Annotated in this window: 54 protein-coding genes (2 of these 54 cut by a window edge); 9 read left to right on the forward strand and 45 right to left on the reverse strand. The window is 54.0% G+C overall.

What is annotated here, in order from left to right:
- Positions 1-732, forward strand: partial view of a YfhO family protein gene (locus LKH74_RS05445; RefSeq protein WP_287788548.1) — the final stretch only. Its footprint begins 1,968 nt before the window's first position; the window shows 732 of its 2,700 coding nt (coding positions 1,969-2,700); its start codon lies beyond the left edge, outside the window; the stop codon is at positions 730-732.
- A gap of 559 nt (positions 733-1,291) precedes the next feature.
- Here the strand turns inward: LKH74_RS05445 and LKH74_RS05450 are convergent.
- The gene (locus tag LKH74_RS05450) at positions 1,292-1,903 is read right to left on the reverse strand and encodes a CadD family cadmium resistance transporter (protein ID WP_287788550.1); all 612 of its coding nucleotides are present in this window, start codon (positions 1,901-1,903) and stop codon (positions 1,292-1,294) included.
- Between the two features lie 285 nt (positions 1,904-2,188).
- Entirely contained in the window at positions 2,189-3,385 is a 1,197-nt protein-coding gene (locus LKH74_RS05455) for a cation:proton antiporter (protein WP_135367306.1), read from the reverse strand.
- Between the two features lie 244 nt (positions 3,386-3,629).
- Here LKH74_RS05455 and LKH74_RS05460 point away from each other — a divergent pair, with 244 nt between their 5' ends.
- Entirely contained in the window at positions 3,630-3,830 is a 201-nt protein-coding gene (locus LKH74_RS05460) for a YjzD family protein (RefSeq protein ID WP_135367305.1), read from the forward strand.
- Between the two features lie 893 nt (positions 3,831-4,723).
- On the opposite strand, the gene LKH74_RS05465 is transcribed toward LKH74_RS05460, so the two are convergent.
- The 16 genes from LKH74_RS05465 to LKH74_RS05540 form a co-directional block, all read right to left on the reverse strand.
- The gene (locus LKH74_RS05465; protein ID WP_287788551.1) at positions 4,724-5,119 is read right to left on the reverse strand and encodes a hypothetical protein; all 396 of its coding nucleotides are present in this window, start codon (positions 5,117-5,119) and stop codon (positions 4,724-4,726) included.
- Between the two features lie 91 nt (positions 5,120-5,210).
- Positions 5,211-5,873, reverse strand: a complete 663-nt coding sequence (locus tag LKH74_RS05470) for a GTP pyrophosphokinase (RefSeq protein WP_135367303.1) — start codon at positions 5,871-5,873, stop codon at positions 5,211-5,213.
- Positions 5,866-7,125: a multidrug efflux MFS transporter gene (locus tag LKH74_RS05475; RefSeq protein WP_287788552.1), complete on the reverse strand. Its 1,260-nt coding sequence runs from the start codon at positions 7,123-7,125 to the stop codon at positions 5,866-5,868. Before LKH74_RS05475 ends, LKH74_RS05470 begins: the two co-directional genes overlap by 8 nt.
- Positions 7,126-7,219: 94 nt before the next feature.
- The gene (locus LKH74_RS05480) at positions 7,220-7,594 is read right to left on the reverse strand and encodes a DUF1634 domain-containing protein (RefSeq protein ID WP_287788553.1); all 375 of its coding nucleotides are present in this window, start codon (positions 7,592-7,594) and stop codon (positions 7,220-7,222) included.
- Positions 7,594-8,439, reverse strand: coding sequence for a sulfite exporter TauE/SafE family protein (locus tag LKH74_RS05485; RefSeq protein ID WP_125576142.1), 846 nt, complete (start codon positions 8,437-8,439; stop codon positions 7,594-7,596). The genes LKH74_RS05480 and LKH74_RS05485 overlap by 1 nt, the downstream gene beginning before the upstream one ends.
- 327 nt (positions 8,440-8,766) lie before the next feature.
- Positions 8,767-9,624 carry a LysR family transcriptional regulator gene (locus tag LKH74_RS05490; protein WP_287788555.1) on the reverse strand — a complete coding sequence of 286 codons (858 nt, stop codon included), beginning with the start codon at positions 9,622-9,624 and terminating at the stop codon, positions 8,767-8,769.
- A 42-nt stretch (positions 9,625-9,666) separates the two neighbouring features.
- The gene (locus LKH74_RS05495; RefSeq protein ID WP_287788556.1) at positions 9,667-10,560 is read right to left on the reverse strand and encodes an alpha/beta hydrolase; all 894 of its coding nucleotides are present in this window, start codon (positions 10,558-10,560) and stop codon (positions 9,667-9,669) included.
- Positions 10,550-11,869: a PTS transporter subunit EIIC gene (locus tag LKH74_RS05500; RefSeq protein WP_287788557.1), complete on the reverse strand. Its 1,320-nt coding sequence runs from the start codon at positions 11,867-11,869 to the stop codon at positions 10,550-10,552. The genes LKH74_RS05495 and LKH74_RS05500 overlap by 11 nt, the downstream gene beginning before the upstream one ends.
- 93 nt (positions 11,870-11,962) lie before the next feature.
- The gene (locus LKH74_RS05505) at positions 11,963-13,180 is read right to left on the reverse strand and encodes a helix-turn-helix domain-containing protein (RefSeq protein ID WP_287788558.1); all 1,218 of its coding nucleotides are present in this window, start codon (positions 13,178-13,180) and stop codon (positions 11,963-11,965) included.
- A 214-nt stretch (positions 13,181-13,394) separates the two neighbouring features.
- Positions 13,395-13,673 (reverse strand): type II toxin-antitoxin system Phd/YefM family antitoxin, encoded by a 279-nt coding sequence (locus LKH74_RS05510; RefSeq protein WP_167850126.1) that lies wholly within the window; start codon positions 13,671-13,673, stop codon positions 13,395-13,397.
- Between the two features lie 227 nt (positions 13,674-13,900).
- Complete coding sequence (locus LKH74_RS05515; RefSeq protein ID WP_287788559.1) at positions 13,901-14,722, reverse strand: serine hydrolase; 822 nt, start codon at positions 14,720-14,722, stop codon at positions 13,901-13,903.
- A gap of 20 nt (positions 14,723-14,742) precedes the next feature.
- The gene (locus LKH74_RS05520) at positions 14,743-15,003 is read right to left on the reverse strand and encodes a hypothetical protein (protein ID WP_287788560.1); all 261 of its coding nucleotides are present in this window, start codon (positions 15,001-15,003) and stop codon (positions 14,743-14,745) included.
- A gap of 126 nt (positions 15,004-15,129) precedes the next feature.
- Positions 15,130-15,378 (reverse strand): Mor transcription activator family protein, encoded by a 249-nt coding sequence (locus LKH74_RS05525; RefSeq protein ID WP_135367293.1) that lies wholly within the window; start codon positions 15,376-15,378, stop codon positions 15,130-15,132.
- A gap of 282 nt (positions 15,379-15,660) precedes the next feature.
- Complete coding sequence (locus tag LKH74_RS05530; RefSeq protein WP_135367292.1) at positions 15,661-16,758, reverse strand: hypothetical protein; 1,098 nt, start codon at positions 16,756-16,758, stop codon at positions 15,661-15,663.
- Positions 16,759-16,844: 86 nt separating this feature from the next.
- Complete coding sequence (locus tag LKH74_RS05535) at positions 16,845-17,933, reverse strand: hypothetical protein (protein ID WP_287788561.1); 1,089 nt, start codon at positions 17,931-17,933, stop codon at positions 16,845-16,847.
- A gap of 302 nt (positions 17,934-18,235) precedes the next feature.
- On the reverse strand, positions 18,236-18,709 hold the full coding sequence (locus LKH74_RS05540; protein WP_135367290.1) for an S-ribosylhomocysteine lyase: 474 nt from the start codon (positions 18,707-18,709) through the stop codon (positions 18,236-18,238).
- Between the two features lie 659 nt (positions 18,710-19,368).
- Here LKH74_RS05540 and LKH74_RS05545 point away from each other — a divergent pair.
- A complete protein-coding gene (locus LKH74_RS05545) occupies positions 19,369-20,364 on the forward strand; it encodes an LCP family glycopolymer transferase (RefSeq protein WP_135367289.1) in 996 nt (331 codons plus the stop codon).
- Positions 20,365-20,428: 64 nt separating this feature from the next.
- Here LKH74_RS05545 and LKH74_RS05550 read toward each other — a convergent pair whose 3' ends face one another.
- From LKH74_RS05550 to LKH74_RS05585, 8 genes are all read right to left on the reverse strand, one after another.
- Entirely contained in the window at positions 20,429-21,256 is an 828-nt protein-coding gene (locus LKH74_RS05550) for a hypothetical protein (RefSeq protein WP_434737650.1), read from the reverse strand.
- A gap of 68 nt (positions 21,257-21,324) precedes the next feature.
- A complete protein-coding gene (locus tag LKH74_RS05555; protein ID WP_287788565.1) occupies positions 21,325-21,681 on the reverse strand; it encodes a fluoride efflux transporter FluC in 357 nt (118 codons plus the stop codon).
- Complete coding sequence (locus LKH74_RS05560; RefSeq protein WP_434737649.1) at positions 21,681-22,076, reverse strand: fluoride efflux transporter FluC; 396 nt, start codon at positions 22,074-22,076, stop codon at positions 21,681-21,683. Before LKH74_RS05560 ends, LKH74_RS05555 begins: the two co-directional genes overlap by 1 nt.
- 155 nt (positions 22,077-22,231) lie before the next feature.
- The gene (locus LKH74_RS05565) at positions 22,232-22,495 is read right to left on the reverse strand and encodes a metal-sensitive transcriptional regulator (RefSeq protein WP_135367285.1); all 264 of its coding nucleotides are present in this window, start codon (positions 22,493-22,495) and stop codon (positions 22,232-22,234) included.
- Positions 22,495-22,821 carry a thioredoxin gene (trxA, locus tag LKH74_RS05570; protein WP_135367284.1) on the reverse strand — a complete coding sequence of 109 codons (327 nt, stop codon included), beginning with the start codon at positions 22,819-22,821 and terminating at the stop codon, positions 22,495-22,497. Before trxA ends, LKH74_RS05565 begins: the two co-directional genes overlap by 1 nt.
- 389 nt (positions 22,822-23,210) lie before the next feature.
- The gene (locus LKH74_RS05575; protein WP_287788569.1) at positions 23,211-24,623 is read right to left on the reverse strand and encodes an FAD-dependent oxidoreductase; all 1,413 of its coding nucleotides are present in this window, start codon (positions 24,621-24,623) and stop codon (positions 23,211-23,213) included.
- A gap of 675 nt (positions 24,624-25,298) precedes the next feature.
- A complete protein-coding gene (locus tag LKH74_RS05580) occupies positions 25,299-25,940 on the reverse strand; it encodes a VTT domain-containing protein (protein WP_287788570.1) in 642 nt (213 codons plus the stop codon).
- Positions 25,941-27,242: 1,302 nt separating this feature from the next.
- A complete protein-coding gene (locus LKH74_RS05585) occupies positions 27,243-28,097 on the reverse strand; it encodes a DegV family protein (RefSeq protein WP_287788572.1) in 855 nt (284 codons plus the stop codon).
- A 610-nt stretch (positions 28,098-28,707) separates the two neighbouring features.
- Here LKH74_RS05585 and LKH74_RS05590 point away from each other — a divergent pair.
- Positions 28,708-30,084, forward strand: coding sequence for an Nramp family divalent metal transporter (locus LKH74_RS05590; RefSeq protein ID WP_287788574.1), 1,377 nt, complete (start codon positions 28,708-28,710; stop codon positions 30,082-30,084).
- 145 nt (positions 30,085-30,229) lie between these two features.
- On the forward strand, positions 30,230-30,748 hold the full coding sequence (locus LKH74_RS05595; protein WP_287788575.1) for a GNAT family N-acetyltransferase: 519 nt from the start codon (positions 30,230-30,232) through the stop codon (positions 30,746-30,748).
- 69 nt (positions 30,749-30,817) lie between these two features.
- On the opposite strand, the gene LKH74_RS05600 is transcribed toward LKH74_RS05595, so the two are convergent.
- The 5 genes from LKH74_RS05600 to LKH74_RS05620 all read right to left on the reverse strand — a co-directional run bounded on the left by LKH74_RS05600 (position 30,818) and on the right by LKH74_RS05620 (position 36,212).
- Positions 30,818-31,567 carry a glucose 1-dehydrogenase gene (locus tag LKH74_RS05600; RefSeq protein ID WP_287788576.1) on the reverse strand — a complete coding sequence of 250 codons (750 nt, stop codon included), beginning with the start codon at positions 31,565-31,567 and terminating at the stop codon, positions 30,818-30,820.
- Between the two features lie 201 nt (positions 31,568-31,768).
- Complete coding sequence (locus LKH74_RS05605; protein WP_135367277.1) at positions 31,769-33,184, reverse strand: NAD-dependent succinate-semialdehyde dehydrogenase; 1,416 nt, start codon at positions 33,182-33,184, stop codon at positions 31,769-31,771.
- 344 nt (positions 33,185-33,528) lie between these two features.
- Positions 33,529-34,095 (reverse strand): TetR/AcrR family transcriptional regulator, encoded by a 567-nt coding sequence (locus LKH74_RS05610; protein WP_135367276.1) that lies wholly within the window; start codon positions 34,093-34,095, stop codon positions 33,529-33,531.
- Between the two features lie 293 nt (positions 34,096-34,388).
- Entirely contained in the window at positions 34,389-34,916 is a 528-nt protein-coding gene (locus LKH74_RS05615) for a methylated-DNA--[protein]-cysteine S-methyltransferase (RefSeq protein ID WP_287788578.1), read from the reverse strand.
- Between the two features lie 84 nt (positions 34,917-35,000).
- A complete protein-coding gene (locus tag LKH74_RS05620; protein WP_135367274.1) occupies positions 35,001-36,212 on the reverse strand; it encodes an NAD(P)/FAD-dependent oxidoreductase in 1,212 nt (403 codons plus the stop codon).
- Positions 36,213-36,709: 497 nt separating this feature from the next.
- Here LKH74_RS05620 and LKH74_RS05625 point away from each other — a divergent pair, with 497 nt between their 5' ends.
- Positions 36,710-37,357 carry an SDR family oxidoreductase gene (locus LKH74_RS05625; protein ID WP_287788579.1) on the forward strand — a complete coding sequence of 216 codons (648 nt, stop codon included), beginning with the start codon at positions 36,710-36,712 and terminating at the stop codon, positions 37,355-37,357.
- Positions 37,358-37,685: 328 nt separating this feature from the next.
- On the opposite strand, the gene LKH74_RS05630 is transcribed toward LKH74_RS05625, so the two are convergent.
- Positions 37,686-37,985: a hypothetical protein gene (locus LKH74_RS05630; RefSeq protein WP_135367272.1), complete on the reverse strand. Its 300-nt coding sequence runs from the start codon at positions 37,983-37,985 to the stop codon at positions 37,686-37,688.
- A gap of 172 nt (positions 37,986-38,157) precedes the next feature.
- Between LKH74_RS05630 and LKH74_RS05635 the strand changes: the two genes are divergently transcribed.
- The 3 genes from LKH74_RS05635 to LKH74_RS05645 all read left to right on the forward strand — a co-directional run bounded on the left by LKH74_RS05635 (position 38,158) and on the right by LKH74_RS05645 (position 41,100).
- Positions 38,158-38,859, forward strand: coding sequence for a response regulator transcription factor (locus LKH74_RS05635; RefSeq protein WP_135367368.1), 702 nt, complete (start codon positions 38,158-38,160; stop codon positions 38,857-38,859).
- Positions 38,849-40,216, forward strand: coding sequence for a sensor histidine kinase (locus LKH74_RS05640; protein ID WP_225428668.1), 1,368 nt, complete (start codon positions 38,849-38,851; stop codon positions 40,214-40,216). Before LKH74_RS05635 ends, LKH74_RS05640 begins: the two co-directional genes overlap by 11 nt.
- A 635-nt stretch (positions 40,217-40,851) precedes the next feature.
- Complete coding sequence (locus tag LKH74_RS05645; protein WP_135367270.1) at positions 40,852-41,100, forward strand: hypothetical protein; 249 nt, start codon at positions 40,852-40,854, stop codon at positions 41,098-41,100.
- Between the two features lie 535 nt (positions 41,101-41,635).
- On the opposite strand, the gene LKH74_RS05650 is transcribed toward LKH74_RS05645, so the two are convergent.
- The 13 genes from LKH74_RS05650 to LKH74_RS05710 form a co-directional block, all read right to left on the reverse strand.
- Positions 41,636-42,058, reverse strand: coding sequence for a hypothetical protein (locus LKH74_RS05650; protein ID WP_135367269.1), 423 nt, complete (start codon positions 42,056-42,058; stop codon positions 41,636-41,638).
- 150 nt (positions 42,059-42,208) lie between these two features.
- Positions 42,209-43,597, reverse strand: coding sequence for an MFS transporter (locus LKH74_RS05655; protein WP_287788580.1), 1,389 nt, complete (start codon positions 43,595-43,597; stop codon positions 42,209-42,211).
- Between the two features lie 7 nt (positions 43,598-43,604).
- A complete protein-coding gene (locus LKH74_RS05660) occupies positions 43,605-44,036 on the reverse strand; it encodes a MarR family winged helix-turn-helix transcriptional regulator (protein WP_287788581.1) in 432 nt (143 codons plus the stop codon).
- Positions 44,037-44,380: 344 nt separating this feature from the next.
- Positions 44,381-46,141 (reverse strand): thiamine pyrophosphate-binding protein, encoded by a 1,761-nt coding sequence (locus LKH74_RS05665; protein WP_287788582.1) that lies wholly within the window; start codon positions 46,139-46,141, stop codon positions 44,381-44,383.
- 278 nt (positions 46,142-46,419) lie between these two features.
- Positions 46,420-47,337 carry a magnesium transporter CorA family protein gene (locus LKH74_RS05670; protein ID WP_135367265.1) on the reverse strand — a complete coding sequence of 306 codons (918 nt, stop codon included), beginning with the start codon at positions 47,335-47,337 and terminating at the stop codon, positions 46,420-46,422.
- Between the two features lie 201 nt (positions 47,338-47,538).
- Positions 47,539-48,006, reverse strand: coding sequence for a MarR family winged helix-turn-helix transcriptional regulator (locus LKH74_RS05675; protein WP_225428667.1), 468 nt, complete (start codon positions 48,004-48,006; stop codon positions 47,539-47,541).
- Between the two features lie 226 nt (positions 48,007-48,232).
- Entirely contained in the window at positions 48,233-49,870 is a 1,638-nt protein-coding gene (locus tag LKH74_RS05680) for an alpha-glucosidase (protein ID WP_135367264.1), read from the reverse strand.
- Between the two features lie 272 nt (positions 49,871-50,142).
- A complete protein-coding gene (locus LKH74_RS05685; RefSeq protein WP_135367263.1) occupies positions 50,143-51,537 on the reverse strand; it encodes an FAD-binding oxidoreductase in 1,395 nt (464 codons plus the stop codon).
- A gap of 860 nt (positions 51,538-52,397) precedes the next feature.
- Complete coding sequence (locus tag LKH74_RS05690) at positions 52,398-53,057, reverse strand: ABC transporter ATP-binding protein (RefSeq protein WP_135367262.1); 660 nt, start codon at positions 53,055-53,057, stop codon at positions 52,398-52,400.
- A gap of 11 nt (positions 53,058-53,068) precedes the next feature.
- Positions 53,069-54,523 carry an ABC transporter permease gene (locus LKH74_RS05695; protein ID WP_287788583.1) on the reverse strand — a complete coding sequence of 485 codons (1,455 nt, stop codon included), beginning with the start codon at positions 54,521-54,523 and terminating at the stop codon, positions 53,069-53,071.
- A 170-nt stretch (positions 54,524-54,693) separates the two neighbouring features.
- Positions 54,694-55,863, reverse strand: coding sequence for an AI-2E family transporter (locus LKH74_RS05700; protein WP_287788584.1), 1,170 nt, complete (start codon positions 55,861-55,863; stop codon positions 54,694-54,696).
- Positions 55,864-56,762: 899 nt separating this feature from the next.
- Positions 56,763-57,404, reverse strand: coding sequence for a hypothetical protein (locus LKH74_RS05705; RefSeq protein ID WP_287788585.1), 642 nt, complete (start codon positions 57,402-57,404; stop codon positions 56,763-56,765).
- A gap of 21 nt (positions 57,405-57,425) precedes the next feature.
- A protein-coding gene (locus LKH74_RS05710) for a GH25 family lysozyme (protein WP_287788586.1) crosses the window boundary here: on the reverse strand, positions 57,426-57,671 show its end. It continues 1,107 nt past the right edge of the window; the window shows 246 of its 1,353 coding nt (coding positions 1,108-1,353); its start codon lies beyond the right edge, outside the window; it ends in the stop codon at positions 57,426-57,428.

The following is a 57,671-nucleotide window of genomic DNA, read 5'->3' on the forward strand; positions in this document are numbered from 1 at the left end:
GTCTTGCGGGTGAAAACGCACCGGGCCGCCGTCAGTGACCTCAAGCGCGTTTCCCGCACCACGGAACTGCCTGGTCAGCGTTTCATCCAAACCTTTACGGTGCGCGTCACCGCGACGGGGTTGCTGCACGGCTATTCGCCAACCAATTCCATCGTTTACTCCAGCCTAAAGGTCAACGGCAAGTCCATGAAACCGGCAATCAACGCCGACGGCTACCGCTACCTGATCAGCCTCGGTCACCACACGCGCGGCGAAGTCTTGAAAATTAGCTACGTCACCCAGGGACCGCTGCAGGGATACGGCAACCAATTTGCCACGCTCAACCAGCAGCGCTACGAAAAATTGGTCACCAGCCTGAAGCAACAACGCTTCAAGCTACGTGCCAAGAGTGGCGTCACCTGGCTGTCCGGCGACGTCACGGGGACGCCGCAACGGTCGCTGCTGTACCTGGCCATTCCGGACACACCGGGGTGGACGGCCAAGGTCAACGGTCGGCCGGTCAAGATTCAATCGGCCATGCACGCCCAGTCGCTGATCCCCGTACGGCAAAACTACAAGGGCATGATTGGCGTGCCGCTGCACGTCGGCAAGAACCACGTCACGCTGACCTACACGACGCCAGGGCTCAAGTTGGGCGCCATCATCAGCGCCGTCAGCCTGGGACTCTTCGTCTTCTTGTGGTTCGCCGCAGAATGGCACCGGCCGCTCAAGCACCATGAGGGTGCAAAGTAGCGTAAATCATTGCCTACGGCTGCCAGGGGTTCCGCCTGCTATGGGGGACGCCTCCAGCCTGAGGAGCGGTCTTCCGGCTCGCTTGAAAGCCTGACACAAAACCGCCAGTCTCCCAAGTCGCCCCACGCTGTAGGCTGAGATAAGACCTCAGCCAACACCGTCGACACAGCTGGCTCCACCCCTGACCTCCTCCGGCGGCGATGGTCGTGGCCAGACACGTGCGCTTATTGCTAGCCCACTCGGTGGTCGGCAGCCAATGACCGCTAACGTAGCCGAGAGCTCGCCCAATATGAGTTCAGCCGTGGGAGTTCTCTTGGCGGCACGATCCTGGCCACCTAGGGAACTGGCGTCTTTGAGACGTGGGCTGCGGCTCAAAGCGAGACCGAGACCGCATTGTGGCTCGGTCGGTCCGCCCACCGCGTTCCAACCTCATATTGGGCGAGCGGTAGGCGGCCAGTACGAACTACGTCATGGCAGCCGCAGGCACTGGTCTCATCCATGTCAAATAAATAAGCCACTACCCAGCGCCATGCATTGGCACTAGGTAGTGGCTTTTGTTTTACAAGAATTTCAATAATTGGGGAATCGTGCCGTTGTCCACGATGATGAAGGCCCCTAGCCCCAGGTAGATGGCCGAAATCACCCAGCGGTTGTAGCGTTCGATGAACGCACCGATGTGAGGCAGACCCGAAATTTTTTGTGCCGTGAAGACCAGCAGGTAAATCATAACCAGAAAGGTGATCAAGGTGGCCACCAGCTGACCGCGGTCCAGCGTCACGAAGTACGGGACGAACAGGCCGAGGTTGTCCGCCCCGCAGCTGCCGATCGTCACGATGGCCACGGTGGCCGTCAATTGGCTCAGACCCTTATTCTTCAATCGCGACTCCGCCCGCTCCTCGCCGGTGTCCGCCACGAACCAGACCCGGATCCCGAAGTAAATCGGAATCAGTCCGAGGAGTCCCAGCAGCCATTTTTCCGGCACGTAATGCAGGACGAAGGCAAAGAACAGACTCACCACGATCAGCGTGACCGAGCCCAAATACTGCCCCAAATAAATGTCGCGCACCTGTCGCTTGTCGGTCACCCGGGCGAAGTAAATCAACAGGATCACCAGTAAATCAACGGCGGTCGCAACGTAGAGCATAATGGCGGTCAAAACGGTCTGCAACATGACGGGCACTCCTATCTGTAGTGAAAGCATTTACAATTGCAGTGTAGCACACTTTCACCCCCTGTTGGTAGGCAATTTTAGCCACCCGCTGAACTAAAACAAACGACATCAGCGCTGGCCGATGTCGTTTGTTTACATTTTAAAATGAAATACCTCTTCACGGCTTGGTAGCGCCGTTAGCCAAAAGTCTTTACGTGACAAGGCGTTCGGCTAACGGCACAACCAGCACAACCAGCACAACCACGGACCCGTGAGTCATACGGCCAACACGTTGCGCATTGCCCATTACTCTGCTGGGCGAACTTTCGAACGGTCGCGGTCGTGCCGGTGCACGCGGTCCATGGTCCAGCGCAACAGGAACGGGGCCAACAAGGTAGCCACGATGATGGCGGCCACGATGGCGGAGTAGCGCACCGGTGACATCAATTTGGCTTGGTACCCAATCTGGGCGATGATCAAAGCCATTTCACCCCGGGAGACCATCCCCGCACCCACGGCGGTGGAACTGCCCCAGCTAAAGCCCGCCAGTTTGGCCCCACTGCCGGCACCGACTAGCTTGGTCAAGACGGCCACAATCGTCAAGACGACGATGAAGCCCAGCTGCTTGCCCAAGCCGTTGAAGTCCATGTTCAGACCGATGCTGACGAAGAAGACCGGAATAAACAGCGCGTAGCCCACCGGTTCAATGTGCCGGTCGACGGTCGAACGGGCAGTCGTTTGCGAAATCGCGATGCCGGCAAAGAAGGCACCGACCACGTCGCTCAAGCCCACCAATTCGGCCACGTAGGCCATGCCAAAACACAGGATGATGGCCATCAAAGTCGGCCCCATCGGAATCAGTAGACGTTCGCCAATCTTAGCCATGTACGGCGCCAGCCAACGGACCACGAAGTAAATTGCGGCAAAATAAATGACCTGTTCAATCGTCGTCAACAGTAGGCTCGACGACTGCGCGGCACTGTCGCCCACCGCCGTTCCGGTCGTGCTGACCAGTACGCTCAAGATGACCACGGCCAACACGTCGTCGACCACGGCGGCGCCCAAGATGGTCGTTCCCTCTTGGCTGTTCAGCGCGTTCATTTCCTTCAAGACTTCAACGGAAATGGACACGGACGTGGCAGCGAAAATAACGCTAATGAACAAACTTTCCGTGGTGCCCAGGTGGTAAAACAGCCCCACGGCGTAGGTCCCAATCACGGGGATCAAGACCCCCATCAAGGCGACCAGCACGCTGGGTTTCAGGTAGCGTTTCAATAATTGCAGGTCACTTTCCAGCCCAGCGATAAACATCAAAATAATGACGCCAATTTCCGCGAAGCTCTCTAGCGAGTGCGTCAGCGTGACCCACCCCAACAGTGCCGGGCCCACCAGAACCCCCACTAACAGTTGCCCAATCACCGCGGGAATCCCGATGCGGGTACAGTAGTGACCAACGATCGTGGTGGCCAATAAAATCAACGTTAAATCTTTTAGTAATTCCACAAGTTGCCTCCCTTTTGCACGAAAAAAGCGCCCGCCAAAACGGTCCTCCCAACCCAAGGAAGACATCGTTCTTGAAAGCAGCCGCTTCAACCATCTATTTTTTCAGTTATTCACAGTATACTTGAATTCCCGTCCCCCCGCAACTCAGACGCATTTGCCGCAGAAATTTCAACGCCAGCTAAAACTTAATTACCCGCTCAGTCATGAATCGTGGTAAACTAATAACGATTGTGAGGTGACACGTGTGAAGTGGCTTGAATCTAATTTAGTCGTGATCTTTTGGTCCGTTATCTTCGGCGAAGTTATGGGTTACATCGGTGGTACGTTGGAACAAATGACTTGGGAACCCCTGAAAATTGGGGTCTCGATGGCAGTTGTCGCTGTGATCGCGGTCAACGGGATCACGCTACTTAGCCGTGACGACCAAGCTTCCAGTGAAAAATAATTCACGTTGAGCATGATCGATAACCGAGCCTTGGCTAACGCTGAGGCTTTTTTTATTTGGCCAAAACGCGTCGTGGCGGGGACTGGCCGCCTTACCGTTAACATTGGCCGGCTCTAAAAAAAGCGCCGTAAAACCCCACTGGCTTTACGACGCTCCTTTTATTTCACTGAAGGTTGAAAGACAGAAATTAGCTGGAGCTACTGCTAGCATGCGACTTATAGCGTCAAAAATAGTCGTTTACAGCCACACAATACGAACTGGTCGCCTACCGTTCGCCAAATATGGGTTGGAACGCTGGGGCGGACGGGTCGAGCCAAAGGACGGTCTCGACGCCTCGCTTTGAGCCGAAAATCGCGTCTATATCCGTCACATAGCCGAAACGTGCGCCAACAGGCAACTGGTTCCGCTTAACACCGCTAGGCAAATAATCCAAGACCGGGATTATCCGCCTAGCACCGTTAATGCTCGCCAGTTAACCGCCTGTTGTCACACTCTCTTCAAGCGGCTGAACCCATATTTGGCGAACTCTCGGCTACGGTAGTGCGTGTTAGTAACAGTTGCCTTAACCCCAGATAGCAGCTGCATTGAAGACTAGTCTTTGGTTATCACAATGTCACTGATAACCTCCACCTTGCCGGAGGCAGCCAGGGTGGAGCCAGCTGTGTCGGCGGTGTTGGCTGAGGTTCTTTCTCAGCCTACAGCGCGGGACGACTTGAGAGACTGGCGGGTTTTGTCAGGCTTTCAAGCGAGGCGGAAGACCGCTCCTCAGGCTGGAGCCGTTCCCCAGAGCAGGCGGAACCCTGGCTGACGCAGGCGCCTGGTTTCATCAATTTTAGGTGTTGGAACACCGTCGTTGTGGCAATCAGCGCGTTAATTTTACTTTCAACCTTCAGTTATTTAATGTAATATGCCGTCCCGGTATTGTACGTCCACTTCAATGCGACGTGATGGTTGTAATGCGTGCGCTGCAGGATGTTTTCGGGACTGACCTGCATCCCGTTGGCCGCCTGGTAAATGCCAACGGCGTGGGCCGCGACATCCACGCCCAGCTGGTCACCTTGATACGTGCCGAAGCGACTCTTGAACGCGGTGGCAGTAATCGTGAGTTGCGTGCCTTTTTTTAGGTTCCAATTACAGTGGGCCAACCGCCAATGGCCGCGATAGGCCTGCGGAATCTGCGTCGTTATTTCCTTGGCGACCGCGGGTTGCGGTTGGGCCATCAACGTGCCCACGCCTAGGCTGACCGCCGCGACGGCCAACGTGGTAATCATTTTTTGTCTAAACATCATACGCCACTCCCTCCAGTGTTTATCGTATCACTGGTTGCGGGGTGTCAGCGTTATTTGTGAATTTGTTTGCAAGCTTTCATTACAAACGGCCCTACTGATTCTCCTCGGCGCGAATCTGATTCTTGATGCCGTTCATATCCTGATCCAGCTGGTGGACCAGTTCGGCCTTGGCAATTAGTTCGCGACGCAGCTCGTCTTGGTGCCGGACGTTCTTTTTATAACTTAATTCATGCTCCAAAGAGGCCCAGAAGTTCATCGCAATCGTGCGGATCTGGACCTCGACCGTGACCGCCTGCACCCCAGCCGACAGGTAGACCGGTACCGCCAAGATTAAATGCAGGCTGCGATAGCCGTTGGGTTTCGGCTTGGCCACGTAGTCCTTACGTTTTAACACCTTGATGTCCGGCTGCTTTTCCAGCCGCCGTTCCATGGCCAAGATGTCGTCTTCAAAACGCACGATGATGCGGATACCCGCGATGTCGTGCATCTGTTCGGGCAGTGATTCAAAATTAAAATCCAAGTGCTTGCGTTGCGCCTTTTCCAAGATACTTTCAGGCGACTTGATTCGCGACTGCAGGCTATCGACCAGCGTGTGGCCGTGTTGAATTTGGTATTCCTGGTCCAGGTAATGGATCTTGGTCTCAACGACCTGCACGGCACTGCGGTAATTCAACATCAACGTGCGGAAATTATCCAGCGCCTTGAGGGACGTGGGATCGTTGGGAAATTTCACGGGTAAATTTTGCTCAGTCATTTGCATTACTCCTTGTGGCGGATGATCCCCGCCAATGTCTGATTTCTGGGGCTAGCCACCATAACAATAAAAAGTTTAATAACAAGGTGATGGCTGTGAAGGTGAAGACACCGCTGTAGTCAAACCAGTTGGCCACGACCCCACCGAGCATCGCGCCCAGCATACTGCCCAGCGCCTGGAAGGACTGGTTCCAACTGAAGACGGTCCCGGTCAGCGACTGTGGCGCATTCTTGGTCAGCATCGTTTGCACGGCCGGAAAGAGCGCGCCATCCGAAATGCCGATCATGAACCGCAGAAGCCCCAGCAGCCAAACGCTGGTGACAAACCCTTGCGGAAAGTACATCAACACGGCAAAAATGTAGCCGAAGATCAGCACGCGCTGGGTCCCGTGACGGTCGCCGTACTCACCCAATTTGGGCGCTGCCATCAACGTGGAGATCCCGGGCAATGCCGCAATGATGCCGGCCACCAGGGTGATTGGCCCAGTGTGGTGCATCAGCTCACGCACGTACAGACTGATGATAGGCGTAATGGAATTGTTGCCCATCTGAATGAACATGGTCGAGACCAGCAGAACCACGATCAGCGTGGGATTCTTGACCTGTTTCAGCCAAAACCCGGCTTGGGCCTGGGCCGCCTTGCTGACGGGGGTGAAATGCTCGTGCACCAGCGTGGCGCTCAGGAAGAAGACGATGATCAAGAAGATCCCGGTCAAAATAAACGTCCAGCGAATCGAAAAGACCTGGGCCAAGATTCCGCCCAACACCGGGCCAATCAGGTTGCCACTGACGTAACCCGTGGTCAGAATTCCTAGCGCGTTGCCACTCTTGGCCTTGGGCGTTTCCGCCGCAATCAGGGCGCTGGCGTTGGGGATGTAGCCCGCAAAAAAGCCCTGCAAGAACCGCAAACCAATCAGCTGCCACACGTTGGTGACAAAGCCCATCATCCCAATGACAACGGCCATGCCCAGCGAGGAACGCAACAGCATCAATTTACGGCCTTTACGATCCGCGAGCTTGCCCCACAACGGGGAGACCACCGCAATCACCAGAAACGTTGCCGCGTAGGTCACCCCACTGTACATCGTCAATTGCCCGCGGGTGAAGTGCCCCAGGTCGTCCACATAAAGTGAGATGAAGGGCATGATTTCACTGAAGCCCATCCCCGCAATAAAAGTCCCCAGCCAGAGGACCGCTAAATTTCGCCGCCACTGTTCCGTTTTCCGTGTCCCCACGTTCGTCGCCTCTCTCATGATATCGTTATCTAATAGTTTAGCATACCTACGCCCTTTTGACGGACCAAAAAAAGCCGCGACCATCGCCGCGACTCCGCTTCTATTCTGTGGTTTAACCCTTGACCCCAATCACTAATGCAACCAGTAAAATAATCAAGACTAACGTGGTGATGGCCACGTACAAATGATCCTTTTCCTTATAAAACGCGTAGATCGACACGACCACCCGTAAGACCGGCGTCAAAATCAAGCAGTACACGCCGAGCATCATGATGGCATAGGGCTTCAGTTGCCAAGTGCCGGCAAGAATCATCCCCATTTGCCGTGGGACGAAATCCCCCGCGTAGCCCGAATAGCCCGTGATCAAGAAGAGCGCCAGGCCAATCAACATCACGATGGCCGAGAAGATGACCCCGACCTGTAAGATACGGCCGATGATCGTTTCGACTTGAGCCATTTCCCTAGCCGTTGTTGGTTTTTCTGCCATTAGAAGTGAACCCCCAATCCTTTAAATAACATTTCAAACCCAATGTACAAGATGATGGGAATGAAGGCGATGCGAATCCACCGTGCTGGCAGGACCTGCATGATCCGTGAACCAATCACGGCCCCCACCAGGATGCCCAAGGCCATTGGCACCGCGATGCCGGGTAAGATGGCGCCATTGAAGAAGTACACCGTAGCACTAGCGGCGGCGGTAACTCCCATCATCAAATTGGACGTCGAGCTGGATGGCTTCAACGGCATCTTCATGAAGGTGTCGAGCGCCATGACCTTGAAGGCCCCGGAACCGATGCCCAACAAGCCACTGGCCACCCCGGCGCCAAACATCACGGAAAAACCGGCGGGCACATTTTCCACTTGGTAGTCGACATCTTTCATCTCGGCCTTGTCGAAGTAAGTCCCGTTTAGCTTGAGCTTGGCCGCAATCTTATCGGGTTCGACCCGTTGTAAGACTTCCTGACCACGCCGCAACTTACGGTACATGTTCCACCCGGAGAAAACCAAGAGGCACCCGAACAGTAGGTACAGGTACTTGGGGTCAAGCACCCCGGTCAACAAAGCCCCCACAATGGCGCCGATAGTCGTCGCAATTTCCAAAAACATGGCGACCCGTAAGTTCAACACGTTGTCGCGCAAATAAGCGATCGTTGACCCGGAACTGGTCGCAATCACGGCAATGATGCTGGCCCCAATGGCGTATTTAATATCTAATCCCATCCCCAGGGTTAGAATTGGCGTGATGATCATCCCCCCACCAATGCCCAAAATGGCACCGGCGATTCCGGCGAAGATCCCCACGGCCAACATAATAATAGCTGTATGAATCATAAGTTTGCTGTCCTCCTATACAATCCAAATTACTTAACTGATTATCAACCTTTGCTGGGCTGGCGGCAAGTTTGTCAGTCGGTAATTGTCAAAATGATTGTTACATCATTCACTTGGTTAATTGTGATAATTTAAGCGTTAGTTCAATTACCAGCCTTCGCTTGTGTAATAGCATTCAAATAATTGTTTCACTAGGCCGCCGCAGTGGCCGTAAGTCAACCGCAGATAAATGACTCAGCCCCAAGCGGTGAACCGGTTTCACCACAAAGCCGCCTAACCATATCAAATAAATATGGCTAGGCGGCTTATTTTGTATTTAGCATATATTTAATAACTATCAATGAAGCGCTGTAACAGTGGGCTGGGCGTGATTTGTTCCGGCCACACCAGTTTCAATGTCGTGCGCCACGGCTGGTAACGAATCAACCGCACCGCCGTTTGCGCCCCGCTGGTCTGTTCGGCCACTGATTGGGGCACGACCGCCACCCCCATCCGCGACTCCGCCCACTGCACGGCGGTCCGGGCATCGTCACAGGTGCAGGCGATAAAGGGCGCCATCTGCTTGGCCGCAAAGGTCGTTTGAAACAGGTGCTCGAAGCGCCGATAAATAATCAGGGGCACGCTGGCCAAGTCCTCGACCTTCAGCGTGGCCGCCGGAAAGTGGTCGTATTTCTTGGGAACCACCGCGACCATGGATTCCGTCGCCAGTTCCTTACTGGCCAACCCCGGTGCGGTAAAGGGCGTCCGCACGATGGCCACGTCGATCAGGCGCTTGGACAACCGGTCGATCAACCCATAGGTGTTGTCTTCGAACAGCCGAATCTGGACCTTTGGGTAGTGGCGCGTCAAGGTCCGCAACTTCGCGTTGGGCGTGGCCCCGATGGAAGAAGAGATGACCCCCACCGATAACACACCAGCCAAGCCTTGGCCTAACGAACGGACCTGACTGTCGGCCCGTTCGCGTAGATCCAATAACTGCTGCGCGTAGTCGCGCAACAACTGACCAGCTGGCGTCAGGGTCGTTCCCGTAGCCGACCGATTCAACAAAGTCACGCCCAAATCCGCCTCTAGTTGCTTGAGCTGATAACTCAAGGGGGGCTGGGCCATGTGCAGTTGCTGGGCGGCCGCCGTAATCTGGCCGGCGTTGGCCACCGCTAAAAAGTACTCCAATTGTCGAAAATTCACGTAACCCCACTCCCACCGTTTTTTCTTATTATACCAGAACGGTTAAGGCAGGCCAGTCTCGTCGGTGACGGAACGCCGCTTGGTATCGGCCTGATTCTGAGCGCGGTCCTTGGCCGGGAGATTTTCGTGCAGAAGATATTGCCGGATCAACAGGACAATCTGCTTGTTTTGCGGCAGATCCGAGTGCGTCGTGTTGTCGCCGGTCACCGTAATTTGCGTGTAGTGGGCTACCTGATTTTGAAAGACGTACTTCCCCTGATTGACACTGTTGGCGGGGACGGTCCCGTCACTGGAATAGTTCTCGGTACCGGCCACCGAGTACACCGTCAGCTGCTTGGGAAGTTGCTTTCGACCGGCAATCAGTTCTTTGAGCATCGCCGTTTGTTCCGTGGTACTATTCGATTCCATGTTGTATGGCGTCGCAATCGTCATCAACCGGTCGATGGCCACGTGCTTGGTTTGCGCAAAGTATTTCTCTAAGAACAAGCTTAAGATCAAGCCGCCGTTGGAGTGCCCCATCGCCGAGAAATGATTGAAGTGATAGGTCTTGACCAGATCTTTGAAGGCCACGTTCAACCACCGAGCCTGCTTATTGATATTGGCATAGCCGTCGTGATTATTCTCAAAGGCGATGACGATGAAGGGCTGATTGTCGCCCCGGCGAATGGACCCGGTGTACGACAACTGGCCATTTTCAGCGACCTTGACCTTCAAGACACTGTGGGCCACCTTAGTCTCCTGGCGCAGTTGCGTAATCAGACTGTCAAAGCGGTTCTGACTAGCACTGGAGCCCGGGACCATGATGGTCGGATTCAATGGTGTTTTATAATTTGTTTTGTATTGAGTGATCCGTTGATGCATCCACGCCGTGCTGGGGAAGAAAATGGCCAGCACGACCAGCACCCCTAATCCCCAACGCCACCAATTACGCCGCATGGTCTTCACCTCCCGCCAGATTGCTCAGTCGTACGAAGGGCAGATAAATGGCTACAGACAACGCCAGGCAGATTAGGCTCAATAACAGTGCGCGCCAGTCGCCACCGGTCCCCAGGTAGGCGATCAAGGGACCGGGCGTCGTACGTGGAACCGGGTAGACAATGGGCGGCACCAATTTCCAGGTGATGGCACACCACGCCACGATGATGTTGACGGCCGGTGCCACGATGAAGGGAATCAGTAAAATCGGGTTAAAGAGCAACGGCAATCCCAGGAGCGTGGGCTCGTTTAAATTGACCAGATTCGGCAAGAAGGTCTGGTTGGCCACCCGCCGATAGCTGGCCTGCTTGGAGCCCAGCCAAATCGCCAACAATAGCGCCAACGTCATGCCGGCCCCACCGAAGTTGGCGTAGGCGTCCCCCAGCGTGTGTAGCGTGACCGGATTCGGTGCGTGCCAGCCTGACCCGTGCTGAACCGCGTAGGCCAGGTTCTGAAGCGACGTGACCGAGCTATTGCCGGCCAGTGAGACGGGCCCAATCAGCCCCAGCCACCACAGGCCGTTGTTGATCGCCGTCACGGCCAGAATCATGACCCCTTGGTGTCCCGGGTTGGTGACCATTGCGTTTAAGCCTTGGTAGACCAAACCGTTCAGACCACCGTCATTCAACCAACTCAGACCATAGCCCAGGCCGGTCGTGATGGCCAAGACGATCAGCAACGGCCAGGCGACGCGGCTGGTCCAGGACAGCTGACCCCATTGTGGGTGCTTCAAGGCCCACTTGCCCAGCCAGCCCATCAAATGACAGCCAAACCAGCCGACCACCAGGCCCACGACCACGGCCAGAAAGATGCCTTGGGGACCCAGGTTGTTCTCCATGAACTGGGGGATGGCATCACCATTGCCCCGTGTCGGTGTATTCAACGCCTCGTAATTCACATTTAGCGTTAAAAAGGCCAGAGCGCTCATGACGCCCACGGCCAGAGCATCTCCCCGGTAGGTCCGCGCCAGGTAGTGTCCCGTGGTAAAGGCCACCATCACCGCCACGATACCGTTGATCACCAGACTGATCACCTGAAACAACTGGCGCCACAGGTCGAGCCCCGGTAGCCAGCTCCCCACGTGATAGATCTGAAAGAAGAACCCGTTATTGGTCAACAGACTTTGGCCGATGACATCGATCAAGGTCATCACCAAAATAAATGGATACGCGACGCGAAAGGCTTCCTTGATGGCCCGCATAGCCCGCCACTGTTCAATTCGTTGGTTAAGCCGCCACAATCCCCGCAACGGTTGTCGTTTTCCCGTCATTTACGTTTACCCCCTACCCGATTGGTTACCTCTTATTATACGAGTTTCCCCAGCGGGGGGCCGGTAGACGCCTTATAAATTTAATTATCAAGGCTAACGATCCTGTTGCCGCTTCAGTGCCCGCCAAACCGTACTGGGACTCATCCCCAGTTGCTGGGCAATCTGGCGGTACGTCAGACCGGTGGCACGGAGTTTCTGCAACTGGGTCAGACGGGGGGACGGAGCTGGTCCCGCCGGCGACACTTGCGGCGCCGGCAACAGCAACGGGGCTTGGGGTTGCGGCGCACTGAGAATCAAAGGTGCCGTGTGTTTGAACCGCGCCAAGGCGTTCACCACGTAATGGGTCGTTTGCGCGTCCCACAACGCATTGTGTTGGTGCGGATTAACGATGTTGAGTAATCCAGCCACCCCATTGAGCGGCAGATAGTGCCGACTAGCATGCTGGTGATTGCTACGATTGATCACCTCGTTGGTGTACAGACTGCCATCGAAAACGGCCAGCGGCGCCTGCAGGATGGTCCGTTCTTCCGTGGTCAGCTGATCGTAATAAACAGACACGGTATTTTTCAGTAGCCGTAAGTCATTGCCCTGATCCCAAAAGACCAGTGGTAAGCGGCGGGCCAACACCTGGTGAATAAAGGCGCGAATGACCCGCAACGGTTGGGCCTGATGCTCGAATGCTTCCAGGGTCAGCCCTGTTTCCTTCAGGCCCCGTAGTTTCATCTCCGCCGAAAAGTTGGGATTGTCCAGGTACCGGTTGAAAAAGATATCCAGTGGCCGAGCGTCTTGATACCCCAACGCTGCCAACTGGAACACACCCGCCTTTTCACCGGCCACCGTCGTGCGGGTCATGGCGATATCGTCGCCGGTTCGCTGCGTCTTAAACAAGACCCCAAACTCACAGTCGATGACCACGTAGCTTTGGGGGATACTGGTCAAGCGACGCACCGTGGGCCACACTTCTTTTAATTGCTCGGGCGCTTGTTCATTCGGCGTCGGGGTAGTCTCCGGTAGCTTCAGTCCGTGATCTTGCAGCCGTTCCGCTAAGGTCAACTCGTCACGGTCGGTCTCATATGTCAGGACCTTCTTGGCACTCAACACGAAGATGCGGCCGGAATTAAATGTGATTCGAAACCGGTCCTTGTGATCGACGATGATGCGTTGGACCTTGCCCCAGCTGTTTAACGCCGGTCGCAGCGTGGTTCCCTGTTCGACCTGAAAAATCGCGTAACCGACCAGAAACAGGTTGTGCGTCTGGGCGGGCGCGTTGCTCGACGCCTTCTGTTCTAAATACACGATTCTGCTAGTCACGTTCATCCCCCATTTCGCAGCGATGACCTGTCTAAAAAAGAGAGTGGGAAAGGCGATTAGCCGGCGAACATTAAGGCTGATAACCGAATAATCCTGGTCTTGGATTGTTTGGTTATCAGTTTTAAATGGAACCGGCTGCCTTTTGGCGCACGTTTCAGCTATGTCAAGGTGAAGGCGACGGGGCTGGAAAGTTTTGTCCCAGGCCCTTCCCAGCTTACGGTTCCTCGACCTCAGCCGTGGCAGATTCCGCCATGGCTTCGGCGACCACTTCGGGCGTAGGCGCCACGTGATCCGGGCTCTGTAGCCAGGCACGACTCTCCAGGTGACTTAAAATAAACTGATTCTCTAGAAGCGTGCTGTATTCTTCCACCGAGATCAACACCACGTTACGCTTGTTCTTACGGGTGATCATTAAGGGCTCTTGGTTGTTGCTCACGGTCTTCATGTAGTGCTTCAACTTTTTACGAAAATAAGGATAGCTCGTTGCGTCCATCAGAATTCCTCCCCAGGTTCTTAGCATGACGGGCAATCAGTCCACCTCGCCATTTCCGGCAATTGCCGGTTTCACTTGCTAATGATTAACTCCAATACTACCGGATAAAATTGCCGTCGTATAGAGGCTTTACACAACATTTACATACAAATTTCGTTATACTAAAATGTTTATTTTGAAAATCAATTCCATAATAAAAAAGCCGGGCCAACGCCGCGACTTTTCCATCAATGATGTTGATTTAAATACCGGACAACATCCCGGCCGAGGTGGTTCATGGCTTGATATTGCTGGTACTGCCGGCCTTGCTGGGCCATGACGACGATCGTGTAGGTCCCCTGTTTGGTCCTGAACAACGCCGCATCGTTTTGGACGCCCTTGGCTGGAAATTCACCCGTCTTATTGAAGACCGTGGCGTGCGTTACCAGTTTGGGCAGCTTGCTGTGATTGCGACAATGACGCAATAGGGTCAGCATTTTTCGGTCATAGGTCTTGCCCAGCAGCTGATGACGATTGACACGCGTCAAAAAGCGGGTCAGATCATGGACCGACGTGTAGTTGTCGTGGCCCCGGTTCAACGCCGCGGTATCCAACATGTAGCGCCGCAAATGGGTGTGCTTGAACCCAAAGTGCTGCGCCGTTTGATTGACCCGCTTGAATCCGCCCAGCTTCCTGATCAGAGCGTTAGTGGCGGTATTATCAGAATAATAAATCATCCGCTTAAGATTGCCCTTGACCGTGCGCGTCAGTTTCAAGTGGTGGGCCTGGGCGCGCTGAAAAATCGTGAGCATCACGTAAACCTTGATCGTGCTAGCGGACCGCTGCGCCCGCACGCGATGATTGCCGGTGGTCACGCTCACGGGGTGCTGGCCCAACCGCGTGACCTTGACCGACCAGCGCCCGTGGACCGCATGCAAGTCACGTTTGATAATTTTTTTAATCGCCGCGGGTCGTGCCGTCCCCTTGGCCTGCGCCGTGGTCACCGGCAGGCCGCTAGCCAGCACGCCCACCAATGCCAGTAAGACACCGAATCGTTTTAATCCTGTCATCCGTCACCCTTCTTTGCCCCCTAGCGCTGCTTTTCCGCCTCGCTAATGACACGCTTGACCCAGCGCTGCGAGTAGCCGTATTGGTCGGCCAACGCCTTTTCCGTCATCTGGGGATACTTTTTCTTAATTGCCGCCACCGTGCCGTCACGTCCGTACAATTTCATGGGTAAATTCAGTTGGGTACCGCGAAATTCCTGGTAAAACTTTAGCATTTCTTCCGTCCCCAACAACTCATTTAACCTCTTGTAAACACCTTGTAATGCCTGTGTATCAACGTCCATATCCCTAACGACCTCCATTTGCTTACAGGATTATTATCCCCAAGATAGCAAAAATTGCTGGCATGTGGAAATCAACGCGACATCTTAGGCCTGCACGCGCAATTGCACGCTAAATTGCTTGCATCGTTACTTGTGAACATACTTACGAACGGTGCGTTCCGCCAACTGATAATGCGCACTGAGCTCATGGACCGAGGCACCGGCCAGGTACTCATCTTTCACCCGGTTCACCAGGGCTTCGCGCCGCATCAAGCGCATGGGAAAGCTCACCGTGCTGCCCCGAAAATCTCGGAAAATCTTCAGCGTATTCTCCTCGCCAATCAATTCCGCCAATTCTTGATAAATGACCTGCCAATCACGTTTGTCCGCTTCCATGGCCCCCACCTTCCGCAAATTTTTCGGTGCCGGTCGCTGACCGATTGGCGCTTTGTGGCCGGCCCTTCTCCCAGTCGCCGCTCATCAGCCATTGCCACCAAACGGGCGGATTATCCGCCAGCTTAATTACCGACACTGCATGTCATTAAGCATACACTAAAATTGGCAAATTGGGTGGGGTAATTTCACGTTTTTTTACGATTGGTCCATGCTGTCGGTATACAAAAAAGCCCGTGACGGCACCGTCCGAGCTTTCCTTAACGCCAATTTATCAACACTGGTCTACCAATTCAACGAGTTACCAACTAAAATTTCCGGATTGTGATTGCTCATCAGGTAGGCCTGGCCATCACTGCCAAACGTGAGCCCTTCAAATTCCCGCGTCGACGCGAAGCCAGTCCAGGTCACATCCGCCGCCGTTAACGATCCGTTGCCCGCCAATTTGGCGACTGGTAAGCTGGCAATGGAATCGTCGGCGACCAAATACAGCCGGTCGTTGTGCGGATTGTACGCCAGGCTTTGAACGCAGGTCCCCGGCCCGTGTTCTAAGATCTGCTTGGTCAAGCGGAAGTGCACGTGGTTGCGGGCAATCGTGCCCTGATACAGGTAAACGTTCACCGGATCCGGCCGCGTCCAGAAATAGGCGTGCCCGGCGCGGTCAAAGGCCAGCACGTGGCCACCGGGAACTACCAGAGTCTGTGACTTCAACCGGAAGCGAATCTGGTGGACCGGCTTGAGGGAGCTGGCGCTGATCTGTTGTAAGACGCCGTATTGACTCAAGTTGATGCGCGGCGCCGACTCCTGGTCGCACCACATATAGAATTTGCCCGTCGCCCAATCGTACGCCAGCGACTGGCCGTGACCCGTGGTGAAGGCCGGCCCCACCTTGATGGCGGCACGGATCTTCATCTCCTGTGGCGACTGCGCGGCGGCATTCGTGTACACGCGTTGGACCTGTTGCGGCGTGGCTTGTAAATTGTTAAGCGCCGCCATGTCGAACCGCACGATGCGGCCGCGGTTATACCAAGCCGTCGGGCAGTAGACCACGTACAAATACTGGCCGACCACCGCCGAACTTTGCGGGTCACCCCAGGCCTGGTGTTGATAGCCTGGGATCGGCAGCTGGTATTTCGTGGTAAACGTCACCGGGCTCCCCTGGTCGCTGGCAATCGTGTTGACGCCGTGCGGATTGGCCGCGTGGGCATAGACGCTCGGTACCGGCACAAAATGGACCAGGCTGTCATCCAATGACGTCAAATGTTTCGGCGTCGCCAAGGCCGCTGACGACTGCTGAATCCGTGGGACCGCCTGCGCATTCACTGGCGCGGCCGCCATCCCCAAACTCAGGATTATCGCCCCAAGTAAACCAATTTTTCGCATAATCCCTCACCCCCCAATGTTTTCAGCCAGTATAAGACTGACTGGGCACTGCGGGGGTCTCAAAAGGCTTCTGCTACTTGCTAAACTTACCAACTAATCTTGTTTCCGCGCAAAACTTCCGGATTGTGGTTGCACAACAGGTAGGCGTGGCCGCTCTTGGTGAAGGTCAAGCCCTCAAATTCTCGTTTAGAGCTAAACTTGGTCCACTTCACGTTGTGCTTGGTCAGGTGGCCTTTGCCCGCTAACTTGCTGACGGGCAGGCTGGCAATCGAATCGTCGGCCACCAGGTAGACCCGTTTGGTATGCGGATTGTAGCCCATGCTTTGGACGTGCGTGCCGGGACCGTGCTTCAGGACCTGATGCGTTAGGTGAAACTTCACGTGATGGCGCGAGATGTGCCCGCGATAAATGTAGACTGTGTGCGTCGTCGGTCGACTCCAGAAGTAGGCGCGACCCTGTTTATCAAACGTCAACACGTGGCCGCCGGGTGCCGCAAAGCCCTTGTACTTCAGTCGAAATCGAATCTGATACCGCGGCGTCAGGCTCTTAGCCTTGATTTGTTTGATGTACCCGTACTGGTTCACGGGTGTCGCGGCTGATTTTTCCCGGTCACACCACATATAAAGATGATGATTTTTCCAATTGTAAGCCAGCGATTGGCCGTGGCCGGTCTCAAATGGCTTGCCAATCTTGACCGCCGCATGGCTGGCCAACTGGGCCTTGGCATTGCTGGTGTACGCCGTCTGTAATTGACGAGGCGTCAGGCCCAATTTATTCAGCTTGTGCATGTCATAGCGCACGATGCGGCCTCGGTTGTGCCAAGCGGTCGGCGTGTACAACACGTAGAGGTACCGGCCGTTCGTCGCCAGACTTTGCGGATTGCCCCAGGCTTGATTGTGGTACCCCGGTAGCGGCAGGAGGTATTTGGTCTTAAAGGTAATCGCGGCCCCCCGACTGCGCGCAATGGTGTTGCGGCCGTGCCGATTCTTGGCATGGCGATACGTGTGCGGCGCCTTGACGTAGTGGACGTGGCTGTCATTGACCATGCGCCGCTTGCCCACGCTTAACGCCGCCGACTTTTGATGATAGGTGTGGTACGCCTGGACGGTCGTGCTGTTGGTCAGGCCCAGCCCCAACGCAACCAGAAGCACCAGCCACCAGTTTAATTTTTTCACTGCTAACACATCCCCCGCTTTAATAAATGTCTGACTTTCCGATCCACAGTCTTACTTACCATTCAGTTTACACGCCTCAGCACCCCCGCGTGGTCTACGCTGACTGGTAACCGCGCCCGGATAACTAACTCAGCTAACCGTCTGGTGGCTAACGTTGTGCGGACTGGCGCACGCTAAAAAAGCCTGGGACAAAGCCTCCCAGGCTCGTTCGCGTCACTTCTACATAGCCTTAATGCTCGCCGGCTAATCGCCTTTTAGCCCACTCTCTCAGGGACGATTTAAACCAACGTACATTTAAGCGATTAAACCACTTCACGGGTGAAAGGATCTTTGGAAATCCCCTTGTCCAAGATATCCTTGCTCCATTCCTTGGCGGAGAACAGGCTGTGGTCACGGTAATTGCCGCAACTGTACTTGTCCGTGCCTTGAACATCCTTCCATTCCGTATCAAAGGCAATCCGGTGTAAGGATGCCTTCAAGGCTTTGGCCACTTCTTCAGTGGATTGTTCCCCCCAAGTGATCAGGTGGAACCCGGTCCGGCAACCAAATGGTGAGCAGTCAATGACGCCGCTCATTTCGTCACGCAGGTAACCCGCTAACAAGTGTTCAATGGTATGTAAACCAGCCGTTGGAATTGCGTTTTCGTTCGGTTGGACTAACCGTAAATCAAAGTTCGAGATGACGTCACCTTTCGTGCCCGTTTCCCGTGTAATCAGCCGAACGTAAGGTGCTTTGACGGCCGTATGATCCAAAGTAAAGCTTTCAACTTTTGCCATAAATTGCCAACTCCTTTTTCCATTGATAGGTTTCGTTACTCTTCTACTGTACACCAAATGATAGCGCTTCTACCAATATTTACGTCATGATTTTTCTGCGGCTCAACACGGATGGTGTGAATCCCACCGTTGTGCGAATAAACACCGTGAACAGACACCTGCACCCCTAAGCTTAATGCTTATCAACAACATTGCGTTAGTTAGGTAACTTAATCGTCATCAAGACTAGTGGATGATGCCTGGCTAGCACCTTCGTAGCCGAGAGTTCGCCAAATATGGGTTCAGCCGCTGAAAAAGAGTGGGCCAACAGGCGGTTAACTGGCGAGCATTAACGGTGATAGGCGGATAATCCCGGTCTTGGATTATTTGCCTAGCAGTGTTAAGCGGAACCAGTTGCCTGTTGGCGCACGTTTCGGCCATGAGGCAACTTTGAGACGCGATTTTCGGCTCAAAGCGAGGCCGAGACCGCCTCTCAGGCTCGGTCCGGTCCGCCCACCGCGTTCCAACCCATATTTGGCGAACGGTAGGCGGCCATCCTCCACAACAGGGCGAAATCACTTAGTTAAGAATTTGCCAAAATGCTTAAATTTGTGGGTGTCTGTGGCCGCGTCATTCGGCAATGCGGTTATACTGGACCACGTAATTGGGGAGGGATTATCATGCAAAATACACCTTTACCACCACGGCGGCCGGAATTTACCCCCCGCCGGCATCGGGGATGGCGGTTACTCTTCATTTTGCTGGGCGGCCTGCTGCTGATTGGCGGCGTGTGGGGCTGGCGCGCCTGGCATTCCGCACAACAAACCTTTTCGCAAACGTACCACGCGGTGGGCCGGCCCAGTGATACGACCATCACCAGTGGCAAGCCGTTTGCGATTCTCCTACTGGGTACCGACACCGGGGCGTTGGGGCGCCACCAGGTTGGTCGCACGGACACCATGATTGTGGCGACCATCGACCCCCAGAAACAAACGGCCACGCTGACCAGCATTCCGCGCGACACCCTCGTGGACATTTACGGCAGCCAACAAGACGATGAAAAAATCAACGCCGCCTACCCGCTGTACGGCGCCAGCGCCACGTTGAAGACGGTCGAGCATTTGGTCAACGTGCCCATCCACTACTACGTGTTGCTGAACATGGGCGGCCTGGAAAAGATGATCAACGCGGTCGGCGGCGTAACGGTCGACCCGCTACTGACCTTCCATTACGAACAGGCCAACGTCACCAAGGGCACCAAGATTCACTTGAACGGCGCCAGTGCCCTGGCCTACTCGCGGATGCGTGACCAGGACCCCCTGGGCGATTACGGCCGGCAAGCCCGGCAACGCCAAATCATCAAGGCCCTGGTGCTCAAGGAGGCCAGCCTCAGTTCTTTGGTCCGCTACCAAACGGTCTTGAAGTCGCTGACGCACAACCTGCAAACCAACCTGACCTTTGACGACCTAATGTGGCTGCGCACCAAAGACGGCCACACCAGCCGCCACATCAAGTCGGCCACGCTGCAGGGCCAACCGGCGACCATCAACGGCATCGATTACCAAATCGTGCCACAAAGCGAGATCACGGCGGTCTCCAACCAACTGCGCCAGGATCTGGGATTGGCCCCGGCCACGTCATTCGTAACGGACGCCTTGGAACCAACCGGATTTTAGTGACCTAACTGAATTGACGAAAAAAGTCTGGGAAATTTTACCGTCTCCCAGACTTTTAGCATGCTTATTTTTTCCCCTGACGAATCTGCCAAATGTGCCAGCCAATCATCAAAATACTGGCGTCGGCCAACACGGTGCCGATAGCGATCAACAAGTTGCCCGCCGACGTCACCATCAGCCCTGAGGTCAACGGGAACCGCGCCAGCAAGGCTAGTAACGTCGTGATCCACAGGCTCCCCAGGATGGCGGGAAACCAAGAGTCCGCGTGGCGCTGGTGATGCCACCAGGTCAGCCCGGTCACGATCACGGCAAAGGCAATCAGAGCGACACTTCCGCCACCACGGGTCAGGTAGAGCAAGCCCGCGGCCGGAACTGTCTGGGCGGCCATCCGCATCGCGACCACCAAGGCCACGATGATGACCAGCCAACTCAAGACCTGCCCCTGTGCCCCCAGGTGTTGGCTCACCCAGATGCCCAACGCCATGGCGATGACAAATAGGCCGAACTGGACCGCAATCAAGAGGCCTTGCAGCGGCACAGCTGGTAGAATGGCCGCCGGTAAAATGACCCCGAGCACAAAAATCAGCACGGGTACCAGCAGATCCCAGCTCCACCACGTCGGGCGTTGCCGCGCACTGCCGAGTTTTACGGCCGCCGCCTGTGCGTCCATCCCGTAAAATTGTGCCGTCGTTTGCCCGTTGGATTGGGCCACCAAGACCTGCGGCAACTGTTCACGCAAGAAGCGCTGTAGCTTGCCATCATCAGCAAAACGGGGTTGTTGCTTGAGTGCTGCGACCAGTTCGTCCCAGTACGCTTGATTTTCTGGCGACAACTGACTGCGCAGTTCTTGATTTTGTTCCGCAATTGTTAAGCGGTTTGCCAAATTGGCCACTCCTCTCATGGTTAACTTTCTCTCCCTATGATAAGGAAGTTGCCGCCAAATTACCACTGGTTTAACGACTAGGCCAACTGCCAGCCTAGCCACAGCCCACCGGCCGCCAACAAGAGACCCCCGCCGACGCTCAAGAATAAGTACCCTGCAGCGGCCACGAACCGGCGTTGGTCCAACAGCATCACGACTTCATGGCTAAAGGTCGAATAGGTCGTGAACCCACCCAACGCCCCGGTGCCGAGCAAAACTAGCCACAGCCGAGCAATCTGCCAACCGGTCAGAAGCCCCAGCAATGCGCACCCTAGCCAGTTGATCAGCAGCGTCGCCAGTGGCCAATGATTGCCATAAATGGTCTGCACCCACCGCGTCGTGCCGTACCGGGCCAATGCCCCCAACGCGGCTCCCAAACCAGCCACACCGGCCATCACTGTTCCTCCAGGCGAAAGGTTCCCCACCGCCGGGCAATCCAGACGCCGGCCGCGCTACAGCACGCACCCCCGAGAAGCGTTGCCAATACATAACCGCTGGCCAGGCCCCAGTGCTGCGCGGTTATCAGCCGAACCGTCTCCACGCCAAACGTCGAAAAAGTCGTAAAGGCTCCGCAACCGCCGACCCCTAGGCCCACAGTCAATGCCGTGGGCCAATTCGCCGTGAGTCGCTTGGCGTGTGACAGCCAAGCCAACACACCACTGCCGGTAAGGTTGATTACCAGCGTCATCCAGGGAAACCCCGTTCCCACGGGCACCAATTGCCCCAGCAGGTATCGGCTACTGCCGCCGATAAACGCAAAAAAGATAATAGAAATAATGGTCACACCCATAGCCCCCTAAAAATTATCTTTTCATTATATCAAAAAAAGAGTCTGAGAAAAAACAATCTCAGACCCTTGTATGTTACCTTTAAATAGCCGAAACGTGCGCCAACGGACAACTGGTTCCGCTTAACCGCCTGTTGGCCCACTCTCTTTCGGTAAAATCAATGGGTTTTGACCACGAGATCTAACGCGGCCTGAAGCTTGGCCTGTTGAGCCGTGTCCAGTTGACTATCTGCCAAACACTGTTTCACGTTTTCAGCGGCGACCACGCCCATCATCCGGTCAACCCCGGAGCGGACGGCGGCCAACTGCGTCAAGACATCCTGACAATCTCGGCCTTCCTCGACCATTTTCAGGATGCCTTGCAACTGACCATCGGCGCGCCGTAAACGATTCTTAAGTTGCGTTGCCGTCGTTTGTACCACTAAGCGCTCACCTCAGTCAGCTTCTCGTCGATGTACTTCTTGAGGGCCGCCTTGGGGTGGAAGCCGACGACCTTTTCCGTTGGCATGCCATTCTTGAAGACCACTAAGGATGGGATGCTCATGATGCCCAGTGACTGTGCCAATTCCTGGTTTTGGTCGACGTCGAGCGAAGCAAACTTCACCCGATCACCGTACTCTTCGTCCAGCTGCTCCAGCACCGGTGTCTGCATCTTACATGGGCCACACCAGGTCGCCCAAAAATCAACGACCGTCACCGCCGTGTCGTCCCCAACGTGTTCAAAGTCCTTGCTCGTGATTGCTTGCATTTGGAAAAATCCTCCTCAAAATTTGTCAATGGACTCATTATACCCCAGGGGGTATGGATTGCCAAGAAAAATGCTCGTGCCGGTTTTCAAAACCGCGCTGCGTCAGTATTCTTGCTGTATAAGCTCGAAGATGCCGCATACAGTCCCAGCAATTAAGCCAAATTCTATAACAATCTTTGCTTCGAATCATCCCAGCAAAAAACGAGCCCGGGACAAAACCTCCCGGGCTCGTTCGCGTCACATTTACATAGCCAAAACGTGCACCAAAAGGCAGCCGGTTCCGCTTAAAACTACTAACCAAACAATCCAAACCCAGGATTATTTGGTTAGCAGCCTTAATGCTCGCCGGCTAATCGCCTTTTGGCCCACTCTCTTTTTCAGACGATGTATTAGTCTTCCTTATCAGCGAATTCAGGATCAGCGTCCATCCCCGCCGTCAACCGCGGTTTGTTGTTGCCGCGCTTGGTTTCTTTTTCCACGGCCTGTTGGGCTACCAGGTTCAGGTAGTTGAACGGGTCATCGAAGTTCGGGTTGAACAGCATGTCCACAAAGGCCAAGTCGTCAATCGTGTTGCGGTTTTGAATCGCAATCGAAATGGCGTTGGCTGATTGGGCCACCTCATGTTTGCTGAGCAGCTGGGCACCTAAGATGCGCCGGTTTTCCCGGTTGTAGACCAGGTTGATGGTCAAATCATCTGTCGATGGCATGTAACCTGGCCGCCAGGTGCCTTCGAAGGTGACCATGTCGGCATCGAGGCCGGCATTAACGGCGTGGTCAATGGTCAACCCGGTTGATGCCAAGGTCCGCCCGAAGATCTGCATGGCCGACGTCGCTTGGGTCCCCATGTATTTCTGGATATTACCAAAGACGTTGATTCCGGCCAGCATCCCTTGACGCACCGCATTGGTGGCCAGTGGCGTGTAGGCTGGTTTGCCCGTTGGGTTGAAGTTGACGACGCTGGCGTCCCCACAGGCGAAAATGTCTGAGTTGGACGTTTGCACGTAGTCGTTGATGATGATGGCGCCGTGCCGGTCCATTTCAACTTGGCCCCGCAAGAGTTCCGTATTAGGCACGAACCCGGTGCAGACCACTGCTAGGTCAGCCGTGAAGTCGCCGTTCGTGGTTTCGATGACCAGTTCGCCGTCGTCATTACCCGTGAAGGACGTGACGCGCCGGTTCAAGAGAACCTTGACGCCATGGTCTTGCAAAATGTTGACGATGTGATCGGACAAGCCCTTGTCGACGTAATGGTTCAAAATGATGTCACGCGACTGGAACAATTGCACATCGTGGCCCGTCCGCGCATAACTTTCGGCCAATTCCGTTCCAATATAACCGGCACCCACAATGGCAATGCGCTTGTTGCCGGCAGCGGCCTTGTCGATGGCGACCGCTTGTTCATAGTTCTTACATAGCATAACCTTATCTTCATCGATACCAAAGATAGGTGGTACCGTCACGGTTGACCCCGTAGCCATGATCAGCTTGTCATAAGTATCCGTTGAAACGTCCCCAGACTCCATATCCACGACTTCGACCGACTTATTTTCTGAGTCGATCTTGATCACGTTGTGGCGAGTCAAAACTTTTGCCCCGGCTTCCGCAAGTTGTTCAGGTGAAGAATAGAACATGTCCTCAAGATGTTTGACCTGCCCATCAAGGAACAATGAAATCCCACAAGACAAGAAAGAAACGTTCGTGTGTCGTTCGTAAATGGTTACATCTGTTTCTGGATGATCACGCAAAATTTGTAGCGCTGCATTAGTGCCAGCGTGTGTACTACCAACAATGATGACTTTCATGTTTACCCTCCTACATGAAAAACGATTCTAAAGCTAGTCTACTTGAAACTTAGCGAAAGATAAATGACTTCGTCTCGGAAAAATCGTTGTTTCTAGCAAAAACCTCACACTTTCATTAAAATGGTTGACGAATGTGCATCGTGCACCAACTATTTTTGTGAAATCGTTATGCATCCATAAGCAAACTTATAATCGGCAAAACCGTTAAAATCACGGTTATCCGGACAAGTCCCCCAGGTCGACTTTGATCAAAATTTGTTAACTTTCCGGGCAAACGTCCACACCATAACCGGTATACTCCGATTGCCAACCGGTTGCGCGCAATGGGTCAAGTCACTGCTAGCGACCCTCAGCCAGCGCCTAACGCCCAGCCCATCCGCTTTTGATTAATCACCCGCTAAGTTAAGCGAACCACTCGGGCGTGCCGCAATTGGTGATTTTTAGCCATTATTTTTGATAAGTTACAATTGGCTTGATAACTGACCTTAAAATCACTATGATACGGATAGTTGGTTCGTGATACGTTCTGACCTTAAGCACTGTGATAGATGATAGGAATCACTGTCTATAGATGCACTCCCCCCAAAACAAGTGATTTATTAACAGATTCCTAAATAGAGGCCCTAAGTAATCCGCATGTTACTTAGGGTCTTTTCTTTGGCCAAAGTGACGGGTCTAGCCCCGCCGCGTACTTCGCCAGTACTGCCAGCCTTGGCGCGCCAAAAACGGCACCGCCAGCAGGCCCAAGAACAGCCAGGTAAAGTTCTCGCGGATAAACGGCGTGTTGCCAAAGAAATAGCCAACAGCCGAACAGCTGACGACCCAGATGAAGCTCCCCAGTAGGTTTAAGAAGCGAAACTGCCGCCAGTCCATGTCCGTTGTGCCGGCGATGATGGGCACAAACAGGCCGACAAACGGGATAAACCGCCCTATCAGTAAGGTCTGGTCTTCGTTGTTGGTAAAGACCGCCGTTGCCCGTGCCACCTTTTGTTCCGGCAAGCGCTGAATCAATTTCTCCTGATAGTCGCCCCACTTGCGGGTGGTCAAATACTTGACCGCCGACCCAGCCGTCGCCGCCAACGTGAACATGACGATCAGCCACCAGATGTTCAGCCGTGACTGGGGATAAGCCGCAATCGACCCCATCATAAACAGTAACGATTGCCCGGGAATAAAGGAAAAGATCAACATGCCCGACTCCAAAAATATCAGAAAAAATAAGACCGGATAAATTCCCGCCCCCAACTGATTGGTCAGGGGAACTAGGACGGTTAGGGGGTGCCAAACGACCTCCCAAATCAATGCGATTAGACTCACGGGTCCACCTCCTCATTCGTTATTTTAACGGCCTCACTTTGCGTTTTGTGACCCCCGCCTGCCGTCACCTTCAGTCAGTAATTGCCGCGTAGCCGGTCGGTCAGGTGACTTCAGTGCTTGCTAGCCGTGGCTTTTCTATAATTATTATTATAAATGGTTAACGGCCACCGGTAAGTCAAAACTACCGGAAACTTTCGCCGTTACCCCTTCGGTAGGTCGCCAAACGGTCCGTCAACTTGCTAATTTTATGTAAACGGTTCTTAACTTTGACCAATCTCGCTCCCCTGTCGCCGCTTTTTGGCAAGTGTCGCCGGTGACTAACGCTACTCAACTGACTATTTCCATTATAGAAGGTCAAATTAATTTGTCAGCAAGTTATCATCGGGAATTTACCACCACCAAATGAAAAAGCGGCCACAAACCTGATAAGACCGGCCTGTAACTGCGATTTGCATACACCTGTTTTTTTGAAAAATTGGTCTGGCAATGGCCTTATCAGGTGGAAACCACCATTCAGCTTACCAACGATTGACAGCCAACGCCGTTATTAGTAAATTTATGAAACCAATCAATTGCACCTAATCGCCATTGGCGTTACACTACAATCAAGTTAGTAACAACGAGTGTTACTAACGAAGTCGTACCAAATCTTAATACTCTTTACGAGCAGCAATTAGCACTCCCCCAAAGTATCTAACCCTGCTCGTATCCCCCCTCAAGCCACGACTCTTCTCGTGGCTTTTTTGTCGTCTCCAACCCAACGCTTGCTACAGGGGCGATAATGGCCGCCTACCGTTCGCCAAATATGGGACTGGAACGTGGTGGGCGGACCGATTGAGCCAAGGGGCGGTCTCAATCTCGCTTTGAGCCGAAACCCGCGTCTCAAAGACGCCAGTTCCCTAAACGGCAAAGTCCACCGTTAAGGGAACTCCCACGACTGAGCCCATATTTGGCGAACTCTCGGCTACGGTGGTGCCTGTCAGCAGCAAGCGGTGAAGTTGGCTGGTGTCAGTTGGCAGTGGTCGCGACACCAGTGGGTCTGCACGACCAGTCCGACGGCGGTGGTCAGAGGTAAATCGCGTGGCGCGCCATTACTTGGTTCGTCAACGTTCCGATTCATATTTGGCGAACGGCAGGCGGCCAGCTTAGCACCCGCGTCTCAAGATGGCCACATAGCCGAAACGTGTGCCAACTGGCAACTGGTTCCGCTTAACACTGATAGACAAATAATCCAGAACCAGGATTATCCGTCTATCACCGTTAATGCTCGCCAGTTAACCGCCAGTTGTCACACTCTTTTTTTCAGTCCAGGACCTGGACGCCGACGCCGATGAGGCCGGGGCCCGTGTGGACGCCGAGGGCGGGCGACACGTCGCCAGCATACCAGTGGGCGACCTGCGGATACTTGGCCTGAAGCTGAGCCAAGACGTCTTGGCGCAACTCGGGATTGGCGCCATCGCACACGGCGATGTTGACGTGCTGGGCATCCCCCACGGCCGCATCGATCAACGCCAGTAATTTTGTGATAGTTCGCTTCTCGCCGCGGACCTTAGCGATCGGGTAGTAGACCCCCTCCGCATCACAGGAGATAATGGGCTTCACGTTCAGTAAGGTCCCGGCCATGCCGGCAACCTTGCCAATGCGCCCACCCGCCTGGAGGTATTTCAGACTGGGCACGTAGAAGAAGACCTTGGTCTGCGCCGTGACGCGTTCGACTTCTTGAACAATCTGGTCAAAGCTGTGGCCGGCATCCCGCAATTGCGCCGCGTAGATGGCCGCAAAACCACTACCGATTCCCACGCTACGGGTATTGATGACGTGGACCGTCAGCGGTGAATCGGCCGCCAACAGCTGGGTCTCTTGAAAGGTCCCCGATAGCGCCGCGGAAATGCACACGGCAATCACGTGGGTGTATCCCGACGCCTGAATCCGGTCGAAGGCGTCCACGATCATTTTACCCGTGGGACTGGCGGTCGTCGCCGGTTCAGTGGCCTGGCGCCGATAAAATTCGGCCGGCGTGATCGTTAGGCGGTCCTCATAGACCCGGTCGCGAAAGATCACGTTCATCGGCATCAACGCCATATCGGCAGCTTTCAACACATCTGCCGGGACGTCGGAACACGAATCCACTAAAATGGCGATTTTTTCTGGTTGCATAGGAGTTACCTCATTTCTGCTAGTTTCACGTTTTGATGATAACTGCTATTATAGCGCAATCATCTAGTTTTGAAAACTAGGTCATCTGCCATTTGTTATGAAACGGTCGAAACCAATCGTCTAATTTGCTTTTACACCTAGTCGCTGACGCAATCTGTCAGGGCCACCACCTTTTGGCCGAAAAAAGTTTTTCCCCATTCATTTAAGCTGCGGCTAATTCTGTCATTAGGTCCTGCCACCGATTCACCGCCGCCGTCAATCCCGTTACTATTTTGTGCAGAATTCACACAGTTTGGTAGGGAACGCATGGAAACGGCACCATAAAAATCCCTATCCGCGCTAGACCGCCCGACAACGGGTTAAAAAAGTTAATTGCTTTGATATAAAATGTTTTTTGGCCCGCCAAAAATTATCCCCAACACGGTTGACATTGCGGCTAAATGGCCTATACTTACTGATGGAATTGAAGCGCGTCATTATCGTCAGTTTCGTAAATTTTGCCATTATTCGCACCATTTTCGCCACGCTGACGCGACAACGCGTTTACCAGGAAAAGCAGAAAGTCAATTCGACTACCTGAATTTCTAAGCCAATAGAAAAGAGGGATTTTATGAAGAATCATGAAACCAACGAGAAGAAGCACCATATGATCCAGTCCACTGGCAACGACCAGAAGAGTCTGGATGAAGTCAACGGCACGGTGGAGGTTCCGCAAAATGCGGGCTTCTGGCGCACACTGATGGCCTATACCGGCCCTGGTGCGCTGATTGCCGTCGGGTACATGGACCCCGGGAACTGGATCACGTCGATCGCCGGTGGTGCCCAGTACAAGTACACGCTGCTGACGGTGGTCTTGCTCTCTAGTTTGGTTGCCATGTTGCTACAAGCCATGTCCGCGCGACTGGGGATTGTGACCGGCAAAGACCTGGCACAACTGACCCGGGAACGGACCGGTAAGCGCACGGGATTTGTCCTGTGGATCATCACCGAGCTGGCCATCATGGCCACGGATATCGCCGAAATCATTGGGTCGGCTATCGCCTTGAAGCTGTTGTTCGGCTTCCCATTGATCGTCGGTATCATCATCACCGCCATGGACGTCTTGGTCCTGCTGGTCTTGATGAAGTTAGGTTTCAGAAAGATCGAAGCCATCGTCGCCACCTTGGTCGCCGTTATCCTCTTCGTCTTCTTGTACGAAGTGATTTTGGCCCAACCCCACATGGGGGAAGTGCTTCAAGGCTACCTGCCTTCCAGCAAGGTCGTAACTAACCACGGCATGCTCTACCTGTCCTTAGGGATCGTCGGGGCGACGGTGATGCCCCATGACTTGTACCTGGGGTCATCGATTTCGCAGACCCGGAGCTTTGATCGTAAGGACCGCAAGAGTGTGGCCCAAGCCATCAAGTTCACCACGATTGATTCCAACATTCAATTAACGTTGGCCTTCGTCGTCAACAGTCTGTTGCTGATCTTGGGTGCCGCCTTGTTCTTTGGCACCGACAGTGACCTAGGCCGCTTTGTCGACCTGTTCAACGCGTTGAGCGATAGCCAAATCGTCGGCGCCATCGCCAGTCCCATCCTAAGTATGCTGTTCGCCTTAGCCCTCTTATCATCCGGGCAAAGTTCAACCATCACCGGGACGCTGGCTGGGCAAATCATCATGGAAGGGTTCATCAACCTGAAGATGCCACTGTGGGCACAACGGTTGCTCACCCGGCTGTTGTCCGTGACGCCAGTCATCATCTTCGCCATTATCTACCACGGTAATGAAGCGAAGATTGAAAACCTCCTGACGTTCTCCCAAGTCTTCTTAAGTATCGCGTTGCCATTTGCCATGATTCCGCTGGTCGTCTTCACCAGTAGCAAGGACCTGATGGGCGAATTCGTCAACCGGACCTGGAGTAAGGTGCTTGGCTGGATCATCGCGGTCATCTTGATTATCTTAAACGTTTATCTGATTTTAAATACGGTGGGCATCGTCAAGTAAGCACACCACGCAACGGCTGGGACCAGGTCCTGGCCGTTTTTTTTGTATAAAACGGGGGCCAATCACAACGAGCCCCCGATGAGCTAGCGTTGACTTTCCCTTTAGTAGCGTGTATAACGGGAGAAAAGGTTCGCGAGGTGAGGTAATGACCCAATTAAAAATTGACCTGCGCACGCCGGATGTGGCGGACGCGCCGGCCCTATTTGCCCTGATTCAACAAGACCGAACTCATCTAGCCCGCTGGCTCCCCTGGGCAGCAACAACCCAATCGGTGGCTGACGAGCGCATCTTCTTGCGCTACTGTCAGGGGCGTATCGCCGACAAGCAGCTCTGGCTAGCCGTCATCTGGGTGGACGACCGGCCAGCTGGCATGATCGACCTGCACAATTTTCAGGACCGCCACGCCGACGTGGGCTACTGGCTCGGGCGCGATTTCCGCGGCCAAGGGGTCATTTCCCGTAGCCTGGCGCAGGTGGAAACGGTCGGCTTCGACCAACTGAACCTGGTCAAGCTAAACATTTTAGCGGCTACCGCCAACCACGCTAGCCGTCAGGTCGCCGAGCGCAACCACTACCATTTGGACGGCATTTTGCGCCAGCACATCCCCGTCACCACGGGCTTTGCTGACGCGGCTATCTATTCGAAACTCGCTACTGAACAGTAACATCACCTGCAAAAAGGAGGTCCGTGACGTTGGTCACAGGCCTCCTTTTTTATTTTAATTTTGAATAATCTAAGCGCGTTGGCCGCCATCGACGGTGAATTCCGCACCGTTGGCAAATTTGGACTCGTCACTGCCCAGGTAGACGCAGACTTCGCCGATATCTTCGGGTTCGCCCATGTGGCCGACCGGAATGCCAGCGATGATTTGCTTGCGGGCCGCTTCGGGAACGATGGCCGTGTCGATCCAGCCCGGGTGGACCGAGTTGACGCGGATGGCGATCTTCCGTTGGGCCAGGTTCAGGGCCGTGGCGTGCGTTAACAGGCGCGTGCCGCCCTTGCTAGCGGAATAGGCTGGGGCAAATGGCAAGCCCACCAGGCCGGCAACGGAGGACACGTTGATGATGGACCCCTTGGCGTCGGCGGTGTCTTTCATGGCATGAATGGCCGCCTTTTCGCCTAGGAAGTTCGCCGTCAAGTTAACGTCAATGACCTTTTGCCAATCATCTAAAGATAAATCTTCAATGGCGCCATTCACGCCGCCAATACCGGCATTGTTGACCAGGATATCAACGCGGCCAAACTTGGCGACCGTGGCGTCGATGACCTTTTGCCAGTCGGCTTCCTTAGCCACATCCTGTTGGACGAACAGGCTCACATCTTCACCAAATTTGGCAACGGCGGCGTGACCACCATCAACGTTGTGGTTGGCCGTCAGCACGACCTTGGCCCCTTCACGGACGTAGCAAGTCGCAATACCGAGGCCGATACCAGCCACCCCACCCGTAATAATCGCAACTTTACCTTTTAAACGATCTGTCATCATCAATCACCCTTTCAGCTTTTTGTACTTGTTCAGGTTATCACATCTTGCTTGATAATCACAATAATTTTGCCTAATGATGACTGCTTTGCACATTGAGTTGTGATGACAATGATTAAGGCTGATTGATAGTGGTTTTAGGTCCATGCAAAAAGGGACAGCCCATCCAGGCCATCCCTTCAAAAATCCTATTTCAAAACCCTAAAACGTATGTGGCAAAATCAACCCACCAGTCTCATCGTCATTCGGGTGGTCGCGCTTAACGACCAGTTCCTGGTTGACGAAGCTGGAGATCCCGGTTTGACCCAGTTCACGGCCGAAGCCGGACTTCTTGACGCCACCGAATTCCAGTTCTGGCAAGGAGCTGAAGAAGGTGTTGACGAAGACCATACCCGTTTCGATGCGGGAGGCTAATTTGGCACCTGCTTCTTGACTGCCGGCGAAGACGATACCGCCCAGCCCGTAGTCGGCGTCGTTGGCCAATGCGACTGCGGCGTCGTCATCGGCAACCTTGTAGACTTGGGCGACGGGACCAAACATTTCCTTCCCGTATGCCGGGTTGTTCTTGTCGATGTCCGTCAAGATGGTTGGCATGAAGAATTGCCCGTCATCATCGATCGGTTCGTGCACGTAGTAGGCCGTGGCCCCACCCGCGATGGCTTCGTTGACCTGAGCTTGGAGCTTTTCCTTGGCCTTCTTGGAGTTCATTGGCGCCAGCGTCGTTTCTGGATCCATCGGGTCGCCCATCTTCACGGATGAGAAGGCCGCCTTCAGGGAGGCCAGGAATTCGTCGTAGTGGTTGGCCGTCACGATAAAGCGCTTGGATGACGTGCAGACCTGGCCCGCGTTGTAGAGCCGTGCCCGCGGTGCAATCGCGTTCACATCGGCCATATTGGCGTCGTGAGCCACGATAAAGGCATCGACCCCACCGAGTTCCATGGTGTTTTTCTTCAAATACTTCCCGGCAACTTCGGCGACCGCGGTCCCCCCACGTTCGGAACCAGTCAGCGCGACCCCTTGGACCCGCTTATCCGCAACGACGTCTGAGACTTGGTCGTAGGACAAGAACAGGTTGGTCAGTGCACCGTCTGGGGCGCCAGCGCGGCGGACGGCGTCTTCAAAGGCCAACGCTGAAGCCGGCGTGATGGCCGCATGCTTGTACACGATGGGGTCACCCACCGCAAAGTTAGGCGCGAAGATCCGCATCATTTGGTAGTATGGGAAGTTCCATGGTTCTACCGCCAGTAAGACGCCTAAGGGATGGTTTTCCAATTGCGCTTCCCCGGCAATAGTTTCAATCTTCCGTGGGGTCAGGAGTTCGGCAGCATGGTCGGCGTAGTAGTCGGCAATCATGGCACACAGAATCACTTCACCCTTGGCTTCGGTGTAGAGCTTGCCCATTTCCGTCGTCAGGACCTTGGCGAGGCTATCCGTTTCGTCACGGAAAATCTGTGCTAACTTGTGCAGGACCGGTGTCCGGGTAAAGACCGGGTCGTTGCGCCATTCTTTGTATAACTTTTGCGCTTTGGCGAGACTTTCTTCGACGTATTCGGGTGTTGCGTTTTCATAGGTTTTAACCACTTCATTGGTATAGGGATTGGTAGTTTGGTAGGCCATCTTAATTTCCTCCTTATGGGGCTTTTGACGTTCACAATGTAACCCCTTACGAGAACTACTATACCCGTGACATCCTTATAATACCAGCCTTTTGTTTGTGATGTTTTCCGCAAATTGTTTGTGAAACTAGCTGTGTTATCCATTTTCAACCGGTTGCATTTCTCGAATTGGTCTACCATATTTTCGACAATCAGGGGGTGCGATCAACCAACAAATTTGACCGGCCCTCAAGTGGGGTCGCAAGACTAAAATGTGCCGCGGGGCAGCCGCTGAAAAACCATTAAAAAAAGGATCCGGAAAAATTTCCAGGTCCCCCAAGTTTGTTGCCTAAAGTTATGAAGCGTCTAACTCAACTTCCAACGATCCAAAATCCCGTTGAACAGCCGGTTAGCCGTTGTAATTTGGTCCAAGACAGTCCGCGGGTTCGCCGTGAAGTTGTCGTCAGCCCATTTGTTGATGATGCCTAACGCCCCGGCAGCAATGAATTCTGCGGACGTGTCGATGACATCTTCTTTTAAGTACCGGTACTCGGGCATTGCGTGAAGCAAAATTGACAGTCGTGATGCCACAAATTCATTCATCGATTGGCGCCAAACCCCATCATCGTACGGGTAGGCGTTCAAGAAAATCTTCGAATGATCGGCGATGCGTTCTAACAGTTGAATCACTGCCGGTCGCCAGTTCTCTAAGGTCAAGGTCATCGGTTGCTCATGCCGTGGCGCCTCAATAATGAAGTGCTCATACACAAACGCCAACAACTCATATTTATCCGCGAAATAGTAATAGAACGTTTTACGGTGAACTTCCGCCTCATCCGCAATCTCACGAACCGTGATCTTATCAAACGTATTGTGGTTCAACAACGAAGCCAAGGCCTCCGCAATTCGCTCCTTAGTTTCTGATGCAGCCATCGTGATACCTCCAATCATTTACACACTATCTATGTTTAAGTATTGCACGTTACTAGGCATCCCCCCCGGAAGCTAGCAACTGTCACTAACGTCCTAAGCTGACTAAAATTATACGCGTTCTCCCGCCAGAAGAAACCCCTTTCGCGAAAAAAAGCCGCAATTTTAGCAACCGATTATGTCTATTAATAATCGTACGCTAGAGTATTTGAACAGGATTGATTATAGCATATCTTGGGACTGATTGCGTGATAGATTTGTGTGTAACACTTAAATCGCACGCAATTTGTCAGAATTTAGGGGGTCTCTGGCAAAATCACGTGGTCTTCGTTCGTTTTTAGCTGGCCTTCTAGCCGCAAGAGCGCTTGTTTACGCGCCAAGCCGCCAGCGTAGCCTGTCAATTCCCCGCCACCGGCAACCACCCGATGACACGGAATCACGAGACTGATCGGATTGTGTCCGACCGCTCCACCAATCGCCTGAGCACTAACGAAGTGGCCCACTTGGTCACCGACCACTGTCGCTAGCGTCCCGTACGTTGTCACCTCACCATAAGGAATTCGCCGCAGCTGGTCCCACACCGCCTGACGAAACGGCGTGCCTGTGGGTTGGACCGCGAAGTCTACGGTCGGATTTTCGCCAGCAAAGTAGGCGTCCAGCCACGCCTGCACCTTGGCAAAAATGGGCCGTTGCTCCAGCAAGGTTAACCTGGGCAACGTGCTACCGTAATATTTTTGATCCACAAACCACAGGCCGTTGAGGGCCAGTCCATCTGACATCGCTGTCATTGGCCCCAGCGGTGTGTTGAGCTGCTGTTTGAGCATGGCAATTCCACCTTTTTGTCTTATTTTACCATTAAAAAAGCGAGTGGGCTAATTTGCCTACTCGCTGATTTAAATGACTGAAGTTTAGTGGTATAAATCAAAGCGACCCTTGGCCAAGGTGGTACTCAAATGGGCACTTTCCATCAAGGAACGGTCGGTGATGATCTTCTTCATCGCGGAAGCCACGTACCCGTGAATCTTCTTCTTACTACTGAAGATTTCGCCGATACCGTCACGGTCACTCAAGGAAGCCACGGTCCCGCTAGACTTGTAAACAAACGGCCGCGTTTCGTGACCACGCAGAGCCAAGCCGATGTTCTTGGCGGCATGGGACCCACAGGCCAGGGCGATTTGCGCCGTCGTCGGGTATGGCCGCCCGCTGTCGGGATCCATGACCGCAGCGACATCCCCCACGATGTAAACCTCGGGGTGGCCTTCCAAACTCAGGTCGTCCTTGACCACGACCCGGTTACGCCGTTGTTCGAAACCGGAGTCCGCAATGACCTGCGAGCCACTGACCCCCACGGTCCACACGATGGTGTTAGCCTTGACTTCGTGTTCCGCCTCGTCATCGCTGTTCTTATCTTGGTAAACGACCGCGCCCGGCTTGATTTCGGTGATGGCCGCACCCAGCTTCATTTCGATGTGGTGCTTGGACATGAAGGCCAACGCGTAGTCTGCCAGGGACTTGTCAAACATTGGCAAAATGCTCTTGCCCATTTCCAGACAAACGACCTTGAAGGCTGGCGTGTTGTAACGCGTCTGCAGCTTAGGCAAGGATTGGCTGAGTTCCCCTAACAGTTCGATGCCGGTAAAGCCGGCCCCACAAACGGCGATGGTCAAATCGTTTTCGTCTTGCGTTTGGGCGTAGTTCTTGGCCTTTTCTTCAATGTGTTGGTAAACCGCTTCGGACGTTTCCAAATCATCCATTGGTAAGGCGTTTTCGGCGGCGCCCTTCAGCCCGAACGTTTCGGACTGGAAGCCCAGCGCCAAGACCAGATAGTCATAGGTCAGTGGTGCATGGTTCTCCAAGGTGACTTGCTTTTGGTCCACGTCAACGTTGGTGACCGTGTCCCGGATAAAGTTGACCCGACTACCAATCACGTCATTGATCTCATAAGTAATCCGTTCCGGCGCAATGGTCCCCGCCGCAACCTCATGCAAATTCGTCTTTTCTGTGTGCGTTCCCGTCTTATCGACCAGCACAATCTGGTCTTCGCTAGGAACCTCGCGTTGCAAGAACTTAATGGCCCGCATACCGGCGTATCCGCCACCTAGAACTAAAATCGTTGCCATAATGAAACGACCCCTTTTCTGTTTTAGAAGTTCTCCCCGAACGCAGTCAGTCGTTAACATTTCCGATGATTAAAACGGTTACATTTTAACCAGTGACCACGACTCCCCCCATTTGGAAATCTGTGGATAATCTAACTGTCAGGGATGATTTATCTCTATTATACGGCTTATCAGGTGAAAAACCAGCTGGAAACAATCGTAATCTTTTTCACAATTAATCACACACAATTCAATCGCTGATATGTCAATGTTTAAACGGTTTTCCGCCTGACAAACTGGCATCGCTAATCATGTAGAATCATACCAAGAACTAGCCATTTCCGCCACCCATCCGCCTTCAAACTAAAATAGCGAAAACCAGTTGCCTGCGGCGGCCCCGCACTTTCCTCCCCCTTAAGCGTTTACGCCGGACCGAGAAGTCGTTTTAGCTGAAATTCACGGCCGAAACCGTTAAAGTAGACCTTAGTTAAGTCAATCGCAAAACTAGGAGGAATTTCATGACAACTTTAATTATTGGTGCCCACGGCCACGTCGGCCAGCACATCGTCAAGCAACTCGCCGCTACCGGTGAAACCGTTTATGGTGGGATTCGCAATGCCCAACAAGCGGACATCATCAAAGATCTTGGCGGGCAACCCCGGATGTTTGACCTGATGGGAACCGCCGACGCCATGGTCCCCGCAATGAATGATGTCGACACGGTGATTTTCTCCGCGGGGTCCGGCGGCAGTACCGGCGATGACATGACGCTAAACATCGACCTCGACGGCGCCATCAAGTCAATGATTGCCACGGAAAAAGCGGGCATCAAGCGCTTCATCATCGTGAGTGCCCTGGGCACCGACGACCGGTCCTTCTGGGAAAAGTCGGGCATTCGGCCATATTACGTGGCCAAGTACTACGCCGATGAGTGGCTGCGGCACCGCACCAACCTCGACTACACCATCGTTCGTCCCGGCCTCTTGACCAATGACGACCCGACCGGCAAGATCACGTTAGCCCCTGAAACCAGCGATACCCAAAGCATCGCCCGGGCCGACGTGGCCGCAACGGTGGTCGCCATCGTTCAACACCCACTACCAGGTAAGACGATTGAACTGGTCAACGGCGACGTGCCAGTGACCGACGCGGTCCAATCCGTTTAAACTTAAAAAGGAGCGTCTGGCGACAATCCCTGTCCCGACGCTCCTTTTGTGTGACTATTGCGTGACAAAGCTACAGCCGGCGCAACGCGACTCATCAGTTATGCTAAAATAATTGTGACCTGTCACCGTGATTTTGACGGGTCACTGTACATACCCGTCCGCCCCAGCGTTCCAACCCATATTTGGCGAACGGTAGGCGGCCAGTTTCCGCTATGAACTGGCAATTAGCTAGCCTCATTACGATCAGTCGCATGATAACGAGCTACGCTTTACATTTCAGCCCTTAGATTTCCAATAGCAATGTCGCGTTAAGCTTCATTTGGTAAGCTTACTTGAGTTGGCTGTCCGTGTGGCGCTGGTCCAGGCTCAAGGCGCTGGCGTCCACGTTGGTTTGGACCTGCTGAGACAATTGCTTAGTCGTGGTGGGTTTTTTTAGCCGAATCTTGATGACCTGCACTTCAGTGTTAGGCCGCGGATTCAACGTGATCGTGGTCCGTTCAATGGTTGGAGCTGCGGCGGCAGTGGCCGGTTTCACGGCAGCTGAGGCGCCGGCGGACGTGGCCAGTAACGTGGTCACCGTCATGGCCCCCAACAAGGCTTTTGTCATCATCGTTTTTACTTTGGTCATTCAAACCACTCCTCTTTTTGCACTTGGCGTTTTCGATAGTCTAGTTATACCACGACTACCGGCGCGCAATCTTTAAGGGGACTTAAGCTTCGTCTTAGAATTTCTTAGATTTCATTTCAAATTTTCTGGTAAACTGTTGGCACCCCACGTTGATTAAGGAGTTTTGTACATGATGAAAAATACAATTTTACTGGTGGAAGACGAGGAAGGCCTCGCCAGTTACGTTGCGAAAGAATTAACCTTTGAAGATTTTGATGTCCTGACCGCCGCTGACGGCGAAGCGGCCTGGGAGACGTACCAGCGCGAAAAGGATAAGTTGTTGCTGGTCTTGCTCGACTGGATGCTGCCCAAGATGGACGGCATGGAGGTCCTGCGGCGGATTCGCAAGCACGATGAACTGCCCGTCATCATGATGACCGCGCGCGATTACCTAGGCGACAAGGTCACCGGCCTGGACAACGGCGCCGACGACTACATCACCAAGCCGTTTGAAATCGAAGAACTGCTGGCCCGCATTCGCGTGATTCAGCGACGAACCGCCCACCAAAGCGGCTTGGACCAAACGTATCAGTTGGGTGACTTGACTTTGGTCACCAAGACCCGCCAAGTCGACCGGGCCGGCGAGACGATTCAGCTGACTCAACGTGAATACGATCTCCTCCTATTTTTGATGCAACATCCCGGCCAGGTCTTCACCCGCGACGAGCTCCTCGACAACGTCTGGGGTGTGGACTTTTTGGGCCAGCAAAACGTGGTCGACGTGTACATCGGCTACCTGCGCAATAAAATCGACGTGGCCGACGCCCCGCACCTCTTTCACACGATTCGCGGTGTCGGCTACAGTCTAAAGGAAGATGATCCCGATGAGCACTAACCACACGCCGCGGACCTACGCGGACATCATTCGTCATTCATTTACCAGCCTGTTGATCACGATTGGGTTGATCATCGTGTTGACCGTCAGCATCACTCTGACAGTCGACCAACTGTTGCGCGCGCAGGACCAAGCGGAGCGGCTCAGTGCCAGTTTACAAACGACGCAGGTCAGTAATTTTAAGGACTGGCTGACGGTCAATCGCAGTAGCGGTCTGAACTCACACAACACCTTCGTCTTAATCAAAAATAACGACGGCACCACCACCTCCCTGTTGCCCCACGGCTCCGAGCTGGTCAAGGCCAGCAATTGGTCGATTCCGTTCACCCACCTGGTCTACATCAAGGGCTGGGGCCTGTACTTCTCAGAAACACTGCGAACCGGCACGCACACCTACTATCTCTTCATTGGGATGCACGTGCTGGTCGGCAACCTGCACGTCTTGATTTCCGTGCTGATCATCGCCATTGGCTTGAGTCTCTTGGTCGGTCTGTTATACGTCCGCCGTCTCGCCAAGAGCCTGAGTGCGCCGACCATTTCGCTGGCGACCGCCGCCCAGCAAGCTGCCGCCAACCCGGACGTCAGTCAGCCCGAGTTGCCCCAACCCACGGAGCCCGTCGAAGTCGCCCAATTGGCGCGGGATTTCAACCAATTACTGGCCGCGCAAAATGGCCGGTTGGAGCGTGAACGCCAATTCATCTCCGACGCCTCGCACGAACTGCGGACGCCCATCGCCACGATTCGGGGGAATTTAAAACTGATCGAACGCCGCGGCAAGCAGCACCCCGAGGTCATCCCCGAGTCGCTGGGCTTCATCGACCAGGAATCGTTGCGCATGCAACACCTGATTGAAAACCTCCTACATTTGTCACGAGCCGACCGCGCTGAGGTGGACCTGAAACCGCTGGACCTGGCCAAATTGGCCCAGGCCGTGGTCACCCACTACCAGCCGTTGGTCAGCCAACGCGTGACCTTCGCCAGCCCAAAACAGCCGGTCATGGTCAACGCGGACGCCGACATGCTGCATCAGATTTTAATTGCCCTACTGGACAACGCGCACAAATATTCCCCGTCCGACCAGCAGATTCACGTCATCATCGCCCAAACGGCCACGACCAGCACCGTGACAGTCGCCGACCACGGCCCCGGCATTCCGGTAGCCGACCGCGAACACATCTTCGAGCGGTTCTACCGGATGGACGCCTCCCGGTCGACCAAGATCGCCGGTAGCGGCCTGGGGCTGGCCATCGTGTCACAGCTGGTCCAGCTCAACCAAGGCGACATCACCGTGACGGACAACGATCCGCACGGCGCCTGCTTCACCGTCACTTTGCAAAACGCGGCGGCTACGAAATAGGTTGGCTTTTGGCAACGGAGGGATGAGTCTTTCCGCCTGCCGTTGCGCGAAAATGGGCTGGAACGCGGTGGGCGGACCGGTCGAGCCAAAAGGCGGTCTCGCCCTCGCTTTGAGCCGCAAACCACGTCTCAAAGACGCCAGTTTGCTAAGCGGCATGAATCGTGCCACTAAGCAAACTCCAACGGCTGAGCCCATTTTCGCTCCACTTTCGGCTACGATTGGGGATTGTCAGCGACGACTGGTTCGGCCGCTACGTTGGTTGCGTGGTGACATGGTGTGGTTCTTCTCTGCTGAGTGTTGGTCTGACAGTGACTCTGCTTTGTGTTCACGGATCATCCTCGTACACTCCCAGGAATGCTAATAGTGTCCCTGTGCACTCGCCAGCACCTGACTAACCCAGTTCATAGCAAGCATTGGCCGCCGTCAATAGTTGTTCCATCCTATTGGGCCAACTAATCCTGACGGCGGAACCTCAACAACTGTGGGCACTAGTCTGCCCCACTTCTAATTAAATCCGCAGTTAAGCCGCTCACCGATAAAACTAAGAAATTCTCAGGGAATCCTTAAAGAAACTTGATAGTTATCGCTACCTTTTCCCGGTATACTGAATCCATCAAGTGAAAGGAAGCGTGCTTATGCTGATTGATGACAATCCAAAAATTAAGAGCATCACTCCCGCTCAAATTACCAAGGTGTTCTATCCCTACGTAATCGCGAAAACGGAAGCCGGGAGCTACGTCAACATTAACTTGAGCGACAAGGAGCGCAAGGACCCGCTGTTCTGGGAATCCATTAGCAACATTGCGAAAGCCAAGTTGTGGGTCCCCATCGGCGAACGGTTCCACCAGCTCCTGTCCTACGACTGGACTTATGCCGCCGAGTAACATCCTTTAATCTAAAAATCTCCGGCCGCTTGCCTTCCTGGTGAGCGGCCTTTTTTGGCGGGTTACTTTAAACTGGCCGCCTACCACCGTCCAGAGACAGTTGACGCGCTCACCACTCTCACCGGTATCGCTGGCGAAGGCGTTTGGCCTCACTCACAAAAAAAGCCCGGACCGTAGCCCAGACTTTCGCACACACCATCATTCAACTGCAACCTGAAAGTTGAAACTAGAATTAACACGTCTGCTGCCAAGGGTTAAGGCAATCATTGTTGGCAAGCACTTCTGTAGCCGAGAGTTCGCCAAATATGGGTTCAGCCGTGGGAGTTGTCTTAGCGGCGCGGTTCATGCCGCTTAGACAACTGGCGTCTTTGAGACGTGTTTTTCGGCTCAAAGCGAGGTGTCGAGACCGTCCTTTGGCTCGACCCGTCCGCCCCAGCGTTCCAACCCATATTTGGCGAACGGTAGGCGACCAGTTCCCGCTATGACGCGGTCAACAACTAATCGCCGATTTTTGCCTTTCAACCTTCAATTACCATTACAAACGTGAGGAATTTTGCAAGATCTCGGCTTTTTTCCGCAGGTCGCCGCGGGTCTGGCTGGCCAAGATCTTGGTGGGCCGAGCTAAGTAGCCGTCAATTGTACCGCCGATGCTAGCGAGCCAGAAGCTCATGAATCCCCAGACACTGGCTGACCATTCTTGCTTGAAGGCCAGCGTAAATGCGGCAATGATCACAAACAAGACCAGGTTGATCATCGCCGAGGCCCCCTGCCGCCCTAGCCGATTAAAGTAAGGGTATTGCCACGTCCACAGACCGTCGACCAGCAAGAAACCAAAGATCACGCCCAACGCGATCCGCACCCCGTGCACGTGATCGACCGCCGTGGTTAAGCTCAACAGGACCATCAGCGCCATCAGAAACCAAAAGGAATGAAAAGCGTATCGCCAATCAAACTTCATTTAAATCGCCTCACTTTCCGTAGCCGGTTGGCTTTATTTGGTTCTGAATTGTAGCATGGCTGAGCTTAAATAAAAATAACGCCACTCCTAATGGTTAGGATAGTAGCGTTACCAACGTGATGGTCTAAGGCCATTAAATTTGTCTAAAGCTTAGTGCTGGTTGCGTTTCAGCGCGATGAGCATGCTTAATAAAGCCCCCAGGCCGGCAATCGTTAAAACCCACAAGGCCCACTGCGACCCGGTTGCCGTTTTGACCGCCGTGCTGCCTGCATTGCCGGCTTGGCTGGCCGCAATCATGGCGGACACGATGGCGGTCCCCATGGCGCCGGCAAACTGTTGCATCGCATTCATCAAGGCGTTGCCATCGGCCTTGAGTGTGGCTGAGAGCTGTTTTAAGCCGTCCGTCATGATGTTACCGAATGATGAGCCGACACCGATCATATAGCCCACATACAGCCCGAGAATGGCCCAGGCGGACAGGTCCTTGGCGCCGACGGTCATGATGAGCAACATCACGACGACCAGGCCGAGCCCCAGCAGGATTGGGCGTTTGGCGCCGAACCGGTCTAAAATGTGGCCCCCGATCGGCGAAAACGCAGCCCCAATCACCGCCCCGGGCAGGACCACCAGCCCCGCGATAAAGGCGGATTGGTGATCGACCAGCTGCAGGTAATTCGGCAGCACAAACGACAGCCCCAGTGCGGTGATCTGCAGGAGGAAAAACGCCAGCAGGTGCCAGGCAAACGCCGGATTGGCGAGGGCTTGCAGGTGAATCAACGGCTGGGCTTGGTGTTGCGACCGCCGCACGAAGAAGATGAGGCCCACCAGCCCGAGGGCCATGGCACCGCCCACCGACCAGCTCAAAAACGGCTGATCACTCAGCGAGCTAAACCCAAAGATCAGCCCGGCAAACGTCACGATGACCCCCAGCATGCTCCAAAAATCAAAGTGTTCCGCTTGCGTGGGGGATACCTGGCGAATCGTCTTGATCCCCACGAAAAATGACACGATCAAAAACGGCAGCAAAATCCAAAAGATATAGCGCCAATTCAGGTGAGTGACCAGCACCCCGCCATACGTCGGCCCAATAGCAGGACCAATCGCCGTGATCAGCGTGCCGACCCCGGTCATCATCCCGATGCGGCTGAGCGGCACCTGTTCTAAGATGATGTTAAACATCAGTGGCAAGGCGATTCCGGTCCCAACCCCTTGAATGGCTCGACCGGCCAACAGCCAGGAAAAACTGGTCGCGCAGGCGTCGATGACCAACCCGGTGATGAATAAGAGGTTGGCCACCACGAAGAGTTGTTTCAATTTAAAGCGGCGTTTCAAATAGGATGAAACAGGCACGATACAGGCCACAATCAACAGGTACAGCGTGGTCATCCACTGGACCGTCCCCGTGGTCACCTGAAACTGGTCCATAAGCGTGGGAAAGGTGATGTTCATCGCGGTCTCCACGATGACGCCACTCAGCGACATCAAGCCGGTCGCCAGGACCGCCCCTACCACGCGCGGGTCAATTTTTTCTTTCGTCATTTCGCTATCACTCCTTTGTCGTGTGCCACTGACTGATGTTGCGTAAGGCGTGGCGAAAGGCCCGTGCCTCACCGGCTGTTAGGTCGGCCACCATCTTGGCATCCTGTTGTTCCAAATGTTGTTGCACGATGGGCACCAACTGCTGGCCCTTAGGCGTCAGCCGCAGTTGCCGTTTGCGACTATCACTAGCAGCCACCACCCGGGTGACTAGGTCGCGTTCCACCATGCGTTTCACGAGCAGTGAGGCCGTCGACCGTTGCACGTGAAATTCGTGTTCCAGGTCGACCTGAAACACGGTCGCCGTGGGATGACGGCCCAAAAAGTCGACCAAGGATAGCTGCATCCCCGTCAACCCGTATTGGCGGGCAAAATCGTTCATTTCTTGGTTCATTTGGTGCTCGGCATCACGCAGACAAGCCCCTAACCGGCGTTCGGTCATGAGAATCACCCTCCTTTTTGTTAGTCAGCTAACAATTTTAAGCGATTAGTGGCTGATTTTCAAGGGAAATTTGTGAAACGAACCCGGGGTAGAATTTTACACCTCAAGGCGATGCCGAAACGTTCCGCCAACTGGTACACGCTGGCCAAAAAAAACGAGCCTGGAATAAAATCTCCCAAGCTCGTTTCTTTCACCTTTACTTAGCTGAAACGTGTGCCAAAAGGCAGCCGGTTCCGCTTAAACCTGATAACCGAACAATCCAAGACCAGGATTTTTCGGTTATCAGCCTTAATGCTCGCCGGCTAATCGCCTTTTGTCTCACTCTCCTTCGTTTCATAATTCAATTAAAGATTGTCACCCTGCGCCCGCAACAGCTCTCCTAAGGAAGGTTGCTGGGTCGTGTCGATGTGATTTTCCTTGGCGTAAGCGTCAACGGCGTCTTGCCCATACAGCTTCGGATCGAGTGGCATGAAGGCCGTCCCAATCGGGTCATCGTCCTTGATGACGGCGTTGACCACGATTGGCTTGCGGTTGCCCTTGGCCTGCAGGTCCTTGATTTGATCAAAGACCTCGGCAACCTCGGCGTTGTTGGTAACGGTAAAGCCGATACCGCCCAGCCCTTCAGCCACCTTGGCCCAATCGGCATCGGTCAAATCGACCCCGTACAAGTGTTGTTTGGTGTCGATCTGTTCGCGGTAGATGAAGCCGAAACGCCGGTTACTGAAGACCACGTTGATGACCGGCAAGCCGTAACGCGCTTCAGTAATGATATCGGGTGCCACCATCGCGAAGCCCCCGTCACCGGACAGTGACCAGGCCTGGGCATCTGGAACGCTCAAGGCCCCGGCTAACCCAGCTGGCAGGCCGTAGCCCATCGTGGCAAACAGCCCGGATAAGGCGAAACGTTGCTGCTGATCCATCGGCAAGCCGCGGACCGCCCATTCGGAAACGTTCCCAGTGTCGACCCCATAGGTATCCTTAGGGCCCACCATTGACGCAATCTTCTTGGTGACGGCTTCGGGCGCCAGGCCATCGCTGTCATCTGCGGCCAATTGATCCAGCCAGTGGTTCCAGTTTTGCTTGTTTTGCCGGTTAGCGGTCAACCAAGCTGTTTCAGGTAATGTTTCACCCGTGGCATTCATCGCCTGCAGGAAGCTCTTAGCATCGCTCAAGACGGCGTAATCAACGGGAACCATCTTGCCAATATCAAAGGAATTGTTATTGACTTGAACAATCTTGATATCCTTCGGCCAGAATTGGGCAAAGGGGAACTCGGACCCTAAGAACAGAATCAGGTCGGTATGTTGCAGGGCTTCAAAGCCCGACTTGGACCCGAGCCGGCCAAAGGTCCCGATGGCGTTGGGATGATTTGTCGGAATGACACCAGTCGCGGGCACCGTGTTTAACACGGGCAGGTTGAACTGTTCACTGAATTGGACCAGTTCAGCGCGCGCTCCCAGCAAGCCCCGGCCTGCGTAGACCAGTGGATGCTTGGCCGCCTTCAACAGCTTCAATGTTTCTTGAATGGCGGCCGGGTCGATCTGTTGCGTAAAGGAATTTGAGACGACGTTAGGTGTCTTAACCGGTTCGTAGTCGATCTCTTCAGCGGCTAAATTTTCGGGGATGATGACGACCGCTGGCCCCTTTTGCCGGTAGGCTTCGCGAATCGCTTGGTTCACGACGTACGGCAGTTGTGCCGCCGTGGTGGCCGTCCGATTGTACACAGCCACGTCACTGAACATCGGTGTTTCATCCATTTCTTGGAAATAATTCGTGTTCATCGCGGCCTGGGGCACCTGGCCAACCAATGCCAACATCGGCACGTGATCCATCTTGGCGTCGTACAGACCGTTAAACAGGTGGGTGGCACCGGGGCCGGCAGACCCAAAGGCCACGCCAACCTTACCAGTGAATTTCGCATCGGCCGCGGCGGCTAAGGCCCCCACTTCTTCATGGCGCACCTGAATATAATCGATATTGGCCTTTTCTAGGTACAACCCTTCAACCGTATGATTGATTGAGCCGCCAGGAATCCCATAAATATGGTTAACGTCCCAGGCTTCTAAAACCTTCACTAACGCTTGTCCAGCAATCATCTTTGACATCTAAATCGCGCTCCTTTGTGGTAAGGATGGGCGGCCGCCATGCGTGGTCGAACACCCCGAAATCATTGATTGGTAACATCATAGTCCCCCACCAACGAAAAGGCCAGTAATTTGACTTACTTTTTGTAAGTGATTAAATGCACTTGTTAGCGGTTACTGTCCTGGCGCGGGTTGCGGCGGGACTCGTCCCAGCACTTGACCCAACGCAAAAAGAGCCTAGGCTAGTCACTCCCAGACTCTCAGTGAACCTAATCTTGTTTCAGCCGCCACTAGCGGTTTTACCAAAAATGCCGGTGCCGCAACAGCAAGGCGACAACGCCCATAATACCCAGCATCATTACCACCGTGAAGAGCCACGAGATGGTGTCGTTGGCAAAGGGCAGTTTCACGTTCATCCCATAGAACCCGGTGATGATCGTGGGAATCGTCAAGACCAGCGACCAAATCGTCAAGAACTTCATGGTGTCGTTCAGGTTGTTGTTCAGCACGTTGTTAAACGTATTTGAGATCCGGTCGACTACGTCCGCCTCAATCGCCGTCATTTCAGAGGTTTGCCGCGCTTCGATCACGGCATCCGCCAAGTGCTCCGAATTCTTATCCGACAGTTGCTTACCAAATGGCGTACTGCTGAGGTTGACCACCATCATGGCGTTGTTGCGCGTAGCACTCACGAAATACGCCAGGCTTTGTTGCAGGTTGGACAGTGCAATCAGGTCCTTGTTGTCGGGCGCCTGATTCAGTTGTTTGTCCAGCCGATTTTGTTCCGCATTGATCTTGCGAATTGGGGGGATGAACTGGTCGAACAAAATGAACAGACCAATCAACATGAACTCGTTGGTATCGGAAATTTGTTTCAGTTTCATCCGCTCGCTTAACGTCTGATTCACCCACTGCGTCCGCTTGGTGGTGATGGAAAAGACCTGATTGCCCTTCAACAAAAAGGTCACGGGCCGCGTGATGTAGCGTTGCGACACCTGGTCAACCACGACCGGCACGTGGAGCACGAACAGTTGCGTATTCAGGTATTCATCGCGGTCATAGTGCGACCGTTCATTCACGTCGGTCACGTAGGTCAAAATTTCATCGGTCAAACCGTACGTCACCTGTAGGGCGTCTTTATCGCTATCGTCTTCGATCATGGCCATGACCCAGACTAGATTTTGCTCGCCCGTTCCAATTTTTCTCTCGACAATCATGGGAATTCCTCTTCTCTGCCATCGTTACGTCCAGTGTACCACGTCCTTTAAAAAAAGCGGCGGCATTTTTGAACTGTTAACCGTCATCGTTTTAAACGGACAAATTCGTTAAAAACCCATTCTCACATCTCATTTGATTTGGCTAAAAAAAGAGAATTGGTCGCGTTCGACCAATTCTCTGGAGTTAAAATCTAAATCGTTTTACGCTTTCTGGTCTTCGGGGTCTTCTTTGACCGTCAGCGCACTTAACATCTTGGTCAACTGACCAACTGTATATTGACTGCCACTATCATCTAACGTCACCTGACTCATGGTCTCCGCGGCGACGTCTAACGCCTCGTGACACTTGATTTCTAACTGTTCACCACTAGCCGTTAACGACAGTGGCCGAACGCGCCGGTCAGAACTTTGATAGCTCTGAACCACATACCCCCGGCGAATGAGCTGTGAAATTCCCCGAGAAACGGCTGCCCGCGAAATGCCGCGACTATCAGCGACAGTGGCGGAAGTGAGCTTCCCTGGGTTCTCCAAAATATGGTGTAAAATCGCATATTGATCCACTGAAATCCCCATGGTTCGTTGGAATCGGGTTGCTGCCTTCTCTAGTTCTCGTTTCAACTCCATGAAAGATTCAAAGAAACTTTCCGCATGAACGACCTTACTCTTCATAGTATTATCATATCCTTATCTTCACTTTGCTAACCGGTTAGATAGTTAACACGACTAGCAATACGCAAAATGGTTGACCCCATAGAAATATCTATACATTTAATAATAAAGAACAACTTGCTGAAATGCAAGCAGAAAACCACAATTTAATAAAAAAGTTTACCATGTAAAAAGGGAACCGAGGAGTTGCATTCGGTTCCGCCTGTTTCACTTGTTTTTTTTCAACCTACTCCAATTTCCGTAAGTGGTACAAACGAGCCTCCCAAGGATGAATTTCCAAATCATCCGAATCCGCGTCCACTTCCGTGTTGGTGAAAATCAATTCGCTGGTCGTCAAATCAAACTCCTGCGTCGTGGCGACCTGGTCGCTCATGTTCACGACGACCAGCCAGTTATCCCCATTCAAGGTACGCCGATAAACGTACAGCTGGTCATCACGGGTATCGATCAACTCATAGCGACCTTGTTCCAGGGCCGGAACAGACTTTTTCAGCCGAATCAGCTGTTGATAGAACGTCAAGACCGAATGCGGGTCGTGACTTTCGCGTTCCACGTTGATCTGTTCGGTGCCCGGTGCCAGCTGGATCCACGGTTCGTGGTCCGAAAAGCCGCCGTAGCGTTGATGGGTCCACGGCATGGGCGTCCGGGCATTGTCCCGGCTGCGCATGGCCAGTTGGGCCAACACCTGTTTTTCCGGTACCCCTGCGGCCCGTTGTTGCTGGTAGTACAGCCGACTGTCGAGGTCACGATACTGACTGATCTGCGTGAAACCGGCGTTCGGTAGGCCGAGTTCTTGGCCCTGATAAATAAACGGGGTCCCCTTCATCAACAGGTACCACAAAGCCAGTGCCTTAGCGGAACGCCGGCGGTAATTGACCGGATCGCCATAATATGAAACAGCGCGTGGTAAATCGTGATTTTCAATGAACAAGGCGTTCCAACCACTCTTTTCCAAGCCAAATTGCCATTTGGAAAGAGTCGCTCGTAACGCCGCAACTGGTAGCTTCGGCTCAGCCTTTTCCCAGAAGTGCACGTGATCAAATTCTAGCAGGAGGTGGAAGAACCCCTGTTGCGGGTCCAGCCAGCGTTGTGCGGTGGTCATGTCGATGCCGCCCGCTTCACCGATTACGAACAAGTTGTTGCGTTTCAATACCGGCTGGAGGTCGGCAAGAAACACGTCGGTGCCCGTCACGTCTTGATAGTAGTCCACTCGCGGATGACCGACGTTGGCGAAGTCTTGGCGCTTTTTTAAATGCGTGACGCCATCTAATCGCACACCATCGATTCCCCGGTCCGCCCACCACTGAATCGTGGCCGCCATTTCACGGCGCACGGCGGGATTTTCCCAATTCAAGTCTGGCTGGTCCTCGGCAAATGTATGCAGATAAGCCGCATCAACGGCGGGGACATAGGTCCAGGCTGACCCACCGAAGATGGACTCCCAATTGTTGGGACGTGTCGTGGCCGTAGCCGGACGCCAGATGTAGTAGTCGTGGTAGGGGCTCGTGGTATCATGCACGGCGGCTTGGAACCACGGGTGTTGGCTGGACGTATGGTTCAACGCCAAGTCGATCACCACTTTGATGTTCGCCGCGTGAAACGCCGTGACCAAGTCGGTAAAGTCCGCCAAGGTGCCGTATTGGGGGTCAATGCCGCGGTAATCCGTCACGTCGTAGCCACTGTCCACCTGACCGGAGGGGTAAAATGCAGACAGCCAAACAAAGTCGACACCCAGGGAAGTTAAGTATGAGATTTTCGTTTGGATGCCGGGCAGATCACCCACACCGTCATGGTTACTATCCAAAAAACTTTGCGGGTAGATTTCATATCCCACCGCGTGTTGCCACCACTGTGCGTCAGCCATTGCTGTCTTCCTTTCACTGCAAAATTGTAACCGGTTGTGTTTCGTCATCTTCTGGGATTGTATCCGGCTCCAATTGTACCAATAATTATCTATTTTGTCGGCTGATTTCGCAAACTTTATGCTCAGCAGGGCAACACTATTTCTCGGTGAAACAGTTGCGTCGTCTGGGAAACTAACCCATTAAATTTCACAAAAGGAGCGTTAGGCGACTGGTGCTCGCCAGCCCACTTAACGCTCCCCGTTGCAACTCACACAACGTTTGTTCAGTTTCTTTAATCGATCTTGCGTTTCGGGTTCAACAGGTTCATCGGGTCAAACAACGTCTTGATCTGATGCTGTAACAGATCGACTGTTTCGCCTAATTCGGGGTTGTTCCATTGATTCTTAACCATCCCCACGGCGTGTTCCCCGGAGATGGTCCCGCCCATTTCCAGCGTCTTCCAGAACGTCTGCCGCAGCGCTTCGATGATCACTTCCGGCACGTCGTCTTCGTCCTTTGACCAAGTGTAGGTCGGGTGCACGTTGCCATCGCCGGCATGACCGGCCGTGTAGATGGTGATGCCCAGTTTCTTGCCCAGGTCTTGTAAGAAGTCCATCATCGGCGCCAACTTAGACAGCGGCATCGCCATGTCTTCCATCAGGTGATTGTTCCCAGCAAAGACGGCCGGCAACATGTCCTGCCGCAGCTTTTCCAGCCCGGCCTGTTCCTTAGCGTCCGTGGTGACTTGAACGTTTTGCGCATCGTGTTTCGCTAACAAATCGTTCAAAACGCCAACGCTTTCGTCACTGCTGCCGTCCAGCCGGAAAATCAACATGGAGCCGCTGTTGTCCGCATAATGCGTGTGTTCGTAGCGGTCCAACGCCTTGACCGTGTTGCCGTCCAAGGCTTCCAACATCGTCGGGTAGACCCCCGACATGCGAACGGCCGTCACCCCAGCGGCGAGGGCACTCATGTCTTTAAAGAAGGCCACGCCCATGACGGACTTGCCTAGCGGAATCGGCATTAATTTGACCGTGATCTCATAGATGATGCCCAAGGTGCCTTCGGAGCCCACAAAGAGCTGGGTCAGGTCGTAACCAAAGGCTTGTTTCAGCGTGCGACCCCCGAGCTTGATGACCCGGCCATCTGCCAACACGGCCTTGAGGCCCAAGACGTTGTCCTTAGTGGCGCCGAAACGCACGGTACTCATCCCACCGGCATTGGTCGAAACATTGCCGCCGATGGATGAAAATGGCTTGGAACCCGGATCTGGCGCGTAGAACAAGCCCTGTTTTCGGGCCGCTTGGTCCAAATCACCGTTGACCACACCAGGTTGTACGACCGCCACGGAATCTTCCTTGTTGATTTCCAGGATCTGATTCATCTTACGCGTCGACAGGATAATGGCGCCATCGATCCCGTCAGAGCCAATCACCGTACTGCTGAACGTTGTTTGGGGCACCACGGCGATGTGAAATTTCCGCGCCGTCCGTAACACCCCTTGGATGTCGGCCACGCTGGCAACTTCAACGAACGCCCGGGCCAAGCCAGACTCGCCACCAGACGCATTGGGGTTGAAGGATTGCTTCTTCAACGTCTGCTCATCGGTTGCTACGGTACCATCCTTGACCTGTTCTTTCAGAAACGCCGTGATGTCTTCATCGGCGTAAGCACTAAAAACTGTCATGTCATCGACCTTCTTTGATTAGTATTCAACAGTGATCAGTGTAACACGTAATTTTAAAAAATACAGGTTTAATCTATCGCCCGCGACCGTTTCCCGCAAAAACAGCCCCGCCACCCGCTTGTTTCAGCGTGAAACGGAGCTGTTTCAAGTCGTTAACTTGTGGGCTGGTCGGGGCTGGCCGCCTTACCGTTCGCCAAATATGGGTTGGAACGCTGGGGCGGACGGGTCGAGCCAAAAGGCGGTCTCGACACCTCGCTTTGAGCCGAAGTTCACGTCTCAAAGACGCTAGTTGCCTAAGTGGCATGAACCACGCCACTAAGGCAACTCCCACGGCTGAACCCATATTTAGCGAACTCTCGGCTACGGTAGCGCAGACCAATAACAATCGTCTAGAATCCAGATTGTAGCTGCGTTAACGACTAGTCTATCATTAACACAGTGTTGCTGATAGACACCAACTTGACGTAGGCGGTGAGTCGTTCACTTTTCCAATGTCACTCACGACTTTTCCAGCAGTGACATCATCGTTTATGGCAGTCACGTCAATCTGTGACCAACCAGTTACTGCCAACACGCCACCACGTAACGGCAGGCGACCAGTCAGCGTCCAGGACGCCCATTGTGGCTATCGCCCAGCGTCATTGACTAGCCACCAACTTGCCGGAGTCAGCTAGGGGTGGAGTCAGCTGTGTAGGCGGTGTTGGCTGAGGTTCTGTCTCAGCCTACAGCGCGGGGCGACTTGGGAGACTCGCGGGTTGCGCGAGGCTTGCAAGCGAGCCGGAAGACCGCCCTTCAGGCTGGAGGCGTCCCCCAGAGCAGGCGGAACCCCTAGCTGACGCAGGCATTGATCAACACCAATCTCAAGCCAACTGCGTGAACTGCTTGTTTTCCAGCCGGAACTGGTGGTCACACCGCGCTGCCACGTCGGGCTCATGGGTCACGATGATGACGCATTTGTGCTGCTGATGCGCCAGCTGCTGGAACTGGTCGATGACTTCTTGCGTATTGTCCTCGTCTAGGTTACCTGTGGGCTCGTCTGCCACGACTAACGGGGCATCGCAAGCCATGGCCCGGGCAATCGCTACCCGCTGTTGCTGGCCCCCTGAGAGGTGCTGGACGTTGCGTTCAACCAGGTCTTCACCGATTCCCAGACTATTGAGTGTCCGCCGAGCAAAGAACTTGTCGCCGGCGTGTTCCGCCCCCGTGATGGCCATGGCCGTCAAGAGGTTGTTGAGCGGCGACATGTACGTGAACAGGTTGTAGGCCTGAAACACGATTGAAACGTCGTGGCGCCGGTAGTTGGTCAACCCGATTTGTTTCAGGGACCGGTCGCCCAGCCAGATGTCACCACTTTTGGGCTTATCTAACCCGGCAATCAGGGACAAGAAGGTGGTCTTCCCCGTACCGGAATGGCCGAGGATCGCGTAGGATTGGCCCTCGTCAAATGTCAAATTGAGATCTTGAAACAACGGTTGCGATTTATCCTGGTACCAATAACCCAGGTTTTGTGTCTTTAACATGCGCATCCTCCTTAGGAAATTAAGACTTTCTTCGGTTCCAGTCGTAAAATGCCACCCGAAGCGATCATGATCGACAGGAACGTGATAGCTAAGCCGAAGCCGCCCAGTTCCGCCAGGCTGACGGCACTCACGCTAATGTCCAGGTCGGTATCCGCGGCCTTGGTGCTGGAAGCTTGTTGCGCCCCCGGACCACCGTTGCCGCCGCGCATACCGCCACCACCAGGTTGCCCACCACCGGGTTGTTGGGTTGATGTGCTGCTCGACGTGGTTTGCGTCGTGGTGCTTTGGGCCACCAGTTGTGAACCCAGCTGGTCGCCGACAAATTTACCACCGGCGCCCGCAATCGCCACGGCCACCACGATGACCATCAACATCTCCGTAAAGAACTGGGCCACGATCTTCCAACGCGCTTCGCCCAGTGACAGGAGGACGCCAATTTCAAAGCGCCGTTCGCGAATCATCAAGATCACGATCAACGCCAGAATAATGGTCCCGGCAATGGCGACCAGCCAGACGATCTTATTGGCAAAGCTTTCGACGTTGCTCATCGAGGCTTTCACCGTCTGGTAGCTGGCGTCATCGGTGCTCAGTGAGTAGCTGCTGGTATTGATCAATTTCTTACCGGCGGCCTTCACGCTGCTGACCTTGGCGGGATTGCTGACGTTAAACGTGACAGAATCCGCGGTCCCCGCATACTTGCTGCCCTTGAACGTGTTGGCCAGGGTGTATGAGGTGTACATCGTGTTGCTAGGGTCACTGCTCATCGGACCGGCGCTGCTGGAAGCTGTTGCGCTGGCGCGGTAAATACCGACGATTTTCAACTTGACCTTGGCCTTGCTACCGGTCGTCTTCTTAACGGTGATGGTGTCGCCCACGGTCAGGTCGTTTTGACTGGCCAGGTTCTTTTCGATGACCACGTGATTCGTGTTCTTGTCGGCGCTGGTAATGCCGCGGCCCTTGGTGATTTTGCTTTGATTATCACTAAAGGCGGTGGTCAAACTCGTGGCGCTGACCCCATTGATCTGGGTATCGCCACTGCTGGTGCCGCCCTTCATGTTGCCAGGACCGCCCTGACTGCTGCCCATCCCACTGGTGGTTGAGACCACGTCATAGGAGCTGGCATTGACGCTAGTACTGCTAGTCACATTTTCGCTTTTCACGTTACTGAGCTTAGCGATTTTGGCGGCATCGCTCAGTTTGACCGGTGTCAGCGTCATCTTAGGTCGACTAGACTTGCTGGAACTGCTACTGCTTTGCATCTTCTTAAACGCCGCTTGGCGATTCGCCGACAGGGTGACCGTTGCCCCCACGTCGGCCTTCGCTTGGTCGGTCGCCTTCACTGCAGCGCTACGGATCAGTAGGCCGGCTAACACAAACATCAAGATGGCGGACGAGACCAGGATCAGTAAGACTGACCGGCCCTTCTTCGCCCACACATTTAACCAGGCCCGTTTCAAAAAATTCATTTTGGGTCGCCTCCATTTCATAACATGTTCCGAGTATCCCAGAGCGGGCTTTGCTGAAACTTAAAGTGGCCGGGTAGTTGTGAAATTTTCACGGAAACAAAAACGACGCAACCACTAGGGCTACGCCGATTTGACCCGTTTTCGGGCAACTTGATGGTGTTAATCAAACGTTAAGGTTCCAACTCGTCTGGTGGCAAAACGTCCGGATACAGCGCGGAATATTCCTGGTACCACTGGAAGCCCGTGGTGGCCAGGACCTTGAGCACGGCAAAGCCCGGTACCCCGAAGATGACACCGAGTAGGCCGAACATTTTGCCCCCAGCGAGCAGGACGAAGACGATGGTGATGGGATGCATGGCCAGACTGTTGCCCATGATCAGCGGCGACAGGACCTGCGTTTCCAAGACCCATTCGATCAGGTACACGATGACCACGCCCAACAACATGGACGGGCTGGTGACCACACCGATGATGAGCGCGGGTACCAGCGCGATGGCCGACCCAAAGTACGGAATCAGGTTCAACGGCCCCGCCAGCAGCCCAATCAACAGGGCATAGCGCAAGCCAATGATCGAGTAGCCGGTCGTGAAAATGATCAACACGCATAACGCCACGGTCAGTTGCCCCCGCACGTAGGAACTGACCTTCACGTTCATCTGGTCGAGCATCGTGACGAAGCGGCTGCGGTACGCCGTGGGCACGACCTGGCTGATGTAGTGCGGAAAACGCGTGCCGTCTTTGAGCATAAAGAATAGAACTAGCGGCGCGGTGATGATGGTGATGATCCAGTCGCTAACGGTCGTGACCACGTTGCCCAGTGAACTCAGCGTCCCGGTCAACAGGTTCAACCCCCGTTTGGAAAAGTAGGTCGTGACCCGCTGGTTGATGTCCGCCAGATTGCTGTTGGACAGCCAGTGGTGCTCTTGGTTCAGGCGATTGATATTGTGGAGCATGTCATTGGCAAATTGCGGCAGCGCGCCGATAATGCCACTGGTCTGCTTGGTCAGAAACGGAATCAGATTCAAGAAAATAGCCACGATGATGCCCACCGTCAGGAGCATCGCGATGGCAATCGCCAGCCCCGTGCGCAAATGCAAGCGCCGTTCCATGAAGTGCACGAACGGGTCGAGTACGTAGAAGAGGATCCCCGCCACCACAATGGCCGGCATGGTGATACCAATGAATTTCCAGACTGGCGTCAGGATCCAGGCATTTTGCATCAATTCATTCAAGACCAACAATAAGAGAAAAATATTTAACAGTAAAATTGTAATATGATTATTTAAAAAACGTTGATAGAACCAGGAAAATCCCGACTCTGGTTGACGCAGATTCTTCAAAAGCAACCCCTCCCGTTGATTTCCATAGCTCTAGTTTACGGCTCAGGAACGTTGGTTACTAGATTTTTTTGAATTATTTTTGGCGGGGTGCCAAAAGGGGCTACGGTTCGTCGCCGCAGCCCCTGATTTAGCCTATTCTGCTTAACTATTCACATTCCGTCGCCTGGCAACTTTAGTGTCTGGTCTGCCGGCCGCCTTACCGTTCGCTAGAGATGAGTTGGAACGCTGAGGGCGCCGGTCCGAGCCAAAGAGCGGTCTCGAACCTCAATTCGGAGCCGATAGCCCGCGTCTCCAAATTGCCAGTTCCCTAAGCGCCAAAAAGCGTGCCGCTAAGGGAACTCCCACAGCTGAACTCATCTCTAGCGAACTCTCGGCTACAAAAGTGCTTGCCAGTAACGATTGACTTCGCCCAAGGTAGTGAACATTGGCCGACTGAATCCTACCTAGACGTCGTGTTACTGACAGGAGCATCACTTTGCCGGAGGCAGCCAGGGTGGAGCCAGCTGTGTCGGCGGTGTTACCTGGCGTTGTTTGCCAGGTTACAGCGCGGGACGACTTGAGAGACTGGCCGGTTTTTGCCAGGCTTTCAAGCGAACCGGAAGACCGCTACTCAGGCTGGAGGTGTTCCCCAGAGCAGGCCCCACCCTAGCCTGACGCAGGCACTGGCTTCACCAGTTCCAGTGGTCAGAGTCGGCTATGGGTACCGGACGCGAACGGTAAGGCGGCCAGTATCGCACTGTGTTAGTTCAGCCCGTTCTTCGCCAGCGACATTGCCGAAACGTGCACCAGCAGGCAGCCGGTTCCGCTTAAAACTGGTAACCAAATCATCCAAAACCGGGATGATCCAGTTACCAGCCTTAATGCTCGCCGGCTAACCGCCTGCTGGCGCACTCTTTTCTCTAACTATCCGCGTTCTGGGCTACCTTGACCGTGGCGTCGGCCGCTGTACCGCTGACCTTGTAGACCTGCTTGCCATCTTGCCAGGTCACCGAATTGGTCTCGTTGTCCTCATCTTGACTGTAGACCGTGATGGCACCCGTATCGGCCTTCTTGGGCAGGCTGGCCTTGTTCAACTGCTGGTTGACCTGCTTGGCAAATTGCGTCGGCGTGCCCGTGGCATCGGCGTTGCTGGTAACCGCGGTCACGGACCAGTCACCCTTGTTCCAGTGCACATAGGTGTGGCCCATGGTCCCCTGGACGACGGCCGTGGTGCCATTATTTAGCTTCACACTCGCGCCATTTGACTTGCCCACGTAATCAACCTGGTCCTTGGCCGTGCTGGTGCTACCGTACGTGGTTTTCTGGTAGGTCGCTGACTGGCTATTCGTGGCTGTGTAATTGACCCGGTAATTTTGCTTGGTCCCACTGGCACTGTCGGCCTGTAGCTTGGTCCCATCGGCCGTGGCCTTAGCCGGCGCCGTGGTTTGGCCAACTGAACTGACATCATTAGCCGCGTGAATCTGCAGGGCCGTGCCGGAACCCAAGGCCAACAACGCCAGGGCCGTCGTCACGGTCGTGATGATTTTCGTTTTTCGTTGCATAACTATCCAACTTCCTTCTCTCTATTTCGTCACGTAACTCTTCAGTGCCGTGACGTAGTTGCCGTTGCTCAAAACAAAGTACCGTGAGCCCGTGGACCGCTTCTTAACGCCCGTAACGGTCAGCGTGGTGCCCTTCTTGACAGCCTTTTTCCGGCTACTCTTGGCAAATGAAGACTTCCCGTATTCGTAGACCTTCTTCTTGGTCTTGATGGTCGTTTTGGACCCCAATGACTCGTAGTAAGCGTGGTCTGAGTACTTCGTGTTGGC

This window comes from Levilactobacillus sp., from assembly GCF_022646225.1.
GTDB lineage: Bacteria > Bacillota > Bacilli > Lactobacillales > Lactobacillaceae > Levilactobacillus > Levilactobacillus suantsaiihabitans.

Bases quoted from the DNA above. Each gene is read 5' to 3' on its own strand.
- LKH74_RS05450 (WP_287788550.1), bottom strand. From the start codon at position 1,903: ATGTTGCAGACCGTTTTGACCGCCATTATGCTCTACGTTGCGACCGCC.
- LKH74_RS05465 (WP_287788551.1), bottom strand. From the start codon at position 5,119: ATGATGTTTAGACAAAAAATGATTACCACGTTGGCCGTCGCGGCGGTC.
- LKH74_RS05470 (WP_135367303.1), bottom strand. From the start codon at position 5,873: ATGACTGAGCAAAATTTACCCGTGAAATTTCCCAACGATCCCACGTCC.
- LKH74_RS05475 (WP_287788552.1), bottom strand. From the start codon at position 7,125: ATGAGAGAGGCGACGAACGTGGGGACACGGAAAACGGAACAGTGGCGG.
- LKH74_RS05480 (WP_287788553.1), bottom strand. From the start codon at position 7,594: ATGGCAGAAAAACCAACAACGGCTAGGGAAATGGCTCAAGTCGAAACG.
- LKH74_RS05485 (WP_125576142.1), bottom strand. From the start codon at position 8,439: ATGATTCATACAGCTATTATTATGTTGGCCGTGGGGATCTTCGCCGGA.
- LKH74_RS05495 (WP_287788556.1), bottom strand. From the start codon at position 10,560: ATGCGGCGTAATTGGTGGCGTTGGGGATTAGGGGTGCTGGTCGTGCTG.
- LKH74_RS05500 (WP_287788557.1), bottom strand. From the start codon at position 11,869: ATGACGGGAAAACGACAACCGTTGCGGGGATTGTGGCGGCTTAACCAA.
- LKH74_RS05510 (WP_167850126.1), bottom strand. From the start codon at position 13,673: ATGGACGCAACGAGCTATCCTTATTTTCGTAAAAAGTTGAAGCACTAC.
- LKH74_RS05515 (WP_287788559.1), bottom strand. From the start codon at position 14,722: ATGACAGGATTAAAACGATTCGGTGTCTTACTGGCATTGGTGGGCGTG.
- LKH74_RS05520 (WP_287788560.1), bottom strand. From the start codon at position 15,003: ATGGACGTTGATACACAGGCATTACAAGGTGTTTACAAGAGGTTAAAT.
- LKH74_RS05525 (WP_135367293.1), bottom strand. From the start codon at position 15,378: ATGGAAGCGGACAAACGTGATTGGCAGGTCATTTATCAAGAATTGGCG.
- LKH74_RS05530 (WP_135367292.1), bottom strand. From the start codon at position 16,758: ATGCGAAAAATTGGTTTACTTGGGGCGATAATCCTGAGTTTGGGGATG.
- LKH74_RS05540 (WP_135367290.1), bottom strand. From the start codon at position 18,709: ATGGCAAAAGTTGAAAGCTTTACTTTGGATCATACGGCCGTCAAAGCA.
- LKH74_RS05545 (WP_135367289.1), top strand. From the start codon at position 19,369: ATGCAAAATACACCTTTACCACCACGGCGGCCGGAATTTACCCCCCGC.
- LKH74_RS05555 (WP_287788565.1), bottom strand. From the start codon at position 21,681: ATGGCCGGTGTGGCTGGTTTGGGAGCCGCGTTGGGGGCATTGGCCCGG.
- LKH74_RS05560 (WP_434737649.1), bottom strand. From the start codon at position 22,076: ATGGGTGTGACCATTATTTCTATTATCTTTTTTGCGTTTATCGGCGGC.
- trxA (WP_135367284.1), bottom strand. From the start codon at position 22,821: ATGCAAGCAATCACGAGCAAGGACTTTGAACACGTTGGGGACGACACG.
- LKH74_RS05575 (WP_287788569.1), bottom strand. From the start codon at position 24,623: ATGAAAGTCATCATTGTTGGTAGTACACACGCTGGCACTAATGCAGCG.
- LKH74_RS05585 (WP_287788572.1), bottom strand. From the start codon at position 28,097: ATGCAACCAGAAAAAATCGCCATTTTAGTGGATTCGTGTTCCGACGTC.
- LKH74_RS05590 (WP_287788574.1), top strand. From the start codon at position 28,708: ATGAAGAATCATGAAACCAACGAGAAGAAGCACCATATGATCCAGTCC.
- LKH74_RS05595 (WP_287788575.1), top strand. From the start codon at position 30,230: ATGACCCAATTAAAAATTGACCTGCGCACGCCGGATGTGGCGGACGCG.
- LKH74_RS05600 (WP_287788576.1), bottom strand. From the start codon at position 31,567: ATGACAGATCGTTTAAAAGGTAAAGTTGCGATTATTACGGGTGGGGTG.
- LKH74_RS05605 (WP_135367277.1), bottom strand. From the start codon at position 33,184: ATGGCCTACCAAACTACCAATCCCTATACCAATGAAGTGGTTAAAACC.
- LKH74_RS05610 (WP_135367276.1), bottom strand. From the start codon at position 34,095: ATGGCTGCATCAGAAACTAAGGAGCGAATTGCGGAGGCCTTGGCTTCG.
- LKH74_RS05615 (WP_287788578.1), bottom strand. From the start codon at position 34,916: ATGCTCAAACAGCAGCTCAACACACCGCTGGGGCCAATGACAGCGATG.
- LKH74_RS05620 (WP_135367274.1), bottom strand. From the start codon at position 36,212: ATGGCAACGATTTTAGTTCTAGGTGGCGGATACGCCGGTATGCGGGCC.
- LKH74_RS05625 (WP_287788579.1), top strand. From the start codon at position 36,710: ATGACAACTTTAATTATTGGTGCCCACGGCCACGTCGGCCAGCACATC.
- LKH74_RS05630 (WP_135367272.1), bottom strand. From the start codon at position 37,985: ATGACCAAAGTAAAAACGATGATGACAAAAGCCTTGTTGGGGGCCATG.
- LKH74_RS05635 (WP_135367368.1), top strand. From the start codon at position 38,158: ATGAAAAATACAATTTTACTGGTGGAAGACGAGGAAGGCCTCGCCAGT.
- LKH74_RS05640 (WP_225428668.1), top strand. From the start codon at position 38,849: ATGAGCACTAACCACACGCCGCGGACCTACGCGGACATCATTCGTCAT.
- LKH74_RS05645 (WP_135367270.1), top strand. From the start codon at position 40,852: ATGCTGATTGATGACAATCCAAAAATTAAGAGCATCACTCCCGCTCAA.
- LKH74_RS05650 (WP_135367269.1), bottom strand. From the start codon at position 42,058: ATGAAGTTTGATTGGCGATACGCTTTTCATTCCTTTTGGTTTCTGATG.
- LKH74_RS05655 (WP_287788580.1), bottom strand. From the start codon at position 43,597: ATGACGAAAGAAAAAATTGACCCGCGCGTGGTAGGGGCGGTCCTGGCG.
- LKH74_RS05660 (WP_287788581.1), bottom strand. From the start codon at position 44,036: ATGACCGAACGCCGGTTAGGGGCTTGTCTGCGTGATGCCGAGCACCAA.
- LKH74_RS05665 (WP_287788582.1), bottom strand. From the start codon at position 46,141: ATGTCAAAGATGATTGCTGGACAAGCGTTAGTGAAGGTTTTAGAAGCC.
- LKH74_RS05670 (WP_135367265.1), bottom strand. From the start codon at position 47,337: ATGATTGTCGAGAGAAAAATTGGAACGGGCGAGCAAAATCTAGTCTGG.
- LKH74_RS05675 (WP_225428667.1), bottom strand. From the start codon at position 48,006: ATGAAGAGTAAGGTCGTTCATGCGGAAAGTTTCTTTGAATCTTTCATG.
- LKH74_RS05680 (WP_135367264.1), bottom strand. From the start codon at position 49,870: ATGGCTGACGCACAGTGGTGGCAACACGCGGTGGGATATGAAATCTAC.
- LKH74_RS05685 (WP_135367263.1), bottom strand. From the start codon at position 51,537: ATGACAGTTTTTAGTGCTTACGCCGATGAAGACATCACGGCGTTTCTG.
- LKH74_RS05690 (WP_135367262.1), bottom strand. From the start codon at position 53,057: ATGTTAAAGACACAAAACCTGGGTTATTGGTACCAGGATAAATCGCAA.
- LKH74_RS05695 (WP_287788583.1), bottom strand. From the start codon at position 54,523: ATGAATTTTTTGAAACGGGCCTGGTTAAATGTGTGGGCGAAGAAGGGC.
- LKH74_RS05705 (WP_287788585.1), bottom strand. From the start codon at position 57,404: ATGCAACGAAAAACGAAAATCATCACGACCGTGACGACGGCCCTGGCG.